The sequence below is a fragment of the Huintestinicola sp. genome (assembly GCF_050874005.1).
Taxonomy (GTDB): Bacteria; Bacillota; Clostridia; order Oscillospirales; family Ruminococcaceae; genus Huintestinicola.
This window is the reverse complement of the sequence record NZ_JBNMJV010000021.1, coordinates 1-47719: the sequence shown is the minus strand read 5'-3', so window position 1 is coordinate 47719 and position 47719 is coordinate 1. Positions and strand designations below refer to the sequence as shown.

Genomic DNA, 47719 nt, shown 5'->3' with positions numbered 1-47719 from the left:
TTTAGCAGGCTGAGCCTGCAGCCGCTCGTTCTGTGATCTTTTCGGGCGGCAGACTGACGGCTCGGTAACGATACAAACACGGTGTCCCAAAATTATGATTTAGCAGGCTGAGCCTGCAGCCGCTCGTTCTGTGATCTTTTCAGATGGCAGACTGACGGCTCGGTAACGATACAAATGCGTTGTCCCCAAATTATGATTTATTGTTTCAAACTGTAAATTTTTATAGCATTTTTACAAAAACCTCTTGACAAGTAACCGATTACAATGTAAAATGTATTTAATACATCACGGATATATTTTCCGTGAAGAAAAAAGTTCAGTTTAAAATTTACATATGGAGGAAAAAACAATGAGCGAGTATTTCAAGAACATCGGCAAAATTCCCTTTGAGGGCAAGAACAGCACCAATCCTTTGGCATTCAAGTACTACAACCCCGATGAGATCGTGGGCGGCAAGACTATGAGAGAGCAGCTCAAGTTTGCTCTTTCCTGGTGGCACACAATGGGCGGCGACGGCACGGATATGTTCGGCTGCGGCACTACAGACAAGAGCTGGGGCGAGACCGATTCAGAGAAGAGAGCTATCGCTAAGGTTGACGCTGCGTTTGAAATAATGGATAAGCTTTCCATTGATTACTACTGCTTCCACGACAGAGACCTTTCTCCCGAGTACGGCTCTCTTGCAGAGACAAATGCTGAGCTTGACAAGGTAGTTGCTTACCTTGAGAAGAAGCAGGCTGAGACAGGCAAGAAGCTTCTCTGGGGTACTGCTAAGTGCTTTGACCACCCCAGATATATGCACGGCGCAGGCACATCTCCTTCCGCTGACGTATTCGCATACGCTGCTGCTCAGATAAAGAAGGCTGTTGAGGCTACAGTTAAGCTTGGCGGTAAGGGCTACGTTTTCTGGGGCGGCAGAGAGGGCTATGAGACCCTTCTCAACACAAATATGTCTCTCGAGCAGGACAATATGGCTCGTCTTATGAGAATGACCGTTGACTATGCACGTTCTATCGGCTACACAGGCGATTTCTACATTGAGCCTAAGCCCAAGGAGCCTACAAAGCATCAGTATGATTTCGATACCGCTACCGTTCTTGGTTTCCTCCGCAAGTATGGTCTTGACAAGGATTTCAAGATGAACATCGAGGCAAACCACGCTACACTTGCTCAGCACACTTTCCAGCACGAGCTTAGAGTTGCAAGAGACAACGGCGTATTCGGCTCCATTGACGCTAACCAGGGCGATATGCTCCTCGGCTGGGATACCGACCAGTTCCCCACAAATATTTATGACGCTACACTCTGTATGTATGAAGTTCTCAAGGCAGGCGGTTTCACAAACGGCGGTCTGAACTTCGACTCCAAGGCAAGAAGAGGCTCCTACACAATGGAGGATATCTTCCACAGCTACATTGCAGGTATGGATACCTTTGCTCTCGGTCTCAAGATCGCTCAGAAAATGATCGATGACGGCAGAATTGACAAGTTTGTTGAAGACAGATATGCTTCCTGGAAGACCGGTATCGGTGCAGACATCATCAGCGGCAAGGCTACTCTTGCAGACCTTGAGAAGTATGCTCTTGAAAAGGGCGAGGTCGTTGACTCCCTCACAAGCGGCAGACAGGAAATGCTTGAGTCTATTCTCAATAACATTATGTTCAGCCTTTGATCTTACATAAAATCTATTTCAGCCCCTGTGCATAACGGGGGCTGATTTTCACAGCGAAGGTGAAGCTTTATGGATATTTTGGGAATAATTGAATACATCAAAGACCTTTTTATCCGTTATGTTCAGCCACATCTCGGGGCAATTTTTAAAATTGCCGCTGTAGTTATTATCGCAATAATTCTGCTTCGGATATTTGTCCCGATGATATGGGAAAATATCCTTGTGGGCATAATCAAAATATCCGACAGAAAAACTAAAAATGAAAAGGAAGATGAAAAATGAGATATGTGATCGGCGTAGACCTTGGCACCAGCGGCACAAAGACCGTTTTGTTTGACGAAAAGGGAACTGTTATTGCCTCTATGACTATAGAATATCCTATGTATCAGCCCAAAAACGGCTATGCGGAGCAGGACCCCGCAGACTGGTACAATGCGGCTGTTAACACCATAAAGGGCGTTATCGCAAAGAGCGGCGTTTCTGCCGATGATATCGTGGGCGTTGGCCTTTCGGGTCAGATGCACGGTCTTGTTATGCTTGATGAAAATAACGATGTTATCAGAAAATCAATCATATGGTGCGACCAGAGAACTGCCGACGAGGTTGAGGAAATGAACCAAAAAATCGGCAGGGAAAAGCTTATCGAGATAACCGCAAATCCCGCTCTTACGGGCTGGACTGCCGCTAAAATTCTTTGGGTGAAGAACAAGGAGCCTGAGAATTTTGCTAAGTGCCGCCACATTCTTCTGCCCAAGGATTACATAAGATTTATGCTTACGGGCGAGTATGCAACCGAAGTGTCCGACGCTTCGGGAATGCAGCTTCTTGATGTTCCCAACCGCTGCTGGAGCAAGGAAATCTGCGACAAGCTGGGCATTGATATGTCTATGCTGGCAAAGGTTTACGAGTCCTGCGAGGTTACGGGAACAATAACCGAAAAGGCGGCTGAGCTTACGGGTCTGAAGGCAGGTACCATCGTTGTGGGCGGTGCAGGTGACAATGCTGCTGCGGCTGTTGGCACGGGCGTTGTGGCTGACGGCAGGGCATTTACCACCATTGGCACAAGCGGAGTTGTTTTTGCTCACACATCAAAGGTGTCCATTGACCCCAAGGGACGTGTGCACACCTGCTGTGCGGCGGTTCCCGGTGCTTGGCATATTATGGGCGTTACCCAGGGTGCGGGACTTTCTCTCAAGTGGTTCAGAGATAATTTCTGTGCTGCCGAAAAGGAAACTGCAAAGTATATGGGCGTGGACGAGTATTATCTTATGGACAAGGAAGCTGAGACTGTTCCCATCGGTGCAAACAGGCTGCTTTATCTGCCTTATCTTATGGGTGAGCGTACTCCTCACCTTGACCCAAATGCAAGAGGAATGTTCTTCGGACTTTCGGCTATGCACACCAAAAAGGAAATGCTGAGAGCTGTTATGGAGGGCGTTGCATATTCTCTCAGAGACTGCGTTGAGATATGCAGGGAAATGGATATCAATGTTTCGGATATGATGGCCTGCGGCGGCGGAGGAAGCTCTCCTCTGTGGAGACAGATGCTTGCAGACCTTTATGCCTGCCCTGTTAAGACTGCTTCGTCAAAGGAGGGACCTGCTCTTGGTGTGGCTATACTTGCGCTTGTTGGTGCGGGCGTTTACAAGAGCGTTCCCGAGGCTTGTGATGTGATTTGCGGTGTTGACAAGGTCCAGGAGCCTATTGCCGAGAACGTTCCCGTTTATGAGAAGTTTTTTAGGCTGTATGACAAGGTTTATCCTGCTGTTAAGGAGCAGATGAGCGAGCCTGCAGGACTGTAATGGAAGAGCTTGACATTAAAACTACTGGTGGAAATATCCACGTTTACAAGCAGGGAAGCGGCGAAAAGAAGATAATTCTTCTTCACGGCAGCGGCTGTGACAGCGCAATGCTTTCCTGGCGTGAGGTAATGGGAAAATTTTCGGATAAATTCACCGTTTACGCTCCCGATCAGCTGGGATACGGAAAAAGCGACAAGCCCGAAAATATGGCAGGGGACAGCTTTTACGATACCCACATTGAAACTCTGAGAGAGCTTGCGGACAGCTTAGGACTTGACAAATTCGCTCTTGCAGGGCTTTCTATGGGCGGCGCTGTGGCTATGGGCTTTGCGCTCAGATACGGGGAAAGGGTGACAGCCCTTTTTCCCGTTGACCCCTGGGGAATTTCCGAAAAGATACCTCTCGGAAAATTTTCACTCTGGTACATTCACAAGACCGACCTTACCTTAAAACAGTTTCGGTGGATAGCGAATTCCCGTTTTATGGCAAAATGGCTTGCGTCATATGCCCTTATCGGGGACAAGAAAAATATCACCGATGAGATAATTGACGATATGCTTGAAGCCTGCCGTGCAGACGGTGCAGGCAAGGCAATGCAGGATTATCAGCGAAGTTCCTGCACCGAAAAGGGAGTATATCCCTATTATGTAAACGAGCTTAGGAGGCTTAAAATGCCTGTGGTTTTCATAAGCGGCGAAAAGGATAATTTAGTGCCCAAGGAGGACGTTATCCGGGCGGCAAAGGAAGTTGGGACTGAGGCTCGTATCCTTAAAAACTGCAAGCACTGGTCTGTTAAGGAAATGCCGGAGGATTTCTGCAGTATAGTTGAAAAAAATATCGGATAAGGCTCGGGGACTGTCTTTATGGCAGTCCCCGAAATTTTATCTTGCCTTGATATCGTGACCGCCCTTGTTCATCAGTGCAGACACCACACGCTTTGCTTCTGAGGGACGGCAGATGATGTCCACCGCCGCAGAAATGCTTTCGGAGCTTTCGCTGTCCGCCGAAACTATACCCGAAAGGGGCGCAACAGGCTGAAAATTGCTGGTATTAAGATTTGAGAAAAATCCCATAGGCGCAAAATCGCCGTCACGATGGACTTTTTTTCTCCGTTCTGTGAGGGAAACGTCAAAAACTCCCTCTCCAAGACTGCGTATCGCTGAAGCGGCAAATTCTGCGATGTCCACCGAATCAAACTGTGCCGTAATTCTCATAATTATCGTGTTCCTTTCAAAAAATCTTTCCGAAAATAAGTTTGCCCGAGACAGGACAAAATAATCGCACTAAGACAATACTTGTTAAAATGAACAAAAATCATCAGCAAATTTATGTGCAATTCCGTATTTTTAGATTTATTCGCAAATTAAGCGAAAAAAAGTTGCACAATGCAGGGGAAATGTGGTATAATAAAAATTACTAATGTGATTTTGCAAAAAGGAGGCAGCCTATGGATATCCGTGTGGGAGACGTGCTTACAATGAAGAAAAATCACCCCTGCGGCTCAAAGCAGATGACCGTACTGCGGTCGGGGATGGATTTCAAGCTGAGATGTACAGGCTGCGGCAGGGAATTTATGGTCCCCAGAAGCAAAATTGAAAAAAACATCAAGGCTGTGAGCCGAGACGAGGAGTAACCGATGTTTGAGAAACTGAAACTTACAGAGGACAGATTTGAGGAAATAAGCGAAAAACTCAGCAGTCCCGATATAATAAGCGACAATGAGCTTTACGCAAAGCTGATGAAGGAATATAAATCCCTTACTCCCATTGTTGAGAAATACCGTGAATACACCGCTGCCGTAAATGACCGTGACGAGGCAAAGGAGCTTCTTGAGGAAAGCGGCATTGACAAGGAAATGAAGGAGCTTGCCAGAGCGGAGCTTGATGACGCCGAGGAGCGAATCGGCACGATTTCCGAGGAGCTGAAAATACTCCTTATCCCCAAGGACCCCAACGATGACAAGAACGTTATCATCGAGATACGCGGCGGCGCAGGCGGCGACGAGGCTTCGCTGTTTGCCAATTCTCTTTTCAGAATGTATTCGATGTACGGCGAAGCACGCAGGTGGAAGATAGATATCCTTAACGCAAATCCCACGGAGCTTGGCGGCTTTAAGGAAATATCCTTCAGCATCGAGGGCGAGGGCGCATATTCGAGACTAAAATACGAAAGCGGCGTTCACCGTGTCCAGCGAGTTCCCGAGACCGAATCTCAGGGACGTATACACACCTCTACCGTTACCGTAGCGGTGCTTCCCGAGGCGGACGAGGTGGAGCTTGAAATAAATCCTGCGGACATAAAGACCGATGTGTTCAGAGCTTCGGGAGCAGGCGGTCAGCATATCAACAAAACCGAATCGGCTGTGAGACTTACCCATATTCCAACAGGTCTTGTGGTGGAATGTCAGGACGAGCGAAGCCAGTATAAAAACAAGGATAAGGCAATGAAGATACTCCGCAGCCGCCTTTTCGACAAGCTTACTCAGGAGCAGAATGACAAGATCGCTTCTGACAGACGTTCGCAGGTGGGAACGGGCAGCCGTTCCGAGCGTATTCGCACCTATAATTTCCCCGAAGGCCGAGTTACCGACCACAGGATAGGACTTACCATCTACAGGCTCGAACATATCCTTAACGGCAATATGGACGAGATAATAGACGCTCTCGCAACGGCGGATCAGGCTGCAAAGCTTTCCGCACAGGGCGATGAGTAACATTAAGGAACATCAGACTATGAACTACGATACACAAATGCTTTCCTCCTCCGAGGAGGATATAGAAAAGGCGGCGGCTCTTCTGCGTGAGGGCAAGGTTGTTGGTATCCCCACCGAAACGGTCTACGGGCTTGCCGCCGACGCACTTAACAGCACCGCTGTTTCCGAAATATTCAAAGCAAAGGGCAGACCCCAGGATAATCCGCTTATCGTACATATCGGAGAGTTTTCGGACATATATAAATATGTGACCGAAGTGCCCGAAAATGCGGATAAGCTTGCAAAGGCATTCTGGCCGGGACCTCTTACTATGGTGCTGCCCAAGCGGGATATAATCCCGATGACCACAAGCGGCGGACTTGATACGGTGGGTATCCGTTTTCCCGTTCACCCCGTCGCACGGGAGATAATACGCAGAAGCGGAACAGCTCTTGCGGCTCCCTCCGCAAACCTTTCGGGCAGCCCAAGCCCCACCACGGCAATGCACGTTTACAATGATATGAACGGCAGGATATCCGCCATAGTTGACGGAGGAGACTGTGCTGTGGGCGTTGAGTCTACAGTCGTTTCCTTTGATAAGGACGGAAGAGTAAGGCTTCTCCGCCCGGGATTTGTGTCCCTTGAGGATATAAAGGGCATAGTGGGGGAGGGTAATGCTGTGTGTGCCAAGGGAGTTACCGAGAAAATTTCCGATGGTGAAAAGGTGCTTTCTCCCGGAATGAAGTACAAGCATTATTCCCCGAAGGCAAATGTGACTATCCTCTGCGGCACGATCGAGCAGTTTACAAAGTATGTTTCTGCTCATAACGGCGACAGAGTCTGCTCTATGATATTCGATTCGGACGCAAATGGTTTTCCATTTAAGTACATCACCTACGGCGACACTTCCGAGAAGCAGGCAAGGGAGCTTTTTGCAGTTCTCAGAAGCCTTGACGATATGGGAGCAGAGCAGGTTTATGCAAGATGTCCCGAGCAGACGGGAGTGGGTCTTGCAGTCTATAACAGGCTGCTCAGAGCCGCAGGATTTGAGGTGGTGAACCTTTGAACGGCACACGAGCAAGGGTGACGGGTCTTACAGGACAGAGCGGCGCAGGAAAGACCACCGTAAGCAAAGTCTTTGCACAAAACGGCTTTGCTGTCATTGACGCAGACATCATATCCAGAGAAGTCACCGAAAAGGGACAGCCCTGTTTAAAGGAGCTTGCCGAGGCATTCGGCGGGGATATCATAAACTCTGACGGCACTCTTAACAGAAAGTGTCTGGGGGGCATAGTTTTCTCCGACAGAGAGAAGCTCAGGCAGTTAAATGGCATCATCTATCCCTACATAATCTATAGGATAATCAGCCGTATAGACGAGCTTTCCGAACAGGGAGAGGAGCTTATTCTTCTTGACGCACCCACTCTGTTCGAGGCTAATGCGGACGATCTCTGCGACCTTATCATAAGCGTCACCGCAGACGAGGACATAAGGCTCAGACGGATAATCGCCCGTGACAATATTACCCCCGAAGCGGCAAAAAAGCGTTTTGAGTCCCAGTATTCTGAGCATTTTTTTGTAAACCATTCGGATTTTGTGATAAAAAACAATAAAACTCCCGACGTCCTTGCCGCAAAGGCTGAGGAGGTCGCAGGCAAGATCAAGGAGTATTACAATGCCAAAGCAAACGGATAAAACCCCGGGCAGGAAAAGGAAAAGAAGCCCCGTACTGCCGCTTCTGCTGATAATTCTGCTGGGGATAGGGATATATAAGATCCCCGACCTGTGCAGAGCCTATATTTATCCCCGGAAGTACAGCGAATATGTGGAGAAATATTCCTCAAAATACGATATGGACAGCAATTTTATCTATGCAGTCATAAAGACCGAGAGCAATTTTGACCCTTCCGCCGAGTCGGACGTGGGCGCAAGAGGACTTATGCAGCTTATGGAGGACGCATATGACTGGGTAGGCTACCGTATGAAGGACGGTCGGGAGATAGACTATGACCATATGTTTGTCCCCGAGTATAATATCGAGTACGGCACATATCTGCTGATGTTCCTATACAATGAGTACGGCGACTATGAGACCGCTCTTGCCGCCTATCATTCGGGAAGGGGAAACGTGAACAAGTGGCTGGAGGACAGCGAACTCAGCTCCGACGGAAAAACACTTGATGATATCCCCTCATCTGCCACAAAGCATTATGTAAATAAGGTTATGAACGCATATTCCGCATATAATAACCTGTATAAATAATCGAAATGAAAGGAAGTATTTAAAATGGAAAAGGAAAAATCAGCTGCAAAGCTTTTGCAGGAAAAGCTCTGCGTACAGAGAAAGAACGGCGTTCTCAGAACTTCCGAGGAGGATATGAAGCTCTGCGATGAATACTGCGAAAGCTACAAGAGCTTTATGGACACCGCAAAGATAGAGCGTGAAGCTGTGGAATTTGCGGAAGCAGCCGCAGTCAAGGCAGGCTACAAGCCCTTTGAGAAAAATATGTCTCTCAAAGCGGGAGATAAGGTATACTATGTAAACCGCAAAAAGGCAGTTATCCTTGCATATATAGGCAAGGAACCTGTTTCCGAGGGAGTTCATATCGCAGCAGCTCATATTGATTCACCCCGTCTTGACCTCAAGCAGAATCCACTTTATGAAAATGACGAGACCGCATATTTCAAGACTCATTACTATGGCGGTATCAAGAAATATCAGTGGGGAACCATTCCCCTTGCCCTCCACGGCGTTATCGTTAAAGCGGACGGAACTTCCGTAAGAGTAAGCATAGGCGAGGACGAGAGCGACCCTGTTTTCTGCGTTACCGACCTTCTTCCTCATCTTGCCCAGGAGCAGATGAAGCGCAGCGCAGGGGAGATACTCAAAGGCGAGGAGCTTAACATTCTCATCGGTTCCCGTCCTTTCAGAGACGATGATGTGAGCGAAAAGGTAAAGCTCAATATTATGTCTCTGCTTAATGAAAAATACGGCATTACCGAGTCGGACTTTGTTTCCGCCGAGCTTGAAGCCGTTCCTGCTCTCAAGGCAAGGGATATAGGCTTTGACGGAAGTATGATAGGCGCATACGGTCACGATGACAAGGTATGTGCATACACCGCCCTCACCGCCCTTCTGGACTGCAAAGAGACGCCTCAGAAGACAGCAGTCGTTGTCCTCACCGACAAGGAGGAAACAGGCTCCGACGGAAATACGGGACTTCGTTCCTCTTATCTCAAGTATTTTATCCACGACCTGGCAGAGTGCTTCGGAATGGACGGCAGAACGGTCCTCAGCCGTTCCGAGTGCCTTTCCGCAGATGTAAACGCCGCATTCGACCCTACCTTCCCCGATGTTGTTGAGCGCAGGAATGCCGCATTTATTAACTATGGCGTTGTGGTCACAAAGTTTACGGGTTCAAGAGGAAAGTCGGGAACTTCGGACGCTTCTGCCGAGTTTGTGGGCAGAGTGAGAAAGCTTATGGACGATAACAACGTTGTATGGCAGACAGGCGAGCTTGGCAAGGTAGACCTTGGCGGCGGCGGAACGGTCGCTGCATATATCGCAAATCTGAACGTTGACACCATTGACGTGGGCGTTCCCGTGCTCTGTATGCACGCACCCTACGAGATAGTTTCAAAGCTGGACGTTTATATGACCTATAAGGCATTTGTAAGCTTCCTTTCCGAATAAAAAGTGTTTTTTGCTTCTGCGGAGGATATTTTTCTTCCGCAGAATTTTTTTCTATTGACATTATGTAAAACAAAGGTTATAATTAAATTGAATAACTGTGTAAGCGGCATATTAACTGAGCCATAAAAAGCAGACAGCTGAAAAAAACAAGAAATAGAGTTAAAAAAATTGCAGGTATATGCATATTCTTGCTTCTTGCCTCTTGCTTCTTACAAAATATATTCCAAATCGTATCAAATCGGGATAGAATAAAAAAATAAATGTCAGAGAAGGTAATATTCTAAATGGATATAGGAATAGATTTAGGTACCGCCAATATTATGATAAGTATGGAAAACAAGGGCGTTGTTTTCTATGAGCCTGCGGTTGTTGCATTTAACAAGAAAACCAGCGAGATAATCGCTGTGGGTATGGAAGCCTACAAAATGATAGGCAAAGCTCCCGACTATATTGCGGTCATACGTCCTCTGTGCGACGGTGTCATCTCGGATTACGATATGACCGAAAGCCTTGTGAGAGAGTGCATACACAGAGTGACCGGCAGGCAGATGCTTATGCCGAGGATAGTAATGTGCGTACCCTCTCTAATAACCGATGTTGAAAGCAGAGCAGTTATAGAAGCTGCCCGTCAGGCAGGAGCGCAGAAGGTTTTTCTTATAGAAGAGCCTGTGGCGGCTTTGATGGGCGCAGGAATAGATATTGCCAAGGCAAGCGGAAGAATGGTTGTGGATATCGGCGGCGGCACAACAGATATTGCAGTAATGTCAATGAACGGTATCGTTGCTAAAAATTCCGTAAAGCTTGCAGGCAATAAGATAGACGCCGCAATTATCAAATACGTCCAGAACAAATACCGCATACTTATCGGCGAGCGCACAGCCGAAAACGCCAAAATAACCCTTGCGCAGGTCTATGCCCCCGACGGAAGCAGGGAAATGACAGTCAAGGGAAGAAATCTTGTAACAGGTCTTCCGGCTCAGGTGAAGCTGACCGATTACGATATCTATAAAGCCATAATCGACATAGCCAATGAGATCATAGACGCTGTCAAGGGCGTTCTTGAGATCACTCCTCCCGAGCTTGCGGGCGATATCCACTCAAACGGTATCGTGCTTACAGGCGGCGGCGCACTTATCGGCGGTCTTGACAAGCTTATCGAGCAGGAGACAAAGATACACACCTACAGCGCCGACGATCCCCTTCGCTGTGTGGCACGGGGCACAAGCCTTGCGTTTAAACATCTTGACACTCTGCTTGACGGATTTGAGAGGATATCTCTTTACGGCTACAGCGAGATATGATAACAGAAAGGAATAAAAATATGAATACAGCAATGCTTTTAAAGCCCAAGTCAATGGTTGCATATATTTACGGAGACCTTTCCGCAGGAGACGGACTTCGTGAGTTTATAGAACACGGTTTTACCGCTGTTCCCGTTATAGACAGGGACGGAATGTACATAGGAGTTGTCAGCGAACGTGATTTTCTCTATCGTATTCTTGAGACAAAAAGCGTTGAAGCAATAAGCGCCGACGATCTCACCGTTGCAGACTTGGCAGATTGTTCCCGATTTGAATCAGTAACCATCGACGCAGACGTAGCTACCCTTTTCAATCGGATAATCGAGCAGAACTTTGTTCCCGTAGTGGACAGCAGAGGAATGTTTTCGGGGATCGTGACCCGAAAGGACGTACTGATGCGTATGGACTGCAAGCTGAAGCAGGCGGACAACAGCCGAAAGGAACTGATGATTTGAATTATATCTTTCTTGATATGGAGTGGAATCAGCCCCACGGAAAATCCAATACCGTAACCGTGCCTGTCCCTCTCCACGGAGAGATAATCAGGATAGGCGCCGTAAAAATAGATGAAAATATGCAGGAGACCGACCGTATCCACTTTTGTGTTATCCCAAAGTACTATAAGAAAATGAACTCGACGGTGAAAAGGGTAACAGGGCTATCTGGTGCGTCTATAACCTTCGGTCAGAAATTTCCCGAGGCATATAAACGCTTTGCGGAATGGTGCGGAGAGGACTGCGTGATACTCACCTGGGGCAGCGAGGACGAAAAAATGCTGGATACCAATCTTATGGTACATAAAATGAGAATGTCCCACCCGAAATTCTATGACCTTCAGCAGATATTTGCCCGCCGCATAATGGAGGACAGCAGGCAGTATTCTCTGATGGCAGCCCTTGAGCATTACGGGATATCCTGCGAGCTGAAAGCCCACGATGCTCTTAACGATGCCGTCTACTGTGCGAGGATAGGGCTGAGAATGGACTTTTCACGCTATCTTGAGGGTTATGATGATATGCTCAGAGAAGCGGCAGAGGAGAAGCAGGAGAAATATTTCCGCACATTTATGAATGTGAAAAGCATTGAAGCGGCGATGTCAAGCAGGCGAATAACCTTTTGCCGCTGTCCGAAATGCCGCAGGATAATGAAGCGTGAAAAATGGGTTTTCTACAGCGAGACCTCAGTTATCAACTGCTGTGAATGTAAGGATCACGGAGAATATTACGTCCGGATAAAAATGAAAAAGTGTCCTGACGGCACCTATGCGGTGACAAAAAAATACACCCGTATGACTGCTGAATACAGAGATTTTTATCATCGCTCCGCAGTTCTGGAAAAGCAGTATAAGGAGACGGTGGCTCTTTAAGATTTTACAACGTATTCAAAACAAACGAAAAAGGCGTTAATTTTTTGTTAAAGAGTACAATGTTTTAACATTCCTCTTGAAAAAATTAAATTTGTATGATATACTTATAAATATATGAATGTACGGTACGGCCATTGTTATCCGTAAGCTTTATCTTTTGCGGGGGACCCGCAGGAACGGGGAAATTTATGATAAAAAATGCTTTCAAGGCAAGCTTTATTAAACGAATAATTTCGCTTCTAATTCTTTTTAATGTTATTTTTGTCATCCTGTTTATGGGAATGACATTTATCATAACCAAAAGCAACATCAGCAGCGATGTCAATTCGGTAATGGTCAATTCATCAGAGTCGGCTTCGGACGCTGTTTCGGAGTATATAAGCAGTATGTCCGACAGTCTGCGGATATTTGCGGGAAGCGGCGATACTGCTAAGCTTCTTAACAGTCCCGAAACAGCGGACAGCAGCTCTGTACTTGAGGATATGGACAAGCTTATGTCTTCTTACGGCAGACCTATGGCGATATGGTGTGTTTCGGAAAGAAACGGCGGATATTTTGCTGACGGCGGCGTGTCCGGAACTATTTTCCCGGAGGATTACGAGTGGTTTTCCGACGCAGAAAAATCTTCATCGGATAATCCGATAGTTTATGTAATAAACGACTCATACAAGCGTTTTGTGGAATGTGATTCGCAGATCGTGCTTGTAATGCCCGTAAGGTATGACGGAGATTTTGTAGGCTGTGCAGGAATTGAACTTTCGGCAGATATGATCTCGGAAAATATTTCCCACCGGATATATACGGAGGGCGTTTACTCCGCTGTTCTTGACCAGTCGAACAATATAATTTGTGAGCCGAAAGACGACGAAAGAGTTAACGAGATTATCGGAAATGCGGAAGAAGGTCTCAGTTCGCTTGCAGCTGATACTTCAACATATGGTTCTATAATTGAGTTCAAGTCAGGGAAAACCACAAGCTACGCTCTGTGTCAGGTCTCCTGCGGCGGTCTCAGAGTGCTTACCGTGTTTGACGGCAGGGTAGCAGACGGAAGCTTTACAAAAATGTATTCCCAGCAGATAATTATCCTTGCCTGTCTTTTCGTCCTTGAGCTTATCGCAACTCTGAATGTTATCCGTCACGAGGCAAAGGATATCCCCGAGATATCAAATTCCATAGCAGAGATATCTGCCGGAAACTACAATTTCCGCATAAATTCCTCTTCTGAAAACGAGATAGGGCTCATTGCAAAATCCGTTGACGATCTTGCCCAGACATTGCAGGATAAAAATGCCGTCATTGAGGATTATATGACTCTTGACCCAACCACAGGACTTCAGAACCGCTACAAGCTTTACGAGTACATAGAGGATCTTATGGTGAGCAGGGACGAGTCAAGAAAGAGATTTGCTCTGCTGTTTATAGATATCGACAATTTCAAGTGGATAACCGAAACCCTCGGTCATCGTCACGGCGACGAGTTCCTTAAAATATTCGGTCAGCGCCTTAAAACCGTTGTGCCCAGAGTATTCAGATTCAGCGGCGATGAATTTGTTATCCTTGCTGACCTGAATGACGATTTCGGAATAATAGACGAACTTATCAGAAACCTCCGCAACGAGTTTATCGAACCTGTGGAGATACTTAATGACAAGCTTTACGTGCAGTTTTCCGTAGGTATCTCCATCTATCCCGATGATGATACCAATCCCGATATGCTGCTCAGAGACGCAGATATCGCTATGAGTCGTGCAAAGGAAAAGGGCAAGGGAAGAACATCTTATTATAATGCTTCTCTGCACCAGACCGTGCTCAGCAAGGCAACTATCGCCCAGAAGCTGAACAAGGCTCTTGAAAACAATGAAATGTTCCTTAATTTCCAGCCTATAATCTCCGTTCAGAACGGCGATATCCACGGCTTTGAAGTGCTTGTAAGATGGGAGTCCGAGGAGCTTGGAAGCGTTCCGCCCTTTACCTTCGTGCAGATAGCCGAGGAGACAGGTGCTATCGTTGAGATCGGAACCTGGATATTTGAAACAGGCTGCCGCTTCCTCAAGCGAATGAACGAGATAAACCCCGACATCATAATGTCCATAAATGTTTCTCCCGTTCAGCTCAAGCGTAAGGATTTCCTTGACAAGGTCCGCCGCACGATCAACGTTTTCCAGGTAAATCCCGCAAACATTCAGATAGAGATCACCGAAACAAGCCTCGTGGAATTTATCGACGGCAACAACGATACAATACAGAAGCTTGCGGATATGGGTATTGCCCTTGCTCTTGACGACTTTGGTACAGGCTACTCGTCATTCGGATATCTGAAGGATATGCCTATCAAGACCCTTAAAGTTGATAAATCCTTCGTTGACGAGATATGCAGCAAGCACAAGGATTACCAGATCACAGGCTCTATCATTGATATGGTGAAGAACCTTGGCATCAAGACTGTGGTGGAGGGCGTTGAGTCCATCGAGCAGTACAATATCCTTGCAGAAATGAAGTGCGATTATATCCAGGGCTTCCTTATGAGCAAGCCGCTGAACGCTTCGGACGCTATGGAGTTTGTGGAGACATACGAGGAGCTTCATAAACCCAGCAGACGCTCTCTTGAGGAAAATTCCCATAAGCTGGCAGTTGAAAGGCTTGAACGGGAAAAGCACCGTGCAGAGCAGGCGTAAATAATACGTATCACAATGGAGCTGCTGCGGCTGCACAGCTCCATTGCTTTACTGATATTATAGCACAAAAGTGCTGATTTGTCAATATGATTGTAGAACATATTTGCGATATCGCTGCATTTTGTAATAAATGATAAATATGTTCTGATATTTTTGTGAAAAATAGCACATATATTTTTAAGCAAAAAAATTTTATGGAAAAGTGTAACATATCCGTCCCCTCAGGTGTATTATTATCAGAGGGACAAAAAAGGGGGTGAGCCTGTCAATGAACAACAGCGAAGAACAGCGTTTCCGCAGATGCTTTGAGGAGTACAGCAGAATGGTCTATTCTGTGGCGTTTACAATGATGAAAAACAGCGCCGACGCCAATGACGTTATGCAGGACGTGTTTCTGAAATACTATCAGAATATGGACAAGCTCACCGACGAGGCTCACATAAGGCCCTGGCTCATAACCGTAACAATGAACACCTGCCGCAACGATCTCCGCTCAGGCTGGTTTACACGGACGATACACAGAGACGAGCCTGAGGAGGGCAGCTATGAGCAGGATTTCGGAGAAAAGAGCGACCTTTTCTATGCGGTGATGGAGCTTCCCGAAAAGGAGCGAGTGCCTCTCCACCTGTTTTACTATGAAGGCTGCACCACAGCGGAAATAGCGAAGCTTCTGAAAATGAAGGAATCAACGGTCAGGGTAAGGATAATGCGGGGAAGAGAAAAGCTGAAAAAAATATTAAAGGAGGAAACGGTATGAGCAGGAACAGAAAATATATCGAACAGTTTGACCGAAATGCAGGCAAGCCCTCCGATTTTGACAGCCTCTTTAAATTTGAAAAGGGCGAGCTTATCGCCAAGCGTAAGATAAGAGTAAAAAGCACCCGAAGCCGCATTGCCGCAATGTGTTCGGCAGCCGCCGTAATAGGGATAGCCGCCTTTGCCGCTCTGGCATATATAAATACCAAGGGAATTGCTTCCGATACGGTAATGAGCAGGAGCACAGGCGACGCTTCACCCGAGCTTACCGCATATATCGAGGAAAACGGTTCACAAACAATGCTGTCATCATTTATCGACAGATTTGAATATGAGGTTACGGGAGACCGGAGCGGCAATGCCGAGCTTTTATGGAATTACAGTCCCGATACGGATACTCAGAATGCATATAACACCGACTGGCAGACAGTAATGAGGTTCAGGGTCGTTTCCAAAAAGTACACAAACGGTAAGATAGTTTATTGCATAAAGCCATTGGAGTGTTATGCGGAGGAGGAATTTTCACAAACCTTAAACAGCTTTGAAAAAGAGACTATCACATTTTCTGTACCCGCCTATGACCTCAGAGAGCTTCAGACGGGCAAGGAATACATTATGCCTTTTCTGGCTTATAATCTGGCTAACAATGATGCCGTGTTTCACGCCTACAACACAGGTTATTTTGCCGAGAAAAAGGACAAAGGCTGGCTTATCTATAACTGCGGAGTGTACCGTTCGGAGCTTTTTGAAGCAATGGAAGCGGATACCGAAGAGGTATCCGATAACAGAACAGGAACAGGCATCTATCATCTTGAGTCTTCCGATGAAAAGATGAGCGAGAAGATAAGAACTTTCCTTGAGAGCCAAAATACGGTCTATTATCACACGGAATTTGACAGCAGTACGGCGCAGGCAAAGCTTGACGATATCCTGCCGAAAGCCGAATTTGAAAAGGTGCGGTACAGCGTAAAGGAAACAGGAGAGTCGGACAAGACGCTTCTTATCCTCGACAATGAGCAGTATTTCTCCCTTATGCCCAATATCTCGGGAGATGTTGTCTTTGCGGGCACTTCTCTTAACGGCGGAATGTGCGCCGCTGTGGAGCTTGCTTATAACGGAGAGCCGACAGAGGAGTGTTATTGCCGTACAATTCTTATGTCGGGCTTAAACGAACTGTATGTCTCGACAGGGGACAGCATTGATGAAAATACTGTTATCGGCGTATGCGGAAATGAACCCGTATATATGCAGTTTATTGACAATAACGGTATGCCTATGGAGATAGAATTCAGTTATGATATCTCAGAGGAGACATCGGTTTCGGCAGTGGACGAAGTGATCATTGCCTACTACGATGAAGAAATATCCGAATAAACAAAAAACAGGCTTCTGCATTTTCGTGCAGAAGCCTGAAAGCTTATGTATCAGTAAATCAAGCCTTGTAAATTGTTCCTGTAAGACCGGGGTGAGCGGAAATAGCATTTGCCTCATCGGTGTCTATGTGCATAGCTCTTGCGAACTTGTCGGAAACACGGCAAACAACGTCGCCAAGGATAGCCTTTCTTCCGTCTGTGTCGATCTTCACCCAAACAACGTCCTTGTCCTTAACGCCAAGCTCCTCAGCGTCAGCGGGAGTAAGATGAATGTGGCGCTTTGCAACGATAACGCCCTCGGAAAGCTCAACCTCGCCGCAGGGACCAACCAGCTTGCAGGCACCCGAACCTGCAACGTCACCGCTCTCTCTGATAGGAGCAGCAATGCCGATAGAACGTGCGTCTGTAGCGGAAAGCTCCACCTGATTTGCGCTTCTTACGGGGCCAAGGATAGAAACGTTTGCGAGAGACTTCTTAGGACCTACTACCTCAACTCTTTCCTCACAGGCAAACTGACCGGGCTGGGAAAGATCCTTTTTCTTTGTGAGAGTGGCGCCCTTGCCGAAAAGCACCTCAAGAGCCTCCTGAGTTACGTGTACGTGACGTGCGGAGGTTTCAACGATAAATTCTGCTGACATATTAAATACCAACCTTTCAATTTATATGGAAAATCCGTCAGTTACAGGCGAATTTTGCCAAGTCTATACTAATTATACCACTCGTAAGAAAAATGTCAAGTGCTGAGAAGTAAAGTTTATGTATTGTACTAATTTTAAAAATTCATAAAAAGCTATAGACAAATTCCTGAAAATGGAGTATAATAAATCGTGTATATCCGAGAAAGTGTGTCATAAACAGACCTTCGGGTATGCAAAGAAAGGAAGGATTATTATGGATTCTCTCATCAAGCTTTTAAAGGGAAATGCAAGACTTTCTGACGAGCAGCTGGCGGTAATGCTGGGAATTACCCCGGAAGAAGTCGCGGCACGGATAGCCGACTACGAGAAAAAAGGCGTTATCAAGGGGTATAACGCTATCATAAATGAAGAACTGGCGGACAAAAATTCGGTAACAGCGTTTATCGAGGTCAAGGTAAAGCCCAAGAAGGAATTTGGCTTTGACGAACTTGCCCGCAAGATAATGGAATTTGACGAGGTTGACTCGGTAACACTTATGTCGGGTTCGTTCGACCTTGCAGTCACACTCAGAGGAACCAACTACAAGGAGATAGCTCTCTTTGTGGCTCAGAGACTTTCCTCAATGGAGGGCGTAATATCCACCTCCACCCATTTTGTACTCAAGCAGTATAAGGAACAAGGCTTCTTTATCGAACAGGAGGCCGCAGATGAAAGGGGCTTCGTATCTCCGTGATAGATTACGACAAGCTTATTTCCGAGAAATGCAAGGTAATGAAGCCTTCGGGAATAAGAAAATTTTTTGATATTGCCGCTCAGATGGATAATGTCATCTCTCTGAGCGTGGGCGAGCCTGATTTCCAGACGCCCTGGAACGTAAGACAGGCTGCCATAACATCTCTTGAAAAGGGAAAAACCAAATACACCGCAAATGCTGGAATTGTGGAGCTGAGAGAGGCTATCAGTAAAAACATCGAGAAGAACACAGGCGTAAAATACAGCGGCAAGGACGAGATAATCGTTACCGTAGGCGGCTCGGAAGGCATTGATATTGCCATAAGGACGCTTATCGAAAATGGCGACGAGGTGCTTATAGTTGAGCCTTGCTTTGTCTGCTATGCTCCCATAGTGTCTCTCTGCGGAGGCGTGCCCGTCACCCTCCGGACCACAGCAGAGACCCAGTTCAGGCTCACCCCCGAAATGCTTCGGGAAAAGATAACAGACAGGACAAAGCTTCTTATCCTGCCTTTCCCCAACAATCCCACAGGAGCCGTTATGGAAAGAAAAGATCTTGAAGCAATTGCGGAGGTTATCCGTGATACAAATATCCTTATTCTCTCAGATGAGATATACAGCTCTCTTACATACGGCTCAAAGCACTGCTCTATCATCGAGATAGATGGAATGAAGGAGCGCACCATATTTGTAAACGGCTTCTCAAAGGCATATGCAATGACAGGCTGGAGACTTGGCTATGTGGCAGGTTCTCAGCCCATCATCAAGCAGATGCTGAAAATTCACCAGTACGGTATAATGAGCAGCCCTACTGTTTCCCAGTATGCGGCTATCGAAGCGCTTGAGAACTGTGACGAGGACATTGCCAAAATGCGTGACGAGTACGATATCCGCAGAAGATGGCTTGTGAAAGCTCTTAACGATATTGGTCTCACCTGCTTCGAGCCGAGAGGAGCATTTTACGTGTTCCCAAGCATCAAATCCACAGGGCTTTCCAGCGAGGAATTCTGCGAAAGACTGCTTTACGAGCACAATGTTGCGGTAGTGCCCGGAAATGCCTTCGGTGAATGCGGCGAGGGATATATAAGAATTTCATATGCATATTCCCTCAAGCACATAATGACCGCCGTAGAGCGCATAAAAGAATTTCTTGCCGACCTGGACAAGCAGAAAACGGGTAACGGCTGATGATAACGGCAGAGGAGCTTTTAGAAAATGCCCCCTCCCTTGCAAAGCGCAACTTCGAAAAGAACAAGCGCCTCAGAAAGCCTGCAGGACTGATAAACGGTCAGAGAAACTGCGCAGTCTCGTCCTACAGACTGGGGATATGCAAAATGTCCCACAACGGCTGCGGTGCTATTGCGATATACAACGCACTTCTCAGCGCAGGACACAAGCCCGATATTTCGGTCATTTCCTTAGGTATCGACTGCTATGCTCTCAATATGTGGGGCATTTTCGGAACAGACCCGAAAAAAGCTGAGGGGCTTTTTGAGAAATGCCGTATTCCTGCGGTGAAAGCCAAGGACTACGATGATTTCGTGAAAGTTATGGGCGCTGTCAGGGTAGGGATACTCTGCTACTGGGTGGCAAAGCCGGGACGTTCCCTGCTCCACTATGCTGCAGTAGTCAATAACGGACAGGGCTATGACGTGTGCAACAGATTTTCAAACCGCAAAACGCCCTCAAGGGTGCGTACTATCGGGGATTTTTGCCCCAAGGAAAGTTATGTATGCGGATTTTTCATAAGCTGAAAGGAGAGGCATATTTTGGACAGCCTTACTCTTAATGCAAATGCCAAAATAAATCTGTACCTCGACGTTACGGGCAGAAGAGCGGACGGCTATCATCTGCTTGAAACTGTTATGCACACCGTTTCCCTCTGCGATACGGTCACTCTTAAAAAAACGGGTAAGAGCGGGATAGAAATATCCTGCTCCGACCCTCTTATTCCCTGTAATGAAAAAAATATTGCGTACAAATGCGCCGCAGCCTTTTTTGAACGTACGGGAATATTCGATAGGGGAGTCAGCATAGATATTATAAAAAACATTCCCTCCGAAGCAGGTATGGGCGGCGGCAGCGCAGACGGAGCCGCTGTTCTTACAGGGCTTAACAGGCTGTTTTCCGCAGGACTTTCCGAAAGTGAGCTTATTTCCCTCGGAGCAAAAATTGGCGCAGATATACCATTCTGCATAAAGGGCGGCTGCGGCTATTGTACGGGAATAGGTGAGATAATTGAGCCGCTCCCCAAAATATCGGGAACGGTGCTTATCGGCAAGGGTAATACGGGTATCAGCACTCCCGAGGCATTCGGAAAGATAGACTCTCTGGGCTACAGGATAGGCACAGAGGGCATAAAGGATATCTTCGGAAATGTCCGCTCGCTCGCTGACATTGCACCCTATTGCCGCAACATATTTGATGATATTTCCCGCCTTGACGAGGTTTCCCAAATTAAAAAAATTATGACGGATAACGGCGCTGTCTGCTCTCTGATGACAGGAAGCGGTTCGGCAGTCTTCGGTCTGTATGATACGGAGATTTCGGCGGAAAGGGCATATGAACTTTTAAAACAATACGGCTATTTTTCGGCTTTGTGCAGTCTTGTATAGTAAAAAATGCTTCGGACTGCCCTGCCGAAAAAAATATGCCATAAGTGTTAGATTACACTAACTTTTGAAAGGAAATGATAAAATGACTTTGGATAAGCTTCCCATAGGTCAAAGCGGCATTATTACGCAGGTGGGGGGCGAGGGCGCACTTCGCTGCAGGCTGCTTGATATGGGACTGATACCACGCACTCAGGTGACGGTGCGAAAAGCCGCTCCTATGGGTGACCCTATTGAGATACATCTTCGTGGCTACGAGCTTACTCTCCGCCTCGAGGAAGCAAAACAGATAACGATAATGCCAACAGAGCCAAGCAGCTCTGAAAGGAAGAATGTTTGAAAATCATAGATCTTCAAACCGAGTTTTGTTTTGCATACTTATATTTGAAAAACAAAACTCTCAAGAAAGGAAGAATATATAATGATATTTGCCCTTGCGGGAAATCAGAACTGCGGAAAAACAACTCTTTTCAATCAGCTTACAGGTTCAAATCAGCACGTTGGAAACTTTCCCGGCGTTACGGTTGAGCAGAAAAGCGGCGAGGTAAAGGGATACAAGGACTGCACAGTTGTTGATCTCCCGGGAATATACTCGATACGCCCCTATACCATTGAGGAGATAGTTACAAGAGATTTTCTTATAAACGAAAAACCCGACGGTATCATAAACATAGTTGACGCCACAAATATCGAGCGAAGCCTGTACCTCACTCTCCAGCTAAGCGAGCTGAAAATACCAATGGTGCTTGCTCTAAATATGATGGACGAGGTGAGAAACAATGGCGGCACAATAAATATTGCCGAGCTTTCCGAAAGGATAGGCATACCCGTTGTGCCAATATCCGCCGCAAAGAATGACGGCGTTGAGGAGCTTATCGAAACGGCGGTTAATACCGCAAAAAAGCGGATACAGCCTAAAAAGATCGACTACTGCAGCGGTGCCGTGCACAGATGTATCCACGCAGTATGCCACATAATCGAGGATCACGCCGACAATGCAGGGCTTGGCAGACGCTTCTGCGCCACAAAGCTTATTGAAGCCGACCCTGCCATTACCGAAAAGCTTGAGCTTAACACCAACGAGCTTGAAATGATAGAGCACAGCGTTACGGAAATGGAGAATGAAATAGGTATGGACAGAAACGCTGCCATTGCCGATATGCGCTACACCTTTATCGAGGACGTGTGCAGCAGAGCGGTGGTGAAATGCCGTGAAAGCAAGGAGCATATCCGAAGTGTAAAGATCGACAGCATTCTCACCAACAGATACCTTGCCATACCGATGTTCATTCTGATAATGGTGCTGGTTTTCTGGCTCACCTTCGGGGTAATAGGCGCATTTTTAAGCGATCTTCTTTCCTCTGCAATCGGCATTGTCACCGCCGCCGCAGACAGCGCACTTACAGCCTACGGGCTTAACCCGGTTATACACAGTCTTATAATAGACGGCATATTTGCAGGCGTGGGAAGTGTTTTAAGCTTCCTGCCCACCATCGTCACCCTGTTTTTCTTCCTGTCAATGCTGGAGGACAGCGGATATATGGCGAGAGTGGCATTCGTTATGGACAGCCTGCTCAGAAAGATAGGTCTGTCGGGACGCTCCTTTGTCCCGCTGATAATCGGCTTCGGCTGTTCTGTACCTGCAATTATGGCAACAAGGACTCTTTCCTCCGAGCGTGACAGAAAGATGACCGTTTTCCTTACGCCCTTTATGTCCTGCAGCGCAAAGCTGCCTATTTATTCGGTGTTTGCAATGTCATTCTTTCCCGACCACAGCGCCCTTGTAATGGCTTGTCTCTATTTCTTCGGAATAATCTGCGGCATACTTTACGGCATAATTCTCAGCAAGACCAAATTTAAGGGCAAACCCGTTCCCTTTGTAATGGAGCTGCCGAATTACCGCCTGCCCTCTCCGAAAAGCGTAGTGCTGCTTATGTGGGATAAGGCAAAGGACTTCCTTACAAAGGCATTTACCGTAATTTTCACCGCCTCGGTGATAATATGGTTCTTACAGTCCTTTGACGCAAGGCTCAATACCGTTACCGACAGTTCTCAGAGCCTTCTTGCCGCTATAGGAAAGATAATCGCTCCCATATTTGCGCCCCTTGGCTTTAACGACTGGCGCATATCCACCGCTCTTATCACAGGCTTTTCCGCAAAGGAAGCGGTGGTGTCCACATTGTCGGTGCTGTCGGGAGCAGGCTCTACAGACCTTCTTCCGGCTGTTTTGCAGGGAATGTTCACTCCTATGACAGCGGTAAGCTTTCTGGTTTTCTCTCTGCTTTATACTCCCTGCGTTGCGGCGGTGGCTGCGGTAAAGCGGGAGATGAATTCAACCTTTGCTGCTGTGGCATTTGTATTTGTACAATGCGCTGCAGCCTGGTTAGCCGCTTTTGTGGTGTATAATGTGGGTATGCTTATTTTCTGAAAGGACAGGTACATATGACTGCTGCCGATATCATTGCTTTGGTAATAATATTCTTCCTGCTTTTCTGTGCGGTGAGATATATGATCGTTTCACATAAAAAAGGCGGCTGCTGCAGAGGATGCTCAGGCTGTTCGGGCTGCAGCAAATGCGACAGGAAAAATGACAGAAAAAATAACGCCGCTCTGTGAAACGAAAGCAGCGTTAAAAGGGCAATTTAGATTTTAATTCTCCCTGAATGTTTCCAGAAGGACATTAAATAAAAGCAGATAAATGCAGTCTGAGCAAACGGCGCAGACTACTCCTGCGAGGGCGGACGCAAGTCTGCCCTTTTTCTCTTTTACCCTCTTTACCTTTATGTCGGGAGAGGTCACGAAAACAGCTGCCGTTGCGGCAATATGAGCGGCAAGTCCCAATATGAGCCACCACACCGCCGTATACCTGAAAATGGAATAGAGGAAGATACAGCCCACCATTCCAACTATATTAACGCATAAATGCAGGGGGACTGAGATATCCTTGCTCAGTGCCTTTGTGCAGATAAAGCAGGCAGGAAATGTTATGACCGCCGCCATCGCCGCCAGAAACAGGGTGCTGCCGATGTTTGAGGCAAAGAAAAGAGAGTAAAATTCCATAGGAAAGACAAACCAGAGTATCACCCACAGAACCGCCGCTCCGAGACTTATAAGGGCGGCGGTGCCTTTTCTCTTAGGAGTGAAATATGGGGGCTTTTTTTCAATGTCTTTTTTATCGTTCATATTATTATGCATATCCTTTCGGGGTAGTATGATAATATTTTACCATATTATCGAAGCGAAGTCAATCGGGTAATTTTAAAGTGATTTTCGTGCGCTGTCGGTTTAATATTTTTATACTGCTCAATATGTTTAAACACGTTAAACGTTTAAGCAGGGTAAAATAAAAATGTTCATATAATATTATCAGAAAAACAATTGAAAACCTTTTTATATGGTGTAAAATAACTGTCAGTGCCTGAAAAATACAGGGAATTTTCAGGCTGACAAAGAACGTAAGAACAGTAATTAAAGTCTTTCTAAAAAAGGGGGATCAGTTAAATATGTTTCAGATAAAATGGCTTTGGGAAAATCTGAAGGGATACCGTGCGGTATATATTGCGGCTCTTTGTATGACTGTTATCTGTCAGTCAATGTACATCATTACGCCTCACTACAGCAGCAGGATAGTGGACGAATACATCTACGGCGAAAACGCTGCGGAAAATCTTTCGTCAGATCCGAACGGTCTTATTGCGCTTGTAATTGCAATGATAGCCTTTACCCTGCTCAGGACCATAATTACATATACCTCGGGTATCTGCTACGAAAAAGCTTCTCAGGGAATAATCTACAGAGTGCGTAATTACCTCTTTGCCAATGTTCAGAAGCAGGACTCGGATTTCTTTGACAAGAACCGCACAGGCGATCTTATGACCCGCCTCAGCGGCGACCTGGATATGGTCCGTCACTCCGTAGCCTGGATAATCAAGTCTATACTTGAGTGCCTTGTGCTGTACACCGCTTCGGTAATATTCTTCTTTTCCATAGACTGGCTTATGGCGCTTTGTATGATTGCTCTTACTCCCGTTATTTTCGCTATTACAATGGCTTTCAAAAAGGTGATAGGTCCCAAGTACGTGGAGCAGAGAGACAGACTTTCGGAACTGAATACGGGCGCAGAGGAAAATATTACCGGCAACCGTGTTGTCAAGGCGTTTGCAAGAGAGGACTTTGAGGAGGAAAAGTTTGACGATCAGAATAAGAAATATTCTGCGGCAAACAAGGCAGCTTCACTTCTCTGGCTGAAATTCTTCCCTTATATCGAAGTCGCCGCACAGGGACTTACTGTTGTACAGCTTCTTGCAGGAGGAATGTTCGTTATAAGCGGACGTATCACAGTAGGAGAATACACCGCATTTTCGGGACTTATCTGGACAATGTCCAACCCTATGAGAATGCTGGGAAATATCGTTAACGACCTCCAGCGCTTTGTAGCTTCTCTCAACAAGATAATCGAGGTATATTATTCACGTCCTCTTATCGTTGACCGTTCAGATGCTATTGACAAGAGCGGACGTTTTGACGGCTCGGTTGAGTTTGACCACGTTTCCTTCTCCTATAACAAGAAAAATCCTGTTTTAAAGGATATAACATTCAAGATAAACCCGGGGGAGAACGTTGCGATAATGGGTCCTACAGGTTCGGGCAAGACCACACTTATTAACCTTATCTCACGTATGTACGACCCGGATGAGGGACGGGTAATGGTAGACGGCGAAAATGTCCGTATGTTAAAGCTTAAACAGCTTAGAAAGAATATCGGTGTGGCATCTCAGGACGTTCTTCTTTTCTCGGACACTATCGAGGGAAATATCGCATTCGGAAACAGCTCTATGTCCGATGAGGACGTGCATAAATACGCATCTCTTGCTGCGGCTGACGATTTTATAAAAAAGACCTCAGACGGATATGATACCATTATCGGTGAAAGAGGAGTAGGTCTCTCGGGCGGTCAGAAGCAAAGAATTTCCCTGGCACGTGCTTTAGCCGTAAAGCCTGCGGTGCTTATTCTCGATGATACCACCTCTGCGGTGGATATGGAGACCGAGAAATACATTCAGAACAGTCTCAGAAATCTTGACTTCAAATGCACAAAGATAATCATCGCTCAGCGTATATCCTCCACCAAGGACGCAGACAAGATAATAGTTCTGCGTGACGGAAAAATAGAGGATATGGGCACCCACGAGGAGCTTATAAGCAGGAGCGGCTATTACCGTGAGGTCTATGACCTCCAGACCTGACAAAAGGGGAGTGATATAAATGGCAAGAAATAAATTTGATGTTGATGAAGAGCTTGAAAGCCCTTTTGACATACGGCATTTCAAGCGTGCGCTCAAATATGTGGGCAGATACAAAAAGCAGGTCATAATCTCAATGGTGCTGAGCGTATTTGCCGCAGTTATCGGACTTTTAGCGCCTCTCATAACTCAGAGAGCGCTGGACGTTACCATTCCCGAGGGGAATAAAACGGAGCTTATCATACTCTCCGCTTTCCTGCTTCTCACCATAATCATAAGCGTGGAGTTTTCTGCGGTCAGAGCAAGGATAATGACCAAAGCAGGACAGGATATGATATACGATATCCGTAAGGACCTTTTTGAGCACTTACAGAAGCTGCCCTTTGAGTATTACGACACCCGTCCCCACGGAAAGATACTTACAAGAGTAATAAACTACGTTAACAGCGTTTCCGACCTGCTCACAAACGGTCTTATCACTTTTGTGCTTGAGCTTTTCAATATCCTTTTCATTATTGTATTTATGTTCATCGTCTGCTGGCAGCTTGCGCTGGTGGTACTTGCGGGAATGCCCCTGTTTATTGCGTTTATGTTTGCCATAAGAAAGGCTCAACGCAGGGCGTGGCAGAGAGTTTCTAACAAATCCTCCAACCTTAACGCATACCTCCACGAGGGACTTGTGGGCGTGAGCATTACTCAGAGCTTCACACGTGAGGAGGAGAACGAGGCTATCTTTGACAGGCTCTCCGTTGATTACCGAAAAGCGTGGATGAAAGCAATTTACTTTTCCAATGCGGTATGGCCTGTGGCGGATAATATCGGCATATGGGTAAGCGGAGCGATATATCTCATAGGTCTCCTTGCGCTGGGACCCAAGATGGGCATTACAGTAGGTACTATCGTAGCTATGACAGGCTATTCGGGACGCTTCTGGCAGCCCATTATGAACCTTTCAAACCTATACAACACCTTCGTGAACACCATTGCATATCTTGAAAGAATTTTTGAAACAATGGACGAACCCGTTACCGTTACAGACAAGGAAAATGCTTCGGAAATGCCCAAGATAAAAGGCGATGTTTCCTTTAAGAACGTGACCTTCGGCTACGAGAGCGGCGTTAATATCCTTGAAAACCTGTCCTTTGACGTTAAGGCAGGTCAGAGCGTTGCCCTTGTTGGACCTACGGGCGCAGGCAAGACGACTATTGTAAATCTTATCTCAAGGTTTTATGACTTAAACAGCGGTCAGGTGCTTATTGACGGACAGGATATCTCAGATGTCACTCTTAAATCCCTTCGCTCACAGATGGGAATAATGCTCCAGGACAGCGTTATTTTCAGCGGCACCATTCGTGACAATATCCGCTACGGCAGGCTTGACGCCACTGACGAAGAGATACGTGCCGCCTGCAAAATTGTGGGTGCAGACGAGTTTATAAGCGAAATGCCCAAGGGATATGATACTGTAGTCAAGGAAAGAGGCTCCTCACTTTCTCAGGGTCAGAAGCAGATGATAGCCTTTGCCAGAACCATTCTGGCAGACCCGAAGATACTTGTGCTTGACGAGGCGACTTCCTCCATTGACGCAAAGACCGAAAGGTACATTCAGCAGGGCATAGACCATCTTCTCAAGGGCAGAACATCATTTATCATCGCTCACCGCCTTTCCACCATAAGAAGCTGCGACAAGATAATGTACATATCCGACAAGGGGATTGCCGAGTCGGGAACTCACGAAGAGCTTATGGCGAAAAAGGGGCTTTATTACAAGCTTTGTATGGCTCAGGCATTATAATACTAATTTCTAAGCTGCGGAAATTTTCTCCGCAGCTTTTTGTATATGTTCAATAAAAAATAGAGTAAATTAGTAAAAAATATATTATTTTGGTATTGAAATAGAAAAACTAATGTGATATAATAAAAGAAAAAAATATGACCCGATTTATTTTTGGGGAGGCAGGAGAATGAAACGTAAAAATATAGCGGTCTGCGTTACGGGCTACAACTGGGACTACGAAAGCAGAGTAGTCAGCGGAATAAGCGCAAAGTGCGCCGAGCTGGATGTAAATCTTCTTATTTTTGCAACTCTTATTCACCGTCCCGAGCTTAATTCCAACAGAGTTCTGCCCGAAAGCGTCATCAGAGGCGAGTCGGAGATATTTAATCTCATAAATTATGACATCATTGACGGTGTTATTATACTGGGCGACTCCATTATTGAGGAGAAGGTTATTTTTGATGTGTCAGAAAAGGCTGCGGAGAAGAATATTCCCGTTGTGAATGTTAACGATCCCACTCACAAGCTTTTCAGAAACGTTTTGCTCAGCGATAAAAAGGCTATGGAATTCGTTGTCCGTCATCTTGTTGAGGAGCACGGGCTTACTAAAATAAATTTTATCGGCGGATTTCCCGGAAATCTCCAGACCGAGGAGCGTCTTGCAGCATATAAAAAGGTGCTTGAGGAGCATAATATTCCCGTGGAGGAAAGCAGGATAGCTTACGGCGAGTTCTGGAAAAAGGCGGCAGACTGCACGGAACAGTTTATCGCTTCGGGCGATATCCCGCAGGCTATTGTCTGCGCCAGCGACACGATGGCTTTTTTCTGTATGGACTGCCTTCAGAATAACGGCTACAGGATACCCGAGGATATCATTGTCACAGGCTTTGACGGAGTGGGTGACTGCGAGATATACAAGCCCACCATTACCTCTGTACGCAGAGGCTTTGAAGCTGCGGGTCACAGAGCTGTGGAAATTATTTCTGATATCTGGAACGGAAAGGAGACCGAGGTCGATTCCGAGGTGGATTCGGAGCTGGTTATTATGCAGTCCTGCGGCTGTGTTCCGAAGGAAGAAAAGCATAAGTTTGACTTTTTCAGCGAAAGATACGGAGCGGAGAGCGCATCGCTGGAGTTCCGTACATACATTCACGCTATGAATACTGATTTTGCGGCTGTAAAGACATCGGCAGAGCTTTTTGCCAACGTAAAGCACAGCGCAGAGTTCTTTAAGCTTAAAAAAATGTTTGTATGCATCTGTTCAAACATTGAACGTGAGACTGCCGAGCTTGATGAAGAAACTATCATTTCTTCGTTCAGAGGGATCTCCGACACAATGGTCAATATGTTCAGCTACGGCAGCAGCGTTCCCGTCGGTAAAAAATTCCCTGCGGCGGAACTTGTTCCCGAGGATATACTTAACGGTGACAAGGCGGTGGTCTTTGCCTTTTCGCCCATTTATTTTAAGGAGAATTTCTTAGGCTACCTTGCATATGAGCCCTCGGGCTTCAAGGGCAACGGCGAACATTTTGCCACCTGGATAATGGTGCTTTCCAACAACACGGGCAGCTTTTATATGAACAAGAAGCTGGAGCTTGTGGTGGAGCAGCTTGAAAATCTTTACGTAAGAGATCCGCTTACGGGACTTTATAACAGACGTGGTATGTCAAAATACGGCATAGAGCTTCTTGACAATGCCAGAAAAGCGGACTCCTGCATTACCGTTGTTTGTTCGGATATTGACAATCTCAAGCCCATCAACGACCTTTACGGTCACGAGGCAGGGGATAATGCCATTGTTCAGACGGCAAGAGCTATCTCTAAGGCTATGCCTGCGGACGCTGTCTGCGTGAGAACTGGCGGAGATGAATTCTGCTCGGTGCTCAGAAGCTGCAGCGATGAGGAGATCAGAGGCATACTTCATCAGATAGAACAAATTCTTGAGGATTACAACAGCTCAAGCGGTCTTCCATACAAGATCGGCTGCAGCTGCGGATATTACAGAATGAAAGCATCTGAGACAGAGTCCATAGAGAAGATAGCAGCCTTTGCCGACGAGGAAATGTACAAGGAAAAGGTCAGAAAAAAGGCTATGAGAAAAATGTGATAGCGGGGCTTTGCGCCCCGTTTTCATTACCTGAGAGATCTGAAGGAGGCGGTTTTGCTGAAATATGCGGTGATGTGTACGGTGCTGGGCATTGCTCTTGCGGTCAGCGCCGCTTCATACATATATGTGTGCAGGGACAGCGAGGATAAGACAGAGCTGGGCGAGCGCCTTGCCTATGCGGAGCTTGACGCTGATATCCACCGCAGGTTCGGCGGATATGGCATTGAGGAATTGTGTGAGGGGTACGACCCGCCTAAGTCTTTTCTGGGTCAGACTGAGATAGATATGGAGGTAATAAACCAGTATCCCGAGCTGCCTGTGGGCTGTGAGATAACCTGTGCTGCGGCAATGCTCAAATTTCTCGGGTATTCCATTGACAAGTGCGATTTGGCGGATAATTATCTTCCCGTAAGCAGCGAGTTTACCGAAAAAGACGGCAGGCTCTACGGCCCCGACCCTAAAAAGGTTTTCGTGGGAGACCCTTACGGAAAGGGCTATGGCTGCTATGAGGAGGTCGTAGCTGCGGTGCTTAACGATTATTTTTCATCTCACGGCTCGAAAAACAAGGCTGTGATACTTGAGGACGCAAGCTCTGCCGACCTTGAAAGGCTTATTGACGGCGGAGCGCCTGTTATCGTCTGGGCTTCGGTTGATATGAAGCCTTACAAATACAATGCCGTATCGGAGTGGCAGACTGAGGACGGCGACACGGTGATGTGGCTCACAAACTCCCACACTCTTATACTTACAGGCTATGACGGAGCATATTATTACTTTATGGACTGCTCGGACAAGGACGAGATACAGCGTTATCCGAAAGAGACATTTATCAGCAGATGGAAGGAAAACGGCAGGCAGAGCGTGACGGTAAAGATAGTTAAATGAGGTAAATGCAGGGCTGCATTTTGAAAGGCTGGATCTTATGAAATTTATTCATCTCTCCGATCTTCATCTGGGGATAAGGGTAAGCGATTTTTCTTTAGCTGAAGATCAAAGATATATTCTTGAGCGTATAACGGGCATTATCGACAGAGAAAAACCCGACGGTATTATAATTGCCGGGGATATTTATGACAAGACCGTTCCCCCTGCGGAAGCTGTGGCGATGTTTGACGATTTTATAAGCGGTATTGCAAAAAGAAATATCCGGACCTTTATCATCAGCGGAAATCACGATTCTGCAGAGAGAGTTTCTTTCGGTTCAAGGATAATGGACGCAAGCGGTATACATTTTTCACCCGTTTATAACGGCAAAGTCAGTCCTGTGGTTATGGATGACAGGTTCGGCAGGGTGAATGTTTATATGCTGCCGTTTCTCAGACCTTCATCGGTGAGGGCGTTTTACCCCGATGAGGATACGGACAGCTATTCCTCGGCGGTGGAAACGGCGGTAAGGCACCTTGAAATTGACCCTTCCGAGAGGAATATTCTGGTCACCCATCAATTCGTTACGGGTGCGCTTCGCTCCGATTCGGAGGAGGTGTCGGTGGGCGGCACGGATAATGTTTCCGCTGAGATTTTTTCTGAGTTTGACTACGTGGCTTTAGGGCATATCCACCGTCCCCAGAACATTGGCTCGGAAAGGATAAGATACTGCGGAACGCCGCTTAAATACTCATTTTCCGAGGCAGGACATAAAAAATCCGTTACCGTTACAGAGCTTTTGAAAAAGGGCGAGCTTTCGGTCAGAACAGAGGAACTTATTCCCCTTCGTGATATGGTGGAGCTTAAAGGCAGCTATGAGGAGCTTATGAGCAAAAGTTTTTACGAGGGCACAAGCTATATCGAGGACTATGTTCACATTACTCTTACCGATGAAAGCGATGTTCCCGACGCTGTATCAAAGCTCAGAATGGTTTACAAAAGGCTTATGAAAATGGATTACGACAACGCCCGCACACGCAGGCAGAATATCATTTCGGGAGCGGCTGAGGTGAAGGAGACAGACCCTGTGAAGCTTTTCGGGGAATTTTTCGAGGCGCAGAACAACATTCCTCTGAGCGCAGAGCAGGCTGCATTTGCGGAGGATATCATCAAGGAAGCGTGGCAAATATAAAATGAGACCTATAAAGCTTAAAATGACCGCCTTCGGTCCCTATGTGGGCAGCAGGGAAAAGGCTGTTGTGATAGATTTTGACAAGCTTGGCAGAGAGGGACTTTACCTTATCACAGGCGATACGGGAGCAGGCAAGACTACCATTTTTGACGCAATAACCTTTGCACTTTACGGAGAAGCAAGCGGCGACAACAGAGAGCCGAAAATGCTGCGTTCCAAATATGCGGCAGGGGATATCCCTACTGTGGTGGAACTTACCTTTGAGTACAGAGACAAGGTTTACGTCATAAGGCGAAATCCCGATTATGAACGCCCTAAGAGCAGGGGCGAGGGGGTCACTGTTGAAAAGGCTTCTGCGTGTCTCACATATCCCGACGGAAGGGTGCTTGACGGAAAAATAAGCGACGTTAACAAGGCTGTGCGGGATATTATCGGCATTGACAGAGATCAGTTTATGCAGATAGCAATGATATCCCAGGGAGATTTTCTGAAGCTGCTTTTAGCAGGCACGGCAGACAGGCAGGAGATATTCAGAAAGATATTTAAGACGGAAAAGTACAAGCAGATACAGGATATTCTCAAAAACAGATGTTCCGAGCTAAAAAAGGAGTATGATGCACTTAAATCGGGAACTGCAAGATTTATCGGGGCAGTTGCGGCAGATGAGAAAAGTACGTATTTCCCGAAGCTTGAGATGGCAAAGAGGGGAGAGATACCTTTTGAAGATGCTGCGGAGGTAATAGAGAAAGTGATCGCTGAGGACAAAGAAGCTGAAAAAAAGTATTCTCAAATGCTTGCGGATATTGAAAAAGAGCTTGGGGGAGTCCTTGAAAATATCGGCAAAGTCAAGAAAATAAAGGAAGCTGAAGACTCTCTTTCGGACATAAAAAAGCGGCTTGAGGAACTGATGCCCGTTCTTGAGACTTCCGAAAAGGAGTTTAATGCCAAGAAAGAAGCTCTGTCCGCCGGGGACGAGCTTACGGCAAAGGCTGAGAAGCTTAAAAATGAGCTTGAAAAATATACACAGCTTGAAAATGCTTCTTCGGAAGCGGCGGCTCTTGAAAAGAGGATTTCCGATAACAGTTTGCTTATCAGTAAGAACTCTGAGCTGCTCAAAAAGGGAGAGGACAGGCTGCTGACGCTGAAAAAAGAGCTTTCGGAGCTTGAGAATGCAGGAGAGAATGCGGCTAATCTGAATAATGCTCTGGAGAAACTCAGTTCTGAAAGAGATGAAATGCTCAGACTTAAACGTGCCGCAGATGAATTTGACAGGATACGTGCAGGGCTTGAAAAGGAAAGGAAAAATTATCTGGCGGCTTCAAGGGAATATGATAGGGCACAGGCGCATTATCTGCGGCTGAACAAGGCATTTCACGATGAACAGGCAGGTATTCTGGCAGAAGAACTTGCTGACGGAATGCCTTGCCCTGTGTGCGGCTCGCTGCATCACCCCTCACCTGCCGTCAAATCTCAGTCTGCACCAACAAAGGAGCAGGTGGAAGCTGCAGCTGAAACGGCTCAGCAGAAAAACACCCTTATGAACCAAGCAAGCAGCCGCTGCGGCGAGATAAGGGGCAGATTTGAAAACGGCAGAAAATGGATAGGGGAGCGGACAGAGGGCAAATGCGACGAAAACTCTATCCACAGCTATATCGACGGCGAGCTTATGCGCATAAGCAATGAAACGTCCGAAAAATCGGGACTTCTTCAGCTTGAAAATGAAAGGAGTCAGCGAAAAAAGGCGGTGACTGAGGTTGTTCCTGCCGTTGAAAAGAAGATCGGGGAAATTAAGGATAATATTTCTCAGCTTAAAAGTCTTGTATCTTCCGATGAAGCGGTTCTTGCTCAGAAGCGTGAGACGGTGAAAAAGCTTTCGGCGGATGTGGGCTTTGAGAGCAAGGCTGCGGCTCAGGCAGAGATATCGAAAATTTTGTCGGAGAAAGACCGCCTTAAACGGGAATATGAGACTGCTGAGGACAAGTATAAGAAAAATTCCGCACTTGCCGAGTCTTTAAAGGGTCAGAAGGAGCAGCTTGAAAGTCAGCTTCAAAACACAGAGGGTGCAGACCTTGAAGCTCTCGAGGCAAAGCGCAGAGGGTTTACGGAAAAAAAGGAAGCTGCATCGGCTGAGAATATGGTCATATGCGGCAGGCTCCGCTCAAACATTACGGCGCTTGAGCAAATAAAGACACAATCTGCCGAGATGGCTCAGACGGAAAAGAAATACGCTGTGGCTATGGCTCTTTCGGACACCGCAAATGGCAGGCTTGCGGGCAAGGCTAAAATAAGCTTTGAGACCTATGTGCAGATGTATTTCCTTGACAGGATACTTGAAAGGGCAAACCACAGGCTGCTCATTATGTCCGATAATCAGTACGAGCTGAAACGCAGAGAGCAGGATAAGGCGGAGGGCAGCGGTCAGAGGGGACTTGAGCTTGATGTTCTCGACCACTATAACGGAACGGTGAGAGATGTAAGATCTCTTTCGGGCGGAGAGTCCTTCAAGGCGTCACTTGCGCTGGCTCTTGGACTTTCGGACGAGGTGCAGTCCTCGGCTCCTGCAATAAAGCTTGACTGTATGTTTGTTGACGAGGGCTTCGGCTCGCTTGACGAGGAGTCACTCAGGCAGGCGATAAAGGCGCTTTCGGAAATAGGCGGCGGCAACAGGCTTGTGGGAATTATTTCCCACGTGTCCGAGCTTAAAGAGCGTATCGAAAAGCAGATCGTCGTTACCAAGGACATCAGCGGCGGCAGCAGGGCAGAAGTTAAGGTATAATAGACTGCTTTCCAAAAATGATTAGTATATGATAATGAAACCGACTGCGTTTGCGGTTGGTTTCATTTTGTAGGATATGGGATAAAATTCCTTCTGATTTGTAAAATGCAGCAAGTTTTAACTTATTTTTAGCTTAAAATTTGTGACTTGTTATAAAATACCAAAATCCTATCAAAAATATAGGAAAACCTCTTGACAAATTTGGAAAAGTGATTTATAATATAATCACAGTCAAACACTACTAAGCAAATAGGAATGGTGGAGATTACGATGATATTTATAAATAAGCCAAGTTACGGACGAATGTGCTGTTGACCTTGTTCCGTTTTTAAAAACAGTTATAAACTATAAACAAAAAAATGATTTAAGAAAAGAGGATTTTTATTATGGCACAGATCACAGATACATCAGCTTGGGGCTTTGAAACAAAGCAGCTTCACATCGGACAGGAAGAGGCAGACCCCGCAACCGATTCCAGAGCAGTTCCCATTTATCAGACCACTTCTTACGTTTTTAAAAATTCCGCTCACGCAGCTGCACGCTTCGGTCTTTCAGATGCAGGCAATATTTACGGCAGACTTACAAACTCCACTCAGGATGTTTTCGAACGCAGAATAGCGGCTCTTGAGGGCGGCGTTGCAGCTCTTGCGGTGGCTTCGGGAGCAGCGGCAATTGCATACACTTTCCAGAATCTTGCTGCAGCAGGTGACAATATCGTTTCCTCAAAGACCATTTACGGCGGTACATATAATCTTCTCGCTCATACTCTTCCTCAGTACGGAATTGATACCACTTTCGTTAATATTCACGATCTTGACGAGGTCAGAAAGGCTGTTAAGCCTAACACCAAGGCAATTTTCCTTGAGACTCTCGGAAACCCCAACAGCGATATTGCTGATATTGACGCTCTTGCTGAGATAGCTCACGAAAACAAGATACCCCTTGTTATCGACAGCACATTTGCTACTCCTTATCTTATCCGTCCCATTGAGCACGGCGCAGATATCGTAGTTCATTCGGCTACAAAGTTCATCGGCGGCCACGGCACAACTCTCGGCGGCGTTATCGTTGACAGCGGCAAGTTCGACTGGGAGGCAAGCGGAAAGTTCCCCTCTATTACCGAGCCTAACCCCAGCTATCACGGCATTTCCTTTACAAAGGCTGTTGGCGCAGCGGCTTTTGTTACAAAGATAAGAGCTATCCTTCTCAGAGATACGGGCGCTACCATTTCTCCCTTCAACGCATTCCTGCTTCTTCAGGGACTTGAAACTCTGTCTCTCAGAGTTGAGCGCCACGTGGAGAACGCCCTCAAGGTGGTTGAGTTCCTCAAAAATCACCCTGCTGTTGAGAATGTAAATCACCCATCTCTGCCCGATTACCCCGACCACGCTCTTTATGAGAAATATTTCCCGAATGGCGCAGGCTCTATCTTCACCTTTGAGGTAAAGGGCGGTGCCAAGGAGGCTCAGGAGTTTATCGACAGACTGCAGATCTTCTCGCTCCTTGCAAATGTTGCGGACGTTAAGTCTCTCGTTATCCACCCTGCAAGCACAACTCACTCCCAGCTCACCGAGGAGGAGCTTATCGATCAGGGTATCAAGCCCAATACCGTAAGACTTTCTATCGGTACAGAGAGCATAAAGGATATCCTTGCAGACCTTGATCAGGCTCTCAAAGGTTAATAAGCATTAAGAATTTCCCCGACAGTTTTCAGTATGACTGTCGGGGATTTTGTGTATGTATTTGTTATTAGGGTCAGCTTATGCCTGTTATCCTCTTGTACCTCTCATAGCTTTCAGTCCATTCCGCCTCATTTTCGGGAAGGTAGACATTTATTTCCTCCGAGCGGCGGATTATTTTCCGGGCTTCCGAAATACTGTCAATTGCGCCAAGCGAAATAAGCTGTATTGCACCGTTTCCGTATGCGGTGGCTTCAACAGGTCCTGCATTTACCGTACAGCCGCAGGAGCAGGCGGCGAGACTGCAAAGGAAGGTGTCCTTGATACCTCCGCCAACCATATATATCTTATTGTATTTCCTGCCCGTACATTCGGAAATTTCATCGAGCGACTGTCTGTACTTCAATGCAAGGCTCTCGTAAATGCAGCGCATTACTTCTCCCAGAGTCTGCGGCACGTACTGTCTCGTGCGGGTGCAGTAGTCCTTTACCCTCTGAGGGATATCTCCCGGGGGAACAAATTCGGGGGCGGCAGGGTCGATGAAGCATTTGAAAGGCTCGCTCTCACGTGCCAGTTTTTCAAGGTCGGCAAAGGAATATCCCTGCCCCTGCTTTCGGAGATAACGCCTTGTTTCCTGTATGAACCACAGCCCGATGATGTTTTTGAGGAAGGTGGTCTTTCTGCCAAAGCCCGTTTCATTGGTGATGTTGTATTTTGCGGAAAGGGGAGTGAGGACGGGGCTGTCCGTTTCTGTACCGAATAGCGACCAGGTGCCGCAGGAGATGAATATGAAATCCTCCTCCTCGGCGGGAACTGCTGCGGCGGCACACTGAGTATCGTGACCGCAGACTGCCGTTATGGGACATACGGGAACGCACAGCTCCTCGGAAAGCTCTTCGGTGAGCATACCTGCCTGTGTTCCGGAGTGGATAATTTCGGGAAATATGCTTCGTGGCAGTCCGAGAGCGCTTATGACCTTTTCAGACCAGTCCTTTGTTTTGGCATCAAGAAGTCCTGTGGTTGAGGCTATTGACAGCTCGCTGTGAAGTTCACCTGTGAGCAGATAATTAAACAGATCGGGGGTAAGAAGAATTTTATCGGTGCGGCTCAGCAGTTCTTCCCTGCAAAGCTTTAATGACAGCAGCTGAAATGCGGTGTTTATTTCCATTATCTCTATTCCCGTAACGGAGTAAAGCTCCTCGGGGGATATTTTTTCAAAGGCTTTGGGAAGTATTCCGCTTGTGCGGCGGTCACGGTAGTTTACGGGATCTTCAAGCAGTGCTCCGTCCCTGCCAATAAGACCGAAATCCACTCCCCAGGTGTCTATGCCGATGCTTTCAAAACCGCCTGCGGCATTTGCCTTGATAATTCCCTGCTTTATTTCGTGAAAAAGTCTCAGGATATCCCAGTAAAAAGTGCCGTGGACCATTACGGGGTCGTTGGAGAAGCGGTGTACCTCCTCCATTGAGAGCTTGCCGTTTTCAAGGGAGCAGAGCATTGCCCGTCCGCTTGAGGCTCCGAAATCAAACACCAGCACGCTTCTTTTTCTGTCGGGCATATTCTTTCCGCCTTTCTGTTTACTTTACTACGCCTTTTTTGAGAATAATATTTGCGTAAATGGCTTCCTCGCCCGTTGCCACAACAGCATATGCATTTTTTGCACGCTCGTAGAAAGCAAAACGCTCGATCATATCTATCTTGCAGTTTTCGGGTTCGTATTTATTGATTATCGCCTTGTACTCATTCCAGATGGTGGGAACGACAGGGTCGCCAGGCACCACCTCCATAAGCATTACGGGCTTTTCGGTGTATGTGTCCAAGGGGAAAAGCTGCATTATTGCGTCAAGCAGCTCGGGAACGCCGTGTCCGTCACAGCGGATAACTCTTTTGCCGTAGGTCTCGGCAGGGAAATTTCCGTCGCCGATAACAAGCTCGTCGCCGTGTCCCATTTCCATAAGTGTCTTTATAAGCTCGGGGGAGATTATCTTCGGTATGTTTTTAAGCATTGGTAAACCCTCCTTATTTGTTGTTAACGTAAATTATCCTGCCATCTTTTCGGGGCTTTGCTTCGGGATAGGGCTTGTCGGAATAGCCGAGAATACAGTTGCCGATGCCCTTGTATTTCTCATCAATTCCCCATTTTTTCATAAGCGCTTTTCCCTCATCTGTCTCAAAGACCTCTCTTGCACGATGTATCCAGCAGGAGTCAACGCCCAGAGAATGAGCGGCATTCAGGAGATTTCCCATTACAAGAGAGCCGTCCTCCATATATGTGTGTACGGTGCTGTCGGCAAAGACGATTATTACCGTGCCTGCGCCGTAGAAGGGGTCTGTGCTGCTGCCCATTACGGCGGCGTTAAGCATTGACAGGTCGGCGATAAGGTCTTTGTTGCGGACTGCAACCATTATGGTAGGCTGCCTGTCCATACCGCTGGGGGCGTATTTTCCTGCGGTGAGTATTTCCTCAAGCACATCGTCGGGGACGGGTCTGCCGTCATAGGAACGGACGCTTCTGCGCTGGGTGAGGCATTTTATTACTTCGTTCACTTAAATTACTTCCTTTCGGTAAATATCAGTTTATGACGATAACATCGTCGGTCTGTTCGGTGAGGGAGATGTCGGATATGGTAAGGTCAACGCCTGCTTTATCTGCCATTTTATGGGCTTTGGCGATTATCCGCACCTTGTTTTTCTCAAAGGCTTTGAGTATCATTTCGTCCTGCTTTTCCTTGGGGATAAATTTCGGGAAATTTTCAAGAACGCCCGGGGTCTCGGCGGCGTTTTTTACCATATCGGGAATGGGCAGATCCTCCTTTTTGATGTAGGGGAGCAGGGCACGTATAGCCTGGGGATAGTTTAACTCATCAATATCTATTTTCAGTTCAAATTTCATTCGGCTGTCCTTTCGGTTTGTGAAATAGAATAGGGATAAATGTGTGAAAACAGTCTGCCTGCATATTCATTCATCATTCGGGTGTAATCATCGGGTTCAAGGTGTTCCGATGTGCCCATTACATCGTAGGTCACGCCGCCCTCGGTTATCTGACAGTCAACGGGCTTCAGACCGTTATGCATATAGAAATTTCTTCGCTTTACACGTTCATCGTAATTGGGTGCAGCTTCATCGAGAGTTTCAAGTGCTAAAAACAGCTGCTGACCGTCATACATACGCCTCAGCGTTCGGATAATAGCCGAGCCGTAGCCTTTGCCTCTTTCGGTCTCCGAGACAGCAAGGTAAAACAGGTATGAAAGCTTTTCTTTAGAGATGACGTAAGCAAGACCTATCCATTTTCCGTCGGCGTATATGCCCCAGAAATCCACGTCCTCTCTGCCTGTCTTTGACATAAGCAGAAAAAAGGGCGGACGTTCTTCGGGAGGAAAGGCACTCAGGTAAAGCTCCTTTATCTGTTTGTATTCGGGAAGCGAGGACTTAACTCGTTTCAGGGTAATTCGCATTTTGTTATCATTCCTTTTTTATGATTTTTGCTCCGACTATGAAAATAAAACTGTTCATCGCCGTAGGAAATACCACAAAAAACATTACAAGGGCGCTCTGCGGTGAACGCCCCTGTTTTGCTTTGCGTGGAAAGTAATTTTTGTCAGATCAGAGATCTGTACAGCTCTGCGATCTCCTCAACAGAAGTCTCTCTGGGGTTTCCGGGACGGCAGGCGTCATCGTATGCCGACTGGGAAAGGAAGGGGATATCCTCTGCCTTTACGATATCCTTGAGGTCCTCGGGGATTCCTACGTCCTTTGCAAGCTGCTTAACTGCGTCAATGGCAGCCTTGCGGTATTCTTCCTGAGACATATCGTCTACGCCCTTGACACCCATTGCTCTTGCTATCTCACGATATTTTTCCCCTGTTGCGGGAGCGTTATACTCCATTACGGTGGGGAGGATTATTGCGTTTGCAATGCCGTGAGGTGTGTCATAGAGCGCACCGAGAGGGTGAGCCATTGAGTGGACGATTCCGAGTCCCACGTTTGAGAAGCCCATTCCTGCGATATACTGACCGAGAGCCATATCTGTTCTGCCCTCGGGGATATTTGCTACGGCATTTCTGAGACTTCTGCCGATAATTTCGATTGCCTTTAAGTGGAACATATCGGAAAGCTCCCATGCGCCTGCGGTTATGTAGCCCTCGATTGCGTGGGTGAGAGCGTCCATTCCTGTTGCGGCGGTGAGTCCCTTGGGCATTGAGGACATCATATCGGGGTCAACAAATGCCACAACGGGGATATCGTGGGGGTCAACGCAGACCATTTTTCTGTTCTTCTGAACATCGGTGATAACGTAGTTGATAGTCACCTCTGCGGCTGTTCCTGCGGTGGTGGGTACGGCGAGGATAGGCACGCACTTGTTTTTTGTGTCTGCAACGCCCTCAAGGCTTCTTACATCGGCAAATTCGGGGTTGTTGATGATTATGCCCACAGCCTTTGCGGTGTCCATTGAAGAGCCGCCGCCGATAGCAATGAGATAATCAGCGCCTGCTGCCTTGAATGCTGCAACACCTGCCTGAACGTTTTCAATTGAAGGGTTAGGCTTTATTTCCGAGAAGATCTCGTAAGCAAGACCTGCATTGTCAAGCACATCTGTTACCTTCTTTGTAACGCCGAACTTGATAAGGTCCGGGTCTGAGCATACGAGAGCCTTTTTAAAGCCTCTGCCCTTTGCTTCGTCTGCAATGGCGGAAATTGCGCCTGAGCCGTGATAAGAGGTTTCGTTGAGGATAAATCTGTTTGCCATAAAATTCCATCTCCTTTATATTTTGGCAGATCCTTCTGCATTGGTCATATGATGAATGTGACTTGAGGTGTTATTATGTCACAGCGGCTTTTTGCGGTTTGTGAAAATGTCCTCGTAATCGCCGCTTGTGGGAGGGGGCTTAATATCGTCCATTCTGGTGCTTTCTGGATCGCTTTTTGCCCGTTTCATACGGGAGGCAAATTCTTCGCCCGAGGTGCGGCGGTGAGGCTTATGCATATAGATCTCCGCATTGAAGCCCGGATAGCCGAACTGCCCTTTGAGTAATGACAGCACCTTGTACTGACGCATACACAGATACTGAGGCAGGGCAAAAAGCATAAGAAACGGCACTCCCATCATAAAGCTTTTTTGTGCGATCATAACAAGCAGCACACGTATGAGAAATACGGCAAGTGCATAGACAGTCCATTTTTCACGCTTGCAGGAGGACAGCACGCTCAGCACGATGGATACGGGAGCGAGTAGACTTTCGAGGAAAGATAAAAGATCTTCTCTGCCGAGATACATTGGTATGCCCATCACATCATACAGAGTAACAGCGCCGTTGATGATGACACATAGAAAACCTGCAGCATAAAACAGCTTGTCTATGCGCTGCATAAGCTGCTGATTGCGGTTCATCTGTGCGATAAGCTCCTGTTCGTCCATCGGCGTCCTCCATATGATCTGTTATTTGTCTCCGTAGGGATATTTCTTATATCCCGGGTGTCTGCCCGTTACCTTGTAATTTTCACGCATACTGCAGAGACGGTCGATATTTTCACGGGAAATTTCTCTTTCTCCGCCGAGTAAGTGGGCTGTGAGGGAAATTTTTGCAAAAAGCTCAAGAGTTTCCATTCGGTAGTAGGCGGTGAGCAGGTCTGCGCCCACGGTAAGTGCGCCGTGATTTTGCAGAAGCATTACATCGTGCTCCTTTAAATAAGGAGCGATTGCGTCGGGCACCTCGTATGTAGAGGGTGTGCCGTAGGGGGTGACGGGAACGCTGCCTACGGCTATGACAGCTTCTATCATTGTGTAGCCGTCAAGGGCTTTGTTTGCTACTGCGTAGCCTGTGGCAGTAGGGGGGTGAGCGTGAACAACTCCGCCTACGTCCTCACGTTCTTTGTAGCATCGCAGGTGCATTTTTATCTCCGAGGAGGGACGGTAGCCGTTTTCCGCTTCGATAATATTGCCCTCGCCGTCAATTCTCACAATCTTTTCCGGGGTGATGAAGCTTTTGGATATTCCTGTGGGGGTGGCAAGAAATGTGCCGTCGTCGAGCTTTACGGAAACGTTTCCGTCATTTGCTGCGACCCAGCCCAGCTGCCACATCTTATGGCAGACATCGCACATCTGCTCTTTTATTTCGTTAATATTCATAATGAAAAAATCCTTTCGGGGGAATATTTATGTTTATATTATACAACAATTATTCGCATATGTCTACATAATTGTGTAAATTTATGCTTAAAAAATGGAAACGCTTTTTTGGTCAATTTAAACAACTGCTGAAAAAGGGTGATGATATGATGAAAATTGCCCGAAAGCTGTTGCATTTTTTTAACCAAAGTGGTATAATATTTATTTGCAGGAAAAAAAGATCTTATACGCCGAAATCGGCTTTGATACGAAAGGAATGTTAATTATGGCTAATTCAAAAAAGCTTGTTCCCATTACTCTGCTGACGGGTTATCTCGGAGCGGGCAAAACTACTCTTATCAATCACGTGCTTAATAATCAGGAGGGCTACAAGTGCGCTGTTATTGTCAACGATATCGGTGAAGTGAACATTGACGCCGAGCTTATCCAGAAGGGCGGCACGGTGACTCAGAAGGACGATAATCTTGTTCCGCTGTCAAACGGCTGTATCTGCTGCACTCTTAAAGTTGACCTTATGAACCAGATAACCGACCTTATAAAGACAGGAAAGTTTGACTATATTCTCATTGAGGCAAGCGGTATCTGCGAACCTCTGCCAATTGCCCAGTCCATTTCCGTTCTCGAGGGCAAAGCTGATAAAAAATATCCCCCTATCTGCCGTCTTGACAATATCGTTACTGTTGTGGACGCTCTTAGAATGGCTACAGAGTTTGGCTGCGGCGATGAGCTGCTTAAAGAAAACATTGACGAGGAGGACATTGAAAACCTCCTTATCCAGCAGATAGAATTCTGCTCAACCATTATCCTCAACAAGGTGGACAAGGTAGACAGCGAGCAGCTTGGCAGGGTCAAAGCTATGATAAAGGTATTGCAGCCCAAGGCAAGAATTATCGAGGCAAGCTTTGGCAAGGTTGCAGTTCCTGATATTCTTGATACGGGTGCTTATGATTTTGAGGAGGCTGTTACTTCCGCAGGCTGGGCAAAGGCTTTCGAGGAAGCCGGCAAGGAGGACAGCGAGGAGGACGAGCATCATCACCACGATCACGATGACGATGATGACGATCACGATGAGCACGAACATCACCACCATCACGATGATGACGATGAACACGCTGAACACGAACATCATCATCACCATCACGATCATTGCCACAATGACGAGGAGGGCGAGGCTGAGGAATACGGTATCGGCACCTTTGTTTACCGCCGCCGCCGTCCATTTAACAAGGACAGGCTTCAGGAATGGGTGGGCAACTGGCCTAAGAACATTATCCGCTGCAAGGGTATGCTGTGGTTCTCAGATGATCCCGAGAACGCTTTCGTTTTTGAGCAGGCAGGTGTTCAGATAACCGCAACAGGCTCGGGCAAGTGGTTTGCCGCTGCTCCCGAAAAGGAGAGAAAGCGCCTTTTGAAGCAGTATCCCGAAATTGCCGCTGACTGGGACGAGAAGTACGGCGACAGGGAGATAAAGCTTGTTTTCATCGGTCAGAAAATGGACAAGCAGGCTATCTGCGACAGCCTTGACAAGTGCCTTGATGACTAATGAATAAATTTTCCCCGATATGCTTCGTGTGGAGCATATCGGGGAATTTTTTTGATTTTATAATGCAAATTATATAGTTTCATTAGAAAAGGCTCTGGCATAGTTTGGATTTTAGATCAGCATTCTTTCAGAAGCACCTGACAGAAAGAGTGGGAGGTATACCGTATATTATATTTGAAAAAAATTATCAAAATAAAGCTGCGGGTCGGACTCGGACCGACATATTCCCCTCTTGGCAGGAGGGAGTTTTACCGATTAAACTACCGCAGCCGCCCCTGAAAGAGCAAGGCTCTTTCACACACACGTGGGGGTGTGGCTCTGCAAATGCACGAGGAAAGGCATATATATTATAGCACAATAATTATGTTAAGTCAAGATTGACAGTTTATTTTTATAATGTTATAATTGTAAATAAGGCAGGTGGAAATATGCGGCAGTGTCTTATTTGTAAAAGGAAAAATATTGAACATTACGGGATATGCCCCGAATGTGAGAAAATGAACGCTCTTCACAGGGCTGTGAGCGCCGACCTTTCGGGCTACACAGCGCTTGTGACGGGGGGAAGGATAAATATCGGATATCACACCTGTCTCAGGCTTCTGAGAAACGGTGCCGAGGTCATTGCTGTGACCCGCTTTCCCTATGACGCAATGAAAAGATATTCCTCGGAGCCTGATTTTAATGAGTTCGGTGACAGGCTTCACATTTGCGGATTTGACCTTAAACGTGCGGACAGAATGGATATGCTTATTTCCTATGAAAAGGAAATGTTCCCGAATGGTCTTGACATTCTCATAAACAATGCCGCTCAGACCATACGCAAGGCTCCGTCATATTATGCGGAGCTTGCCGCCGGGGAGGAACGGCTTCGGCTGGAATTTTGCAGCGAGTTGCCTGCCCGTATTCTGACATCGTGAGAGGATACCTATGAACTGCTGCCTGCGATCTGTGACAATGATCTGTCCTTTTATGAAACTCCCGAGCATAATTCCTGTGTGGCAAAGAGCGAGGAAATATCCGCCGCAGAACTGCTTGAGGTACAGCTTATAAACGTTACTGCGCCCTTTCTGCTTACGGCTCAGCTTAAATCACATATGGCAAAAAGCCCTCACCCTAACAGGTTTATAATAAACGTTTCCTCGGTGGAGGGGCGGTTCAATCACAAAATGAAGCTTGCCCGTCACGTTCATACAAATATGGCAAAGGCTTCTCTTAATATGATGACCCATTCACTTGCAGGGGAATTTGCTGCAGAGCGGATATTTATGTACAGCGTTGACCTGGGCTGGATATCAAATCAGTTTCCATCGGAGTATGAGGTCTCAAAAAATTTCAAGCCCTATCTATCCTTTGATGACGGTGCGGCACGTATCTGCGCCCCCATATATGAGCATCTGAACGACGAAAAAAAGCCGAAAGACATCGGCGCACTTTACAAGGATTACAAAATAATGGAGTACTAAAATGGATATATTCAAAATGCTTTCCGATATTGCGGCGGTGATAAAAAAGCCTTCGGGAAATACCTCTGCCGATAAAAAAAGTGAAAAGTCGGCTGTTTTTCCTGTTGTTTCGGATAATCCCAAGCCCGATACAGAAGTCCAAAACAACGAGCTTCGTTTAACGTTTAAGGAAGCTCAGCAGGCAGGCTTTCAGTTTTGTTATACAAGAAAAAAGCAGGTTATCATTACAAGTATTCACGTTAAGTCCGAAAAGACAATCATTCCAGCATATATTGACAACCACCCTGTTGTGAGGATAGCCGACAGCTGCCGTCCCATTGCTCTACCTAATATAAAAAATGCTGTGCTTGTTTTTCCCGATACTGTGAAGGAAATAGGTGAAGGTGCGTTCAGAGCATACAGAATACCGAGATGTAATATCAGGAAACCATTGTGGGGACCGATTTTTACGGAAATTTATTTTCCCGAAGCCTATGTGCGAATAGGCGAGCTTGCCTTTTACGATCAGGCAAATCTGAAAAAGCTTCATTTCGGCAGAAAGGCATTTATTGAAGGCAGTGCTTTTGGCAGGTGCACAGCTCTTGAAGAGGTGAAGCTGAAAAGCTGTTCTCTTTTAGACGAGTGCTTCGGCAATTGCACAGCGCTTTCAAGGGTATCGTGGGAAAAGGCTGAGTATTGCGGCGATAGGGTATTTTTCGGTACACCTTTTGAGAAAAGCTGTGATGTGCTTATCACAGGCGATGTGCTTCAGAAGGTCAGGACAGATGAAAAGATTTTTACCGTTCCCGAGGGAGTTAAAACCATAGGTGAAAATGCTTTTGAAAATAATAAGTCTATTGAAAGAGTGATCTTACCGTCCTCTGTTATAATAATAAAAAGACAGGCTTTTGTGGGCTGTGAAAAGCTTTGGGACATTGATCTGAGAAATGTGAAAGTGATTTATGGCGACGCATTTAAAAACTGCCTAAGCCTTGACAGCAGAGTCAGAATAGGCGCCGATACCGAGTTCAGAGGTTATCCGTTTACGAGAACGATGCTTGAAAAGGAAAGCGTTACAAAGGACGGCATTGTTATTAACGGCGTTCTTTTTAGCATCAGACCGGATTTTTCGGGCAGCCTGTGGCAGATATCCGATAATGTCCGCATAATATCGGGAGATATGAGCAGATATGATCTTGAAAGACGGTGGAGCAAAATATCGGGAATGGAAATAGTTTTTCCCGAAAGCGTTACGAAGATAAATGATATAAATCTTTTTTCCTTTGCCAAACGGCTTACGTTCAAAAATCCCAATGTGCAGATATACAGCTCAAAAGGATTTCCGCTCTGTAATTCTTTCAGAAAAAATATAACGCTTACCTTTATCACCGAAAACGGCAGCTCCGATATACCCATTGTCTTTCCGAAAAATATCGGCGATAATCCCGCATATAGGAAAACCGTCGAGTTTTATGACAGGGTGTTCGATGGACGATTTGGACGATTTGATATAAATACCTGATTCCGCAAAACTCAAAACGCTGCCGAAAGTCTTAAGAAGGTCTGAATCCAAGCATTGCATCTTCCAAGAGCAAGACGGAGCTTACGAGCGTGAACAGTGAGATGACCGGCAATGAGAATCAAGTTATCAATTA

45 protein-coding genes and 1 tRNA gene are annotated in these 47719 nt (G+C 46.6%); 34 read left to right on the top strand and 12 right to left on the bottom strand.

Features of this window, described 5'->3' with window-relative positions:
* Window positions 1–349 precede the first annotated feature (349 nt).
* The 4 genes from xylA to ACR0QN_RS08460 all read left to right on the top strand — a co-directional run bounded on the left by xylA (window position 350) and on the right by ACR0QN_RS08460 (window position 4319).
* Window positions 350–1672, top strand: coding sequence for a xylose isomerase (gene xylA, locus ACR0QN_RS08475; protein WP_432650773.1), 1323 nt, complete (start codon window positions 350–352; stop codon window positions 1670–1672).
* A gap of 69 nt (window positions 1673–1741) precedes the next feature.
* Window positions 1742–1954 (top strand): hypothetical protein, encoded by a 213-nt coding sequence (locus ACR0QN_RS08470; RefSeq protein ID WP_432650771.1) that lies wholly within the window; start codon window positions 1742–1744, stop codon window positions 1952–1954.
* A complete protein-coding gene (xylB, locus tag ACR0QN_RS08465) occupies window positions 1951–3474 on the top strand; it encodes a xylulokinase (protein WP_432650770.1) in 1524 nt (507 codons plus the stop codon). Before ACR0QN_RS08470 ends, xylB begins: the two co-directional genes overlap by 4 nt.
* A complete protein-coding gene (locus ACR0QN_RS08460) occupies window positions 3474–4319 on the top strand; it encodes an alpha/beta fold hydrolase (protein WP_432650769.1) in 846 nt (281 codons plus the stop codon). The genes xylB and ACR0QN_RS08460 overlap by 1 nt, the downstream gene beginning before the upstream one ends.
* 36 nt (window positions 4320–4355) lie before the next feature.
* On the opposite strand, the gene ACR0QN_RS08455 is transcribed toward ACR0QN_RS08460, so the two are convergent.
* Window positions 4356–4688, bottom strand: a complete 333-nt coding sequence (locus tag ACR0QN_RS08455; protein WP_432650768.1) for a hypothetical protein — start codon at window positions 4686–4688, stop codon at window positions 4356–4358.
* A 233-nt stretch (window positions 4689–4921) separates the two neighbouring features.
* Between ACR0QN_RS08455 and ACR0QN_RS08450 the strand changes: the two genes are divergently transcribed.
* The 12 genes from ACR0QN_RS08450 (at window position 4922) to ACR0QN_RS08395 (ending at window position 17332) form a co-directional block, all read left to right on the top strand.
* On the top strand, window positions 4922–5107 hold the full coding sequence (locus ACR0QN_RS08450; protein ID WP_432650767.1) for a DUF951 domain-containing protein: 186 nt from the start codon (window positions 4922–4924) through the stop codon (window positions 5105–5107).
* A 3-nt stretch (window positions 5108–5110) separates the two neighbouring features.
* Window positions 5111–6187, top strand: coding sequence for a peptide chain release factor 1 (gene prfA, locus ACR0QN_RS08445; RefSeq protein ID WP_432650766.1), 1077 nt, complete (start codon window positions 5111–5113; stop codon window positions 6185–6187).
* The gene (locus ACR0QN_RS08440; RefSeq protein WP_432650765.1) at window positions 6180–7232 is read left to right on the top strand and encodes an L-threonylcarbamoyladenylate synthase; all 1053 of its coding nucleotides are present in this window, start codon (window positions 6180–6182) and stop codon (window positions 7230–7232) included. The genes prfA and ACR0QN_RS08440 overlap by 8 nt, the downstream gene beginning before the upstream one ends.
* Entirely contained in the window at window positions 7229–7861 is a 633-nt protein-coding gene (gene coaE / locus ACR0QN_RS08435) for a dephospho-CoA kinase (RefSeq protein ID WP_432650764.1), read from the top strand. The genes ACR0QN_RS08440 and coaE overlap by 4 nt, the downstream gene beginning before the upstream one ends.
* On the top strand, window positions 7842–8429 hold the full coding sequence (locus tag ACR0QN_RS08430) for a lytic transglycosylase domain-containing protein (protein WP_432650763.1): 588 nt from the start codon (window positions 7842–7844) through the stop codon (window positions 8427–8429). Before coaE ends, ACR0QN_RS08430 begins: the two co-directional genes overlap by 20 nt.
* 24 nt (window positions 8430–8453) lie before the next feature.
* Window positions 8454–9860 carry an aminopeptidase gene (locus ACR0QN_RS08425; RefSeq protein ID WP_432650762.1) on the top strand — a complete coding sequence of 469 codons (1407 nt, stop codon included), beginning with the start codon at window positions 8454–8456 and terminating at the stop codon, window positions 9858–9860.
* Between the two features lie 284 nt (window positions 9861–10144).
* Window positions 10145–11161: a rod shape-determining protein gene (locus tag ACR0QN_RS08420; RefSeq protein WP_432650761.1), complete on the top strand. Its 1017-nt coding sequence runs from the start codon at window positions 10145–10147 to the stop codon at window positions 11159–11161.
* Between the two features lie 20 nt (window positions 11162–11181).
* On the top strand, window positions 11182–11616 hold the full coding sequence (locus ACR0QN_RS08415) for a CBS domain-containing protein (protein ID WP_432650760.1): 435 nt from the start codon (window positions 11182–11184) through the stop codon (window positions 11614–11616).
* Window positions 11613–12527, top strand: coding sequence for an exonuclease domain-containing protein (locus tag ACR0QN_RS08410; RefSeq protein WP_432650759.1), 915 nt, complete (start codon window positions 11613–11615; stop codon window positions 12525–12527). Before ACR0QN_RS08415 ends, ACR0QN_RS08410 begins: the two co-directional genes overlap by 4 nt.
* 188 nt (window positions 12528–12715) lie before the next feature.
* Window positions 12716–15202, top strand: a complete 2487-nt coding sequence (locus ACR0QN_RS08405) for a bifunctional diguanylate cyclase/phosphodiesterase (protein ID WP_432650758.1) — start codon at window positions 12716–12718, stop codon at window positions 15200–15202.
* 268 nt (window positions 15203–15470) lie between these two features.
* Window positions 15471–15959, top strand: coding sequence for an RNA polymerase sigma factor (locus ACR0QN_RS08400; RefSeq protein ID WP_432650757.1), 489 nt, complete (start codon window positions 15471–15473; stop codon window positions 15957–15959).
* On the top strand, window positions 15956–17332 hold the full coding sequence (locus ACR0QN_RS08395; protein WP_432650756.1) for a hypothetical protein: 1377 nt from the start codon (window positions 15956–15958) through the stop codon (window positions 17330–17332). Before ACR0QN_RS08400 ends, ACR0QN_RS08395 begins: the two co-directional genes overlap by 4 nt.
* A gap of 58 nt (window positions 17333–17390) precedes the next feature.
* Here ACR0QN_RS08395 and ACR0QN_RS08390 read toward each other — a convergent pair whose 3' ends face one another.
* The gene (locus ACR0QN_RS08390) at window positions 17391–17969 is read right to left on the bottom strand and encodes a PduL/EutD family phosphate acyltransferase (protein WP_432650755.1); all 579 of its coding nucleotides are present in this window, start codon (window positions 17967–17969) and stop codon (window positions 17391–17393) included.
* A gap of 253 nt (window positions 17970–18222) precedes the next feature.
* Here ACR0QN_RS08390 and ACR0QN_RS08385 point away from each other — a divergent pair, with 253 nt between their 5' ends.
* From ACR0QN_RS08385 to ACR0QN_RS08355, 7 genes are all read left to right on the top strand, one after another.
* Complete coding sequence (locus ACR0QN_RS08385) at window positions 18223–18702, top strand: Lrp/AsnC family transcriptional regulator (RefSeq protein WP_432650754.1); 480 nt, start codon at window positions 18223–18225, stop codon at window positions 18700–18702.
* Window positions 18702–19889 (top strand): aminotransferase class I/II-fold pyridoxal phosphate-dependent enzyme, encoded by a 1188-nt coding sequence (locus tag ACR0QN_RS08380; protein ID WP_432650772.1) that lies wholly within the window; start codon window positions 18702–18704, stop codon window positions 19887–19889. The genes ACR0QN_RS08385 and ACR0QN_RS08380 overlap by 1 nt, the downstream gene beginning before the upstream one ends.
* Window positions 19889–20455, top strand: a complete 567-nt coding sequence (locus ACR0QN_RS08375) for a hypothetical protein (RefSeq protein WP_432650753.1) — start codon at window positions 19889–19891, stop codon at window positions 20453–20455. Before ACR0QN_RS08380 ends, ACR0QN_RS08375 begins: the two co-directional genes overlap by 1 nt.
* Before the next feature lie 15 nt (window positions 20456–20470).
* A complete protein-coding gene (ispE, locus tag ACR0QN_RS08370) occupies window positions 20471–21316 on the top strand; it encodes a 4-(cytidine 5'-diphospho)-2-C-methyl-D-erythritol kinase (RefSeq protein WP_432650752.1) in 846 nt (281 codons plus the stop codon).
* A gap of 82 nt (window positions 21317–21398) precedes the next feature.
* A complete protein-coding gene (locus ACR0QN_RS08365) occupies window positions 21399–21653 on the top strand; it encodes a FeoA family protein (protein WP_432650751.1) in 255 nt (84 codons plus the stop codon).
* Between the two features lie 81 nt (window positions 21654–21734).
* The gene (feoB, locus tag ACR0QN_RS08360) at window positions 21735–23741 is read left to right on the top strand and encodes a ferrous iron transport protein B (RefSeq protein WP_432650750.1); all 2007 of its coding nucleotides are present in this window, start codon (window positions 21735–21737) and stop codon (window positions 23739–23741) included.
* A gap of 14 nt (window positions 23742–23755) precedes the next feature.
* Window positions 23756–23929 (top strand): FeoB-associated Cys-rich membrane protein, encoded by a 174-nt coding sequence (locus ACR0QN_RS08355; RefSeq protein ID WP_432650749.1) that lies wholly within the window; start codon window positions 23756–23758, stop codon window positions 23927–23929.
* Between the two features lie 33 nt (window positions 23930–23962).
* Here the strand turns inward: ACR0QN_RS08355 and ACR0QN_RS08350 are convergent, their stop codons facing one another.
* Window positions 23963–24496: a hypothetical protein gene (locus ACR0QN_RS08350; protein WP_432650748.1), complete on the bottom strand. Its 534-nt coding sequence runs from the start codon at window positions 24494–24496 to the stop codon at window positions 23963–23965.
* A gap of 320 nt (window positions 24497–24816) precedes the next feature.
* Here ACR0QN_RS08350 and ACR0QN_RS08345 point away from each other — a divergent pair, with 320 nt between their 5' ends.
* The 7 genes from ACR0QN_RS08345 (at window position 24817) to ACR0QN_RS08315 (ending at window position 36954) form a co-directional block, all read left to right on the top strand.
* A complete protein-coding gene (locus ACR0QN_RS08345) occupies window positions 24817–26559 on the top strand; it encodes an ABC transporter ATP-binding protein (protein WP_432650747.1) in 1743 nt (580 codons plus the stop codon).
* A gap of 19 nt (window positions 26560–26578) precedes the next feature.
* On the top strand, window positions 26579–28351 hold the full coding sequence (locus ACR0QN_RS08340; protein ID WP_432650746.1) for an ABC transporter ATP-binding protein: 1773 nt from the start codon (window positions 26579–26581) through the stop codon (window positions 28349–28351).
* A gap of 169 nt (window positions 28352–28520) precedes the next feature.
* Entirely contained in the window at window positions 28521–30440 is a 1920-nt protein-coding gene (locus tag ACR0QN_RS08335; RefSeq protein ID WP_432650745.1) for a GGDEF domain-containing protein, read from the top strand.
* Window positions 30441–30494: 54 nt separating this feature from the next.
* Window positions 30495–31325 (top strand): C39 family peptidase, encoded by an 831-nt coding sequence (locus tag ACR0QN_RS08330; RefSeq protein ID WP_432650744.1) that lies wholly within the window; start codon window positions 30495–30497, stop codon window positions 31323–31325.
* A 37-nt stretch (window positions 31326–31362) separates the two neighbouring features.
* Window positions 31363–32496, top strand: coding sequence for an exonuclease SbcCD subunit D (locus ACR0QN_RS08325; RefSeq protein WP_432650743.1), 1134 nt, complete (start codon window positions 31363–31365; stop codon window positions 32494–32496).
* A 1-nt stretch (window position 32497) separates the two neighbouring features.
* Window positions 32498–35272 carry an AAA family ATPase gene (locus ACR0QN_RS08320; protein ID WP_432650742.1) on the top strand — a complete coding sequence of 925 codons (2775 nt, stop codon included), beginning with the start codon at window positions 32498–32500 and terminating at the stop codon, window positions 35270–35272.
* Between the two features lie 386 nt (window positions 35273–35658).
* Window positions 35659–36954 carry an O-acetylhomoserine aminocarboxypropyltransferase/cysteine synthase family protein gene (locus ACR0QN_RS08315; RefSeq protein ID WP_432650741.1) on the top strand — a complete coding sequence of 432 codons (1296 nt, stop codon included), beginning with the start codon at window positions 35659–35661 and terminating at the stop codon, window positions 36952–36954.
* A 73-nt stretch (window positions 36955–37027) separates the two neighbouring features.
* On the opposite strand, the gene ACR0QN_RS08310 is transcribed toward ACR0QN_RS08315, so the two are convergent.
* The 8 genes from ACR0QN_RS08310 to ACR0QN_RS08275 form a co-directional block, all read right to left on the bottom strand.
* Entirely contained in the window at window positions 37028–38509 is a 1482-nt protein-coding gene (locus tag ACR0QN_RS08310) for a rhamnulokinase (protein WP_432650740.1), read from the bottom strand.
* A gap of 19 nt (window positions 38510–38528) precedes the next feature.
* On the bottom strand, window positions 38529–38957 hold the full coding sequence (gene fucU, locus ACR0QN_RS08305) for an L-fucose mutarotase (RefSeq protein ID WP_432650739.1): 429 nt from the start codon (window positions 38955–38957) through the stop codon (window positions 38529–38531).
* Between the two features lie 13 nt (window positions 38958–38970).
* A complete protein-coding gene (locus ACR0QN_RS08300) occupies window positions 38971–39498 on the bottom strand; it encodes a nitroreductase family protein (protein WP_432650738.1) in 528 nt (175 codons plus the stop codon).
* A 25-nt stretch (window positions 39499–39523) separates the two neighbouring features.
* Window positions 39524–39844 (bottom strand): hypothetical protein, encoded by a 321-nt coding sequence (locus ACR0QN_RS08295; RefSeq protein WP_432650737.1) that lies wholly within the window; start codon window positions 39842–39844, stop codon window positions 39524–39526.
* Window positions 39841–40407: a GNAT family N-acetyltransferase gene (locus ACR0QN_RS08290; RefSeq protein WP_432650736.1), complete on the bottom strand. Its 567-nt coding sequence runs from the start codon at window positions 40405–40407 to the stop codon at window positions 39841–39843. Before ACR0QN_RS08290 ends, ACR0QN_RS08295 begins: the two co-directional genes overlap by 4 nt.
* 143 nt (window positions 40408–40550) lie before the next feature.
* On the bottom strand, window positions 40551–41699 hold the full coding sequence (fucO, locus tag ACR0QN_RS08285) for a lactaldehyde reductase (protein WP_432650735.1): 1149 nt from the start codon (window positions 41697–41699) through the stop codon (window positions 40551–40553).
* 78 nt (window positions 41700–41777) lie between these two features.
* Window positions 41778–42368 carry a hypothetical protein gene (locus ACR0QN_RS08280; RefSeq protein WP_432650734.1) on the bottom strand — a complete coding sequence of 197 codons (591 nt, stop codon included), beginning with the start codon at window positions 42366–42368 and terminating at the stop codon, window positions 41778–41780.
* A gap of 21 nt (window positions 42369–42389) precedes the next feature.
* Window positions 42390–43079, bottom strand: coding sequence for a class II aldolase/adducin family protein (locus ACR0QN_RS08275; RefSeq protein WP_432650733.1), 690 nt, complete (start codon window positions 43077–43079; stop codon window positions 42390–42392).
* A gap of 265 nt (window positions 43080–43344) precedes the next feature.
* Between ACR0QN_RS08275 and ACR0QN_RS08270 the strand changes: the two genes are divergently transcribed.
* Window positions 43345–44622 carry a GTP-binding protein gene (locus tag ACR0QN_RS08270; RefSeq protein WP_432650732.1) on the top strand — a complete coding sequence of 426 codons (1278 nt, stop codon included), beginning with the start codon at window positions 43345–43347 and terminating at the stop codon, window positions 44620–44622.
* Window positions 44623–44818: 196 nt separating this feature from the next.
* Here the strand turns inward: ACR0QN_RS08270 and ACR0QN_RS08265 are convergent.
* A tRNA-Gly gene (locus ACR0QN_RS08265) sits at window positions 44819–44892 on the bottom strand.
* Window positions 44893–45050: 158 nt separating this feature from the next.
* Between ACR0QN_RS08265 and ACR0QN_RS08260 the strand changes: the two genes are divergently transcribed.
* The 3 genes from ACR0QN_RS08260 (at window position 45051) to ACR0QN_RS08250 (ending at window position 47586) form a co-directional block, all read left to right on the top strand.
* Window positions 45051–45539: an SDR family NAD(P)-dependent oxidoreductase gene (locus tag ACR0QN_RS08260; RefSeq protein ID WP_432650731.1), complete on the top strand. Its 489-nt coding sequence runs from the start codon at window positions 45051–45053 to the stop codon at window positions 45537–45539.
* A 78-nt stretch (window positions 45540–45617) separates the two neighbouring features.
* On the top strand, window positions 45618–46085 hold the full coding sequence (locus tag ACR0QN_RS08255; protein ID WP_432650730.1) for an SDR family oxidoreductase: 468 nt from the start codon (window positions 45618–45620) through the stop codon (window positions 46083–46085).
* 1 nt (window position 46086) lies between these two features.
* A complete protein-coding gene (locus ACR0QN_RS08250) occupies window positions 46087–47586 on the top strand; it encodes a leucine-rich repeat domain-containing protein (protein ID WP_432650729.1) in 1500 nt (499 codons plus the stop codon).
* Window positions 47587–47719: the final 133 nt, after the last annotated feature.

Coding starts and splice junctions, on each gene's coding strand:
- ACR0QN_RS08365 (WP_432650751.1), top strand. CDS start 21,399: ATGACTTTGGATAAGCTTCCCATAGGTCAAAGCGGCATTATTACGCAG.
- ACR0QN_RS08455 (WP_432650768.1), bottom strand. CDS start 4,688: ATGAGAATTACGGCACAGTTTGATTCGGTGGACATCGCAGAATTTGCC.
- ACR0QN_RS08385 (WP_432650754.1), top strand. CDS start 18,223: ATGGATTCTCTCATCAAGCTTTTAAAGGGAAATGCAAGACTTTCTGAC.
- fucU (WP_432650739.1), bottom strand. CDS start 38,957: ATGCTTAAAAACATACCGAAGATAATCTCCCCCGAGCTTATAAAGACA.
- ACR0QN_RS08420 (WP_432650761.1), top strand. CDS start 10,145: ATGGATATAGGAATAGATTTAGGTACCGCCAATATTATGATAAGTATG.
- ACR0QN_RS08350 (WP_432650748.1), bottom strand. CDS start 24,496: ATGAACGATAAAAAAGACATTGAAAAAAAGCCCCCATATTTCACTCCT.
- xylB (WP_432650770.1), top strand. CDS start 1,951: ATGAGATATGTGATCGGCGTAGACCTTGGCACCAGCGGCACAAAGACC.
- ACR0QN_RS08340 (WP_432650746.1), top strand. CDS start 26,579: ATGGCAAGAAATAAATTTGATGTTGATGAAGAGCTTGAAAGCCCTTTT.
- ACR0QN_RS08390 (WP_432650755.1), bottom strand. CDS start 17,969: ATGTCAGCAGAATTTATCGTTGAAACCTCCGCACGTCACGTACACGTA.
- ACR0QN_RS08315 (WP_432650741.1), top strand. CDS start 35,659: ATGGCACAGATCACAGATACATCAGCTTGGGGCTTTGAAACAAAGCAG.
- ACR0QN_RS08440 (WP_432650765.1), top strand. CDS start 6,180: ATGAGTAACATTAAGGAACATCAGACTATGAACTACGATACACAAATG.
- ACR0QN_RS08320 (WP_432650742.1), top strand. CDS start 32,498: ATGAGACCTATAAAGCTTAAAATGACCGCCTTCGGTCCCTATGTGGGC.
- ACR0QN_RS08395 (WP_432650756.1), top strand. CDS start 15,956: ATGAGCAGGAACAGAAAATATATCGAACAGTTTGACCGAAATGCAGGC.
- ACR0QN_RS08250 (WP_432650729.1), top strand. CDS start 46,087: ATGGATATATTCAAAATGCTTTCCGATATTGCGGCGGTGATAAAAAAG.
- ACR0QN_RS08270 (WP_432650732.1), top strand. CDS start 43,345: ATGGCTAATTCAAAAAAGCTTGTTCCCATTACTCTGCTGACGGGTTAT.
- xylA (WP_432650773.1), top strand. CDS start 350: ATGAGCGAGTATTTCAAGAACATCGGCAAAATTCCCTTTGAGGGCAAG.
- ACR0QN_RS08425 (WP_432650762.1), top strand. CDS start 8,454: ATGGAAAAGGAAAAATCAGCTGCAAAGCTTTTGCAGGAAAAGCTCTGC.
- ACR0QN_RS08430 (WP_432650763.1), top strand. CDS start 7,842: ATGCCAAAGCAAACGGATAAAACCCCGGGCAGGAAAAGGAAAAGAAGC.
- ACR0QN_RS08460 (WP_432650769.1), top strand. CDS start 3,474: ATGGAAGAGCTTGACATTAAAACTACTGGTGGAAATATCCACGTTTAC.
- fucO (WP_432650735.1), bottom strand. CDS start 41,699: ATGGCAAACAGATTTATCCTCAACGAAACCTCTTATCACGGCTCAGGC.
- ACR0QN_RS08450 (WP_432650767.1), top strand. CDS start 4,922: ATGGATATCCGTGTGGGAGACGTGCTTACAATGAAGAAAAATCACCCC.
- feoB (WP_432650750.1), top strand. CDS start 21,735: ATGATATTTGCCCTTGCGGGAAATCAGAACTGCGGAAAAACAACTCTT.
- ACR0QN_RS08415 (WP_432650760.1), top strand. CDS start 11,182: ATGAATACAGCAATGCTTTTAAAGCCCAAGTCAATGGTTGCATATATT.
- ACR0QN_RS08470 (WP_432650771.1), top strand. CDS start 1,742: ATGGATATTTTGGGAATAATTGAATACATCAAAGACCTTTTTATCCGT.
- ACR0QN_RS08345 (WP_432650747.1), top strand. CDS start 24,817: ATGTTTCAGATAAAATGGCTTTGGGAAAATCTGAAGGGATACCGTGCG.
- ACR0QN_RS08310 (WP_432650740.1), bottom strand. CDS start 38,509: ATGCCCGACAGAAAAAGAAGCGTGCTGGTGTTTGATTTCGGAGCCTCA.
- ACR0QN_RS08400 (WP_432650757.1), top strand. CDS start 15,471: ATGAACAACAGCGAAGAACAGCGTTTCCGCAGATGCTTTGAGGAGTAC.
- ACR0QN_RS08260 (WP_432650731.1), top strand. CDS start 45,051: ATGCGGCAGTGTCTTATTTGTAAAAGGAAAAATATTGAACATTACGGG.
- prfA (WP_432650766.1), top strand. CDS start 5,111: ATGTTTGAGAAACTGAAACTTACAGAGGACAGATTTGAGGAAATAAGC.
- ACR0QN_RS08280 (WP_432650734.1), bottom strand. CDS start 42,368: ATGGACGAACAGGAGCTTATCGCACAGATGAACCGCAATCAGCAGCTT.
- ACR0QN_RS08295 (WP_432650737.1), bottom strand. CDS start 39,844: ATGAAATTTGAACTGAAAATAGATATTGATGAGTTAAACTATCCCCAG.
- ACR0QN_RS08375 (WP_432650753.1), top strand. CDS start 19,889: ATGATAACGGCAGAGGAGCTTTTAGAAAATGCCCCCTCCCTTGCAAAG.
- ACR0QN_RS08405 (WP_432650758.1), top strand. CDS start 12,716: ATGATAAAAAATGCTTTCAAGGCAAGCTTTATTAAACGAATAATTTCG.
- ACR0QN_RS08290 (WP_432650736.1), bottom strand. CDS start 40,407: ATGCGAATTACCCTGAAACGAGTTAAGTCCTCGCTTCCCGAATACAAA.
- ACR0QN_RS08275 (WP_432650733.1), bottom strand. CDS start 43,079: ATGAATATTAACGAAATAAAAGAGCAGATGTGCGATGTCTGCCATAAG.
- ACR0QN_RS08335 (WP_432650745.1), top strand. CDS start 28,521: ATGAAACGTAAAAATATAGCGGTCTGCGTTACGGGCTACAACTGGGAC.
- ACR0QN_RS08355 (WP_432650749.1), top strand. CDS start 23,756: ATGACTGCTGCCGATATCATTGCTTTGGTAATAATATTCTTCCTGCTT.
- ACR0QN_RS08325 (WP_432650743.1), top strand. CDS start 31,363: ATGAAATTTATTCATCTCTCCGATCTTCATCTGGGGATAAGGGTAAGC.